The sequence below is a fragment of the Rothia sp. 18CD1-1 genome, assembly GCF_055285355.1.
Map to the genome: position 1 here is coordinate 1 of NZ_JBUZLI010000003.1, position 56632 is coordinate 56632.

Below are 56632 nucleotides of genomic sequence, written 5' to 3' on the forward strand. Positions count from 1 at the left end.
TTGTGTTAGCTTGTTTATTATTATCGGGATGTTCCACTATGAATTCACGAAAAAAGTCTCTTGAAGAGTCTGATGTCTATATCCAGGCCCCGGTCCAGGAGGTGGTGGATGAGTGGATGACCGCTCGTAACGGCACGATCGAAGCCAGCGGCAGAGACGCCTACTACTACGGAGGAGTAGAGACCGTTGATCCGGTTGATACTACCAGTAGAGACATGCGCTATGACCTGCCGGGAGAGACCTGCAGCATAGAGGAAGGTAAAGAATCAGCCCGAGCAGACCTTGCAGCTTCGACTATTCCTGATTATGAGGCTGTAGTTGATATCGATACTGAGATTGAGAAGGTAGCTGATTTCTGGCGGTCCCAGGGCTGGTCTGAGATCTACGAGGGCGGGGCCGCGAAAAACGAACGATCCATCATCATCTATACCCCCCTAGGAACCCGCATCATCTATACGGTGAACACAGCCTATGACAATGTCATGAAGTCTATTCGTATGACATCCGGCTGTGTTCAGGAGTTTTCCCGAATCAATTCTAAATATCTCGGTGACTTCAACGAACGGTTCGACAAACTAACCAAGTCCACCAATCCGGAAGAATCGACACCCGCAGACCCGGCAGACGATCCTGCCGGTCAAGAACCCTCAAGCAGTGAGAGTCCTACCGGACACGAGGGCCGGGAGTAGAGAATCAAACACGAATGAACACGCCGGCCCCTCACAGCGCGAGGGGCCGGCGCAGAAGAAAAGTGAAAACTCATAGAAAGCTCATAGATATAAGCGCTAAATATAGGTCAACGGATAAGAACAAAAATATGCCCTATGCCTGTTCACGGGCGGCCTCTAACATGTCGGGTGTGATCACATCCATCACCGCTGTGGTCGGCCTGCTAGACGAAGCCTCACCGTTGTCGTCACCGGAAAAAGAACCATCATCGGCAGAATAACCAGAAACACCCATCACCGCCTGCCGCTCCTCACTCACACTGCGCAGCACCTCGGCATTGCCCTCCTGCTCCGACAGCTCACTCACAATACGGATAAGCATCTCACGGAATTCGGGGCTAGCAAGCTCGCCGGTAGCAGCCAGCTTGCGGTCAATCTCTTCCGCCTTAGCAAGAACCTTCTTACCCTCAGCCGTAATACCCAGCAAATAGCTACGGCGGTCAATAGTGTTACGAGTCCTAAACACGTGCCCGTGGGCTTCAAGCCGAGCAAGAGTCTTTCCCATGGTCTGAGCCTGCACACCCACAACAGAGGCAACACGAACCTGAGACACCGTACCCTCACGCGCAATAACACCGAGGGCGGTAACACCGGCATGGGTGAGACCCAGTTCTTTAAGCTGATTATTCCAGCTGTGCTCAAGCATTCGCGCTGCCGTTGACAACAAACGATTAATAGACCAATTACCGACTTCAGACATGAGACCAGTATAAGTGCTAACCCTTCAAAATAGTAAGCACCCAAAACCCCAATTTTTGGGGCAGGATGAGGAAAACACCACATCCTCACCCTGAGACGCCATCACCGCACCTCCCAGCCACCCCGGCCCAGCCGCTAGAATATATCGGTAACCAACCGCGACTCAAGGAAACCGCCCATGAACCAGCGACTCACCCCGGGCAGCAAAGCCCCCGATTTCACTCTCACCGACGCCAACGGGCAACAGGTATCACTCTCAGATTTCAGCGGCTCACGCACCATCCTCTACTTCTACCCCAAGGCATCAACCCCCGGATGCACCACCCAAGCCTGCGACTTCAGAGACAACCTAGCCTCACTACAGGGCCACGGCTACACCGTCCTCGGAGTCTCCCCCGACACCCCCGCGGCCCTCAAAAAATTTGCCACCCAGCAGAACCTCCCCTTTCCTCTGCTCTCCGACACAGATCACACCGTCGCCGAAACCTACGGCGCCTGGGGCGAAAAGAAAAACTACGGAAAAACATATGTGGGGCTCATCCGCTCCACCTTCGTCATCGGCCCCGCAGGACTCATCGAACTCGCCCAATACAACGTGCGCGCCAAAGGACACGTCTCCAAACTACGACGAGACCTAGGAATCGACTCCTAAAACCATCAACGTGTTGTGCCACCGCAGACCTATCGGGTATCATCGGTTAGGCTATATAGCGAACCTCGCTTATAGACCTACCGCGCGCGAGTGGTGAAATTGGCAGACACGCAGGATTTAGGTTCCTGTGCCTTTACGGCGTGAGGGTTCAAGTCCCTCCTTGCGCACAACGGCAAGAAAGCCCGGCTCAGGCTGGGCTTTCTTCATATCCGATAGCGAAAATCTTCGCTCTAAGGAGTTGTTTCACCCCGTGGCTAGCCCGAAAGTATCACGCCGCCAGGCACTCACCCTTGCCTCGCTACTTTCAGCAGGCATCGCCCTGTCCTCCTGCTCAACGGACACCGACACCGAACCCACCGACACAGAAAACACCGCCCTCCGCTTCGCCAACGCCGCCGCTGCCCCCTCGCTCGACGTCGCCCAAAGCGGAACCATTGAAACATCGCGGATCTCCGCCCAGCTACTAGAACCCCTCGTCCGCGCCAATATCGATACCGGCGAACCCGAGCCGGGCCTGGCAGTCGACTGGCAGATCAGCGAAGATCGCACAACATACACCTTCACCCTCCGTGAGCGAGTAACCTTCCACGACGGCAGCAGCTTCAACCCGGCAGCAGTAATCACCAACATCAATCGCTGGACGAAAGCCGCCGAAGACGACACCTCCAACGCGCACATCTCCTATCTTCAGCTCTTCAGCCCGCTCAACTCCCCCGACGGCACCACCCCCCTGGTCACCGGTTACACCGCAGAAGAAAACACAGTCACCTTCACGCTCTCACGCCCCTCAACCTCATTTCTCAAAGCACTCACCCAGCCCGCCTTCGGCATAGCAGCACCCGGAGCGCTCAATCAGCGGGGACACTTTACCCACCTACCGGTGGGCACCGGAGCCTTCACCGCAGACTCGTGGGACGGTTCAACAGCCACACTCACCCGCTACGACAACTACTGGGGTACACGACCGCAGCTGAAAACCATCATCTTCAACACCATCTCTAACGCCACACAGCGCTACCGGGCGATCCTTGAAAACACCGCGGACATCTACGACCTGGTGGGTACCGACCACTATGTCAACCTCGCCAAGTCCGGGATACTGATCCAGCCCCGCGACCCCTACTCGATCAGCTACGTCAGCATCAACATGCAAAACCCGCTTTTTAAAGATATCCGCATGAGACAGGCTGTAGCCTACGCCTTCAACCGGGCCGACATCGTGGGCAACTACTACCCGCGCGGAACCAACGTCGCCGACGACTTTCTCCCCTCCCTCTTCATGGTCAAAGATGAACAGGTCTCAAAGTTCTACGGCCACAACACCGCAAAATCAAAAGGGCTACTCGACGCCGCAGGGTATAAGAACCAAGAAATAGAGTTCTACTACCCCACCGATGTTTCGCTGGCCACCATGATGAAACCCGAAGCCATCTATGCTTCCCTGGCCTCAGACCTGGTCAAAGCCGGTTTCAACATTGTCCCCAAACCCGTCAAATGGAGTGAGGGCTACCTCGATCACATCACCGCCACCAGCGACACCAGAGGGCTGGCCCTCACCGGGTTCGTGGGATCCTACCGAGACCCCAACGCTTTCTACACACAGATTCTCGCGGCAACCTCTGAGATGGTCACCTCCTCATCGGACTCCACCGCCCCCGCCTCCGAAGAACCCGCCCGGGCAGAAGATACCCCCGCACCGTCCGCCTCAGCCACCGCCGAGGCAGAAGAACCCACGGTCACCTACGAACAAATTCTCACAGCAATCCGCGCGGCCGACCAACTGCTAGACACCGACGAAAGAAAATCCGCATACACCGACATCAACAAACTCATCGCCCAGCTCATGCCGGCAGTCCCCCTGGCCTACCCGGTCTCATCGGTTGCCCTGGGCCCGCGAATAAGCTACTACCCCCTCAGTGCCACAGGGGTCAGCAGCTTCTCCAACATCACCATCCGCTAACTCTCCCGAAATAAACCCGCCCCGCCCTCCACGTATTAGGCAAGAGGACTTCTCACGGGCTAAGGTAAAAATGAGTGCGCTTCACCACGCACCCGTTCACAGAAATAACTGTGTTCTTTGCTATCTAATTATTTTTTGGAGAAGTACCGTGGCTTATACGGAAACCACCGATGTAGTGCTCGTTGGTGGCGGCATCATGAGCGCTACTTTGGGCGTTTTGCTCAAAGAACTCGAACCCTCCTGGAAGATCACCCTGCTTGAACGCCTCGATAGGGTGGCACAGGAATCATCTAACCCCTGGAACAATGCGGGAACCGGTCACTCTGCCCTGTGCGAGCTCAACTACGCACCGGCAGCAGCCGACGGTACCGTTGCCACGGCAAAGGCGCTGGGCATTAACGAGCAGTTCCAACTCTCCCGCCAATTCTGGGCACGTCTGATTGAGGAAGGGAAACTGGCAAACGCTGACTTTATCAATCCAGTACCGCACATGTCTTTGGTGTTCGGTCGGGCCCACAGCGCCTACCTCGCCCAGCGCTACGAGGCGTTCAAGCGGGAGAAACTCTTCGAGCGTATGGAGTTCAGTACCGACCCGGACAAAATCGCCGAGTGGGCACCGCTCACCGTGGAGGGGCGTGACCCCGGGCAGCCCCTGGCCGCCAATTTCTCGCCCGAGGGTACAGACGTCGACTTCGGTGCCCTCACCGGGCAGCTGGTTGACTACCTCACCTCCCAGGGGGGCGAGGTACGCTATGGACAGCAGGTGACCGCGGTGGCCCAGGAAGCCGACGGATCCTGGACCGTCACCGTTAAAAACCGTCTCAACTCCGCCGAAAATAGCACCATTAGAACCGGGTTCCTCTTTCTCGGCGCCGGTGGCGGAACCCTGCCCCTCCTCCAAAAATCGGGTATCCCCGAAGGAAAGGGGTACGGCGGCTTCCCGGTCTCGGGTCTCTTTCTACGCAACACCAGTGGTGAGACCGCCTCACAGCACAACGCCAAGGTGTACGGGCAGGCATCGGTGGGCGCCCCACCCATGTCTGTCCCCCACCTGGATACCCGCTACGTCAACGGAAAACGCTCCCTCCTCTTTGGCCCCTACGCCGGTTTCAAAACCAACTTCCTCAAGCAGGGGTCCCTGCTTGATCTGCCGCTATCCTTACGGCTCAACAACATCTATCCCATGCTGCGGGCGGGTCTTGCCAACATGGACCTCACCAAATACCTCATCGGTGAACTGCTTAAAGACCGTGCAGCCCGCCTAGAATCCCTCCACCAGTACTACCCGGAGGCCCGCGACGATGAGTGGGAACTTATCACCGCTGGCCAGCGGGTGCAGGTGATGAAACGCGACGCGGACAAAGGCGGAGTCTTACAGTTCGGTACCGAGCTCATTGCGGCCGCAGACGGCTCTATCGCTGCCCTGCTCGGAGCCTCCCCGGGGGCCTCCACCGCTGTACCCATTATGCTCAACCTGGTGCAGCGCTGCTTCCCGGACCGGTTGAACAGGTGGGAGCCCCGTATCCGCGAGCTCATACCCGCCTTCGGGGTTAAACTCAACGACAACCCCGCGCTGGCCGACGAAATTATGGCCCACACCGCCAAGATGCTGGGGATCTACAATTAGGGACCCTTCCCCGCGTTATTACACCCGGAGACGGGGTGGCACCCACCGCATCGGCTCGGCAACGAGATGCCTCACACCACCCCGTCTCCTTCACCACCGTCGGCAAACCCATGGGGTAAGCTAACTTAGTATCGTTTCTGTTCCCCTGAGGTGTCCGATGTCTTTCGAAAAACAAACGGTCGAGCGCGCACAGCAGAGCCCTGCCCGCACGGCACAGCGTCCCCAAAAAATCTCCGACGTCCCCCCACCCAACTGGAGATACGCCCTCAAACGGGCCCTCAACGAGTTCACCGCGGACGGCTGCACCGATCTGGCCGCTGGCCTCACCTACTTCGCAATCCTCTCGGTTTTTCCCGCCCTGCTGGCCGTCGTTTCCCTGCTGGGTGTCTTTGGGCAGGATGAAGAAAGCACTCAGGCGATTATTTCCTTCATTGCCGATTTTGCCCCCGCCGACGTGCTCAATCTTCTGGAACAGCCTATCCGGCAGCTCACCTCATCGTCGGCAGCAGGGTTCGCCCTTGTCACCGGTATTATCGGCTCGCTCTGGACCGCGTCGGGATATGTGGGGGCGTTCGGCCGGGCTCTCAACCGGATCTACGGTGTGGTTGAGGGACGCCCCGTGTGGGTACTGCGCCCCATTAATCTGCTGGTTACCGCGCTCATGGTGCTGGTGGTGGTTCTCATGCTCCTGGTACTCCTCATGAGCAGCACGGTTCTCGATTTTATTAGCGGTGCGGTCCCCGACCTTGACCTGAGCGGCTTTGTCACCGTGTGGGCCTGGCTACGCTGGCCCATTATTCTGCTACTGGCCGTGGGCCTGATCGCCCTGCTCTATTACGGTACCCCCAATGTCAAACAGCCCAGGCTGCGCTGGCTCTCCCCCGGCGCTGCTTTCTCCCTGATCACCATGGGTGTCTCCGGTTACGCCTTCAGTTTCTACGTCTCAAATTTTGGTAGCTACAACGCCACCTACGGGGCTATCGGCGGCGTGATTGTGCTACTGCTCTTTCTGTGGATCATGAACAACGTGCTGCTTTTGGGCGCCCAGATCGATGCGGAGCTTGAGCGCTCCCGCGAACTTCAGGCCGGTATCCGTGCGGAGTCAGAGATTCAGCTACCACCGCGCTCCGACACTCAGGCGGTCAAGCTTCTGGAGAAAAAAGAGAAGCTGGTGCAGCAGGGGCGGGATATTCGTTTAGCGCACAACGGTCTCAACTACGAGCGCGCGGCCCAGGAGCTTGACCGGGGAAAATGATACTCAACTACTACCGTTTTGAGCCGGAGGTCCCCGCCAGCGAGCCCGCCGTGCTGGTTCACGGGTTTGCCGCCACCGGTATGCAGCTGTGGGGAGCCACCGGGTGGGTTAAACAGTTGACAGCGCGGGGGATCCCCACCCTGGTGGTGGATCTGCCCTACCACGGGCCGCGCTGGCTCAAAACCGGTGCGCCGCAGCAGCTGGTCGAGGGTCAACCGGACGGCCAGATACCCCTGGCTTCCCCTAACCTGATAGCCTCAACCGCCGCCGGGATCGCCCGGTTAGCCGATATACTGGCCCAGCAGGTTCACCTGGTCGGTTTCTCTGCCGGTGCCCGTATCGCCTACGAAACCGCCAGCAGCCACCCCGCAAAAGTTGTTTCACTCACGGTGGGAGGGCTCCCCGGCAACGACCATTTTGAGAGCCTCTCCACCTACCTGACCGCGCTCAACGCGGGTGCCCCTGTCCCCGACAGCACCCTCAGTAACCCCGATTTTGCCGGCATCATCGCCGACTCTCTTGTCACCCCGCAGGCGCTTGAAAAATTTGTGGACGCGGCAGGCCCTTTCACCTTTGACCCCGCTAGCTGTCAGCCGCTCTGTCCCGTGCAGATAGTCAGCGGAAGCAAAGACACCATCGCCGGTGACTCAGGCTGGCTCGCCCGGGAACTCGGTACGGCCGGAATCCCGCTGCACCGCCTCACTATCGAGGGCAGAAACCACATCAATATGATGACCAGCGGAATTTTTAAACGCGCAGCAATAGCCTGGATCCTCAAGCATTCCCGAACCGCTCCTCCTTCGATAGGCTAGAAATGGTCGACGACTATCCGCCCGGGACCCGGCACACACCAACACAACACCAGAAGACAAGAGGTTATCGAATGCAACAGGTCAAAGCCCTCATCGCCCCGGCAAAAGATCAGCCGGCGGTGGTCACCACCATCAATGTTCCCGATCCCGGCCCCGGCGAAGCCCTCGTGAGAGTACTCACCTGCGGTGTGTGCCAAACCGACCTGCACTATATTGAGGGCGAGGTGGGAGACAACTACCCCTACCTTCTCGGCCACGAGTCAGCCGCCGTTGTCGAGGCGGTAGGTAGCGATGTCACCGGGCTAGCCCCGGGTGACCTGGTTATCCTCAACTGGCGCGCCGTATGCGGCACCTGCCGGTCCTGTGCACGGGGCAAACCCCAGTACTGTTTTGCCACCCACAACGCCACCCAAAAAATGACCCTCGACGACGGCACCGAACTCGAACCCGCCCTGGGCATCGGGTCTTTTGCCGAGAAAACCCTGGTTGCCGCCGGCCAGTGCACGGTTATTCAGGCTGATCTAGCCCCGGAAGAATACGCGGCAGTGGGGTTACTCGGCTGCGGTGTCACCTCCGGGCTGGGAGCGGTCCTCAACACCGGTAAGCTGCAACGCGGCGAGTCCGTGGCCGTCATCGGTTGCGGCGGTGTAGGTGCGGCGGCTATCGCCGGAGCGGTGCTGGCCGGGGCCACCACTATTATTGCCGTGGACATTGACGACGCCAAACTTGACCGAGCCCGCACACTGGGGGCAACCCACACCCTCAACTCGACCGGGCAGGACCCCGTGGAAGCAATCCGTCAGCTCACCGGTGGCTTTGGTGCAGATCTGGTGGTTGACGCGGTGGGCACTCAGCAGACCTTCAAACAGGCATTCTACGCACGGGATTTGGCCGGGCGGCTAGTGCTGGTGGGGGTACCGGCGCCCACCAGCAGCTGGGATCTCCCTCTGGGCGAAGTTTTTAGCCGCGGCGGCTCTATCACATCATCCTGGTACGGGGACACCCTACCCTCCCGCGACTTTCCCATGCTTGTGGACCAGTTCAAACTGGGCAGGCTTCCTCTGGACCGGTGGGTGAGCGAGCGAATCTCGCTCGATCAGGTCAACGATGCCTTCGAAACCATGAAAACCGGGAACGTGTTACGCTCCGTTGTCGAGTTCTCACACTAGGAGGAAACCATGACCGAAACCGTGCACAAGGTGGTGACCTCGGGTACCTTTTCACTGGATGGGGGTAGCTGGGATGTCGAGAATAACGTGTGGCTGGTGGGCAACGACACCTCGGTGATCATTATTGATCCGGCCCACGACGTAGACAAAATTTCGCGGGCTGTCGCCGGACGCACAGTGGAGAAGATTCTACTCACCCACGCCCACAACGACCACATTGGTTCAGCACGGGACGCTGCGGCCCTCTTTGGTGCCCCCGTCTTTTTGAGCTCACTCGACCGACCCCTGTGGGAGATGGTCTACCCCACCTGGGATTTTGATCGGGATCTTCACGACACATCCGAGGTGACTATCGGCTCAACCGTGCTTCACGTGATCGAGACACCGGGGCACACGCCCGGCTCTGTCTGTTTCTATGCCCCGCAGCTGAGCTGGGAGAACTCGCAGGGTATTGTTTTCAGCGGTGACACCCTCTTTGCCGGCGGCCCCGGCGCAACCGGCCGTTCCTTCAGTGATTTTCCCACCATTATCAACTCGATCAGCCGCAGGCTGCTGACCCTACCCGAGTCAACGGCAGTCCTCCCTGGCCACGGTGAAACCACCGGGATCGGGGTAGAATCCCCCGACCTTGACAGCTGGATTCGCAGGGGCCACTAGATGCACCAGATGATAGAAACCAGCCCCACACCTGCGGGTCTACAGCGTGAGGTCTTCGGGTAACGGCCTGAGTTTCTCCTCGTAGTGCAGCCGCCAGCGGTACCCGTAAATATGGGAAAAAACCAGGAAGGCAGCCGCCGCGATCAGCGGGATCAGCAGGGCGCTCTGGCTACCGAACCGGTTACCAACCACTCCACCCCACACGTAGCCTAGAGCCAAACCGGCTATATAGGTTGCCTGAGCACTCGACTGGGCCAGGTCAATGTTACCGTGCGCCGCCGTCGACGTCACGATAGTACCCATAGAGAGCAAGCTTCCACCCAAAACCGCACCAAAAATGGTGAAAACCACCAGCAGCATGGTTGAGGTTGAGGGGATCGACAGGGACAGCGCGCTCACAGTCAGCAGCGAGGCCAGGGTCATCCACCCCTGCCAGGTGGATACCCGCGCCCGAAAAACCGTCATCATCAGGCAGGTGAGCGCACCGGCCCCGCCCATAGCCGCCAAATAAAACCCCACGGTGAACACCGACTCCTGGCTGACAGAACGCAGAACCAGCATGGTCTGCGAAGACCCCAGACAAACACCCAAACACGAAATACCCAGCATAGGTATCCACCCCAGGTGCACACTGCTGTGGGAAGATGAACTGTAGCCGGTCAGTTCATGAAGGGCAGAACTCCTCATACGGATCGACCCCGGCCGACACAAAATAAACATGATCCCCACAACATCAATGATGATCACCGCGTACAGGGGCGAATTAATGTCCCCCATGATGGCTATAGCCCCCACCAGTGTTGCCGCCAGGGGCAGCGCAATGAGGTCGAGCACAGACTCAAAAGTTGTAGCCGAATTCAGCATCCGGCGATCCTTGCTCTCGGTGTAGCGAATACTCCAATAGGAGCGCATCATAGAGCCCAGCGGAACCGTGGTAATACCGGCTACCACCGATGCACACAAAACCAGCCAGATAGACCCACCAGACCGATTTTTCTCAAAGCTGAGGGTCTGCACCAGCAGAAAAGAAACCGCCGGAATATTCAGCGCCGCGGCACCGACCAACAGGGGCCTCTGCCCAAAGATCAGTGCCAACCGACGATAGGTTCGGTGGCTCATGGCCGAAGCAAGCGCGATAAGCCCCGCAGCATAGGTTCCCAGGGTCACCTCACCGGTACGGGTCGTCATAATCATGAGAACCGCCAGAGCCAGCATCCACGACGGCAGGCGCATCACCAGGGAAAAAACAAAAAAATCCTTCCCCGTCAGCGAGATCAAGTGCCGTAGACGGTTGCCCGCATACCGGGTAGCGTAGTGGCGACGACGCAGCCACGGCACCGATGGCTGGCTGCCGGTGCCCGTATAGTCAGCGGTTCTCTGCAATCTGTGATCCTTGTGGTGATGTGGTGATGTACACGTGGTGGGGAATCCTGTTTTTCATCTCGCTCACATGGGAGATGAGGCCTATCACCCTACCGCGTTGACGCAGTCCGTCCAGGGTTCCCATGACTTCTTCCAGGGTGGAGTCATCGAGTGAGCCAAACCCCTCGTCAACAAACAGGGTATCAATTTCTATACCGCCGTTGCGCTGCTGCACCACATCGGCCAGCCCCAGGGCCAGAGCCAGCGACGCCATAAAGGTCTCGCCGCCGGAGAGAGTTGTCGGAAGCCGCCTGCGCGCATGCCAGGTGTCAAAGACCTCGATTCCCAGCCCCGACTTTCCCCTGCCCAGTTTTTCATCGGTGTATTCGAGCCGGTAGCGGCCGTGGGTCATCTGCTCAAGATGCAGGGTGGCTGAGCGGGTAACTTCTTCGAGCTGGGCGGCAAGCACGTAGGTGGTGAGTGTCATGGCCAGGCGGTTGTCTGCACCGATGCCGTTCGCTGTTTCGGCCAGGCTATTGCGCATACGGTACTCGTCGATCAGCCTGTCTACCCTCCCGCTTTCGTTCCGGTAGCTCTCCGCAATATCGGCTAGTTCACGGGCGGCTGACCGGTGTCGAGTTTCGGCGGCGAGCAGCACATCCCGCTGCTTTTCGTGTTCCGTGAGACTGTGTTCAAGCTGCCGGATCTCACCGGCAGAGGGTGCGGTGTGTCCCTCTGCTTGCAGTACGGCGACCCGACGCATGGGCTCACTCGCAAGACGAGCCCTCAGGCCGCTAAGACTGTCCCGATAGGTAGAAATATCCTCCTCAAGCTGCTCTATAGCTTCCGGTGCAAGTGCCGCCTGCACCACCGCTTCCACCTGGTCAAAGGGTGATTGTGCGAGCGCACGGTCGAGTTCTTTGCGCGCCCGCGCTTCTGACTCCCCGGCACTATCCAGCCGCTGAAGACCGGCTATCACCTCTTCGAGGTTCTTAAGATGAATTTTTATCTGCTGCTCGCGCTCGGCAAAAGACGGCGTGTCTTCTGCGGTTTCGCTGCTCTCCTCGCCCATGCGCTGGACCAGCTGCCGGTGGTGTTCCTCGTGCTGCTCGTAGGCTGCCGCAAGGCTAGCGCGGTCGATCTCAAGAACCCGCATACGCCGGGTGAGCTCTTCCTGCTGCCGGTCAAGGTTACCCAGTTTCTGCTCACATTCCTTGAGGGTGCCCGCTGCCTCCTCTGCCCGGTTAAGCTGTATGCGTACCCGGGCCAGTTCCTCCTGCGCCCGCTGCCGGTCAGGTACCTCCGATTCTTCGGCCGCGTTCACCTGCGCGCTCAATCCGGCAACCTCTGCCCTGCTTTCCCGCGCTCGTTCCTCTGCCTCACCGCGACTCTCCAGAGCCCGGGTGACCTGCTGTTCTTCTACCAGTTGCAGGCCGTCAGGCTGAGCCGGCTGGGGGTGCTCGATCGAGCCGCACACCGGACACGGTGAGTCGGGGGTAAGCCGATCCGCCAGTATCTGTGCCGCCTGACTGTAGCGTAGCGCCTGCAGCTTCTCCGCCGTGTGGGTGATCTCTTGCCGGGCTTGTTCATCTTCCCTGGCCTTCCGCCCGGCGGCTACCAGCTGCTCCCGTATATTTTCAAGCCGGATAGCTTCTCGCAGTGTTTTTTCAGCGGCGCTGACCTGCCGGCCCAAATCCTGCACTAAGGCCGCCCGACCGCCCAGTTCTTCGCGCTCCCGGTGTAGGCGGGTTCTGTCCCCCTCACGCTGGGCGTGAAGCGTGGAGAGCGCATCGGCTTCCTCGTCCAGTGTAGAAAGTTTCTGCTCCAGCTGGCGGCATTTTTCTTCCTCCGCTACCCGCTCCGCGTCAAGGGCGGCCAGGGTGTGAAAGCGCTGCTGTGCCTCGGTCCCCGCAGCGATCGAGTCGCGTAGCGCCTTCAAGCTGTCCAGATCAAGCACCGTCTCTATAGCCCAGCTACCGGGCTTTCCCACAACGGCAGGCTGCACTGCCCGAGAGGACGCAAATTCCGCTGCCGCCCGCTGCCGTGTCTCCAGCTGCTGGAAGGCGGCCTGTTTCTCCTCGGCCGCTCCCCGCACACCGCGGTAACCGGGTAGCACAAGTTCGGCTGCCCGTGCCGCCCTCAGCCGCTCTATATCTGCCCGGTGGGTAGGCTTCAGCCCTAGAAGTTTTTCTTCCTGTTCCCTCAGCCTGCCATACTCGCCCCAGAGTTCTACAAGCTGCTGTTGTGCGGCTATCTTCTGCCGCAGCCACTGCACCCGCGCCTCCAAACCATCGCGGCAGACAACGATGGCCTCTACCGCACCAGCAAGACGGTCCACGGAATCGGTGAGAAAACGCTCAAACGACAGCGTCTCGGAGGATTCGGCTGTACCCTCGCTGTCCTCCCCCGGTCGGGCTTTTTCCGTGCCCGCGGCGGCATCATCCAGCTGGGCAAGTCGCCGCTTGAGCACACAGAGGTCCTCCCCACCCAGGAGCGGGGTGAGATCCTCAACCAGCTCATACAGCGACGAGGTCTCACTGCGTTGTAGGGCCGCGGCGGCATCTTCTCTGTGGCGTTCCAGCCGCTCCTGCGCTTCCTGCGCCCGATCCCGGGCTTCCCGAGCCCGCTCAGCGAGTACCAGCTGTACACGCTCAAAATCGGCGGTGGGAAAAAGTTTCTTGAGAAGCTCTTCGCGGTCCTTAGATCTTGCCGTCAAAAACCGGGCGAACTCGCCCTGGGGCAGCAGCATCACCTGGGTAAACTGCTTGCGGTTAAGCCCGATCAGGTCGGTTAGATAGGCCGCAGCTTCATCGTTACGGGTCGCCTTGGTCTCGCACTCTGAAGTATCTGCCGACCGCAGACTCTGCACCAGGACCGTCGCCGGCTCCACGACAGTTCCCCCACCGCGTTTTTTGGGGCGCTCCCAGGCGGGGGTACGTTCAATATGCAGCCGGGTTGTACCCACCGTACAGTCGAGCTCCACACGCGGCTGCCTATGATCCGGTGCAAAATGGCTTTTCAAATCCGGCCGCTCCAGGGAGGTGGTTCCGTAGAGAGCAAAACAGATAGCATCGAGAAGAGATGATTTTCCCGCCCCCGTGGGGCCATTGAGTAAGAAAATCCCCGCCCTGTTCAACCCGTCAAAATCGAGATCTATATTTCCGGGAAAAGGCCCGTATGCTTGCAGTCTGAGACGGTGAATTCTCATGCTTTTCCCCCGCTTACCCTCAGACTGTCCACCGTATTCGCCAGGTAATCTTTTTCTCTCTGTCCCAGCTGGGCACCGCGCACATGCTCAAAAAAGTCACCGCACACCTCGACAAGGCTCTTGGCTTCGGCAGCCCGGCTCACGGAGCGGGTATCGGAGACAGGTGCCGCGTTCTCCGGCTCAAAATAGAGCTCGGCAACGGTCGAAAACCGCTCCCTGAGCTTCTCCAAAGCACCCAGGGGACGCTCCCTATCGGTGATGTAGATTCTGCACAGCGAATCCCGGTAGGCGCGGTAGTCAGGGTCCGCCAGCAGGTCGGCAAGTTTTCCCCGCAGGGTCACCAGGGGCAAACGGGTCCGCCACCGGTGTTCGCTCACCGTCACCTCACCGGAATCAGCGATATCAAGAATCCAGCCGCCCTTCACATGGTTCTCCTCGGAAAAAGAATAGGCCAGTAGAGAGCCGGAATAGCGCACGGTCTCGCTCACTTTCTGCCGCCCGTGCAGGTGCCCCAGCGCCGCATAGCTAAATCCCTCAAAGATATCTACCGGCACGGCTCCCACCCCGCCCACGCTGATATCGCGCTCCGATGCGCTGGAGCTACCGCCGCTTGCAAAACAGTGCGCCATCACAATAGAGGCTGTTACCTGCCTGCGGGAAAGATCCTCACGGGCCAGCTCAGTGGCGTGCTTGAGCACCGCCGTGTGCGAGGGGTCCGTGCCCAGCTGCTGCGCCACCGCGCGCGGCTCAAGATAGGGTATCGGGTACACCGCAACCCGCTGCGTTCCCCGTGCCAGAACAACGGGTTCGTGTAAACGCTGAGAAGAGCCCACCGCGTAAACCCCGGTATGGGCCAACAGCGTGGAGGCAAAGCTCAGCCGAGTCGCTGAATCGTGGTTACCGCTGGTAAAAATAACCGTGCACCCCAGCTCACCCAGCTGCTCCAACACGCCGGAAAATAAACCCACGGTTTCGGTGCGCGGCTGCGCCTGGTCATACACGTCCCCGCTGATCAGCAGCGCATCAATGTTCTGCTCCTGAACCGTCTTCACCACTTCGCGCAAAATTGTGTCGGTTATCCGGTGCAGGGAGAGACCGTGAAAAGACCGGCCCAGATGCCAGTCTGAGGTGTGCAAAATACGCATACCTTTAATGTATCGTCTTGCCGCCTAGAATAATACACATGACATCTAGCACCGGCCCCTGCCCCTCGCCCCACGACCCCCGCTATGCTGACTCGGTTCGTGCCGCCCTCTTGGGCACCGCCCTGGGGGACACCGTCGGGTACCCTCTAGAGATGCTCACCCTTGAGCAGATCGAGACCACCTACCGCCGCAGCGGAGAGGGGCTTGCGGCAGCGGTTCTGGAAGAAAACCGCGGGGTCTCCGACGATACCCAGCTCACCCTCTACACCTTTGACGGCCTGTGTGAGGCCCTTGAATGGAGTAATCGTGGGACCCCCGCCGATGAAACAGCCTGTATTTGGCTGGCCCTTCTACGCTGGTACCGGGCGATCGGTGAAACTCCGAGCATGTCAGCTCCCCCAACGCTCCCGCGCACTATCGACACCTACAAACAGCTTCAGCAGAGACGGGGACCGGGGAAAGCGACCCTGGCCGCTCTGGGGAGCGGCCAGATGCAGACGCTGAACCACACCATCACCCCTCAGGCCCTGGGCACCGGGGCGCTCGTGCGCTCGGGGGTACTGGGGTTTTTGCCCCTGGGTGACCGCGAGAGCCTTATCTTACTGGCCACCCGAGTGGCGGCTCTCACCCACGGTCACCCGCAAGCAATCATCTCCGCCTGCGCCTACACCCTACTCGTGCGATACACCCTGGCCTACCGCGGCAGTACCGGGCCCTGCCAGCAGGCGGTCGCCGACACTATCCGCTGGCTGAGCAGCCTCCCGCGGGGCCCCGTGCAGGACGGTGGACAGACTCTGGCGGCACTGGAGATCGCCGCCGACAACGGGGATAACCGGTTGGACCCGCAGCGGGCAGACAGTCTTTTTGGCAACTGCTGGCTCGCACCGGCAGTCCTGGGCCGGGGCGTCCACGCCGCCCTCTGCGCCGAATCCGGTCACACCGGTCTCCTGTCCGCCCTCGGCCATGCTGCCGTAAGCGCCGGAGACTCAGACAGCATAGCCGCGGTTACCGGCACCCTGCTGGGGGCCGGCGGGGGGACCGATATTTTTCCCGCCTCCGCCCTCCAAAAAATTGAGGTTCTCCCCGTCGTCGATATGCTTCTTGCCCAGTGGCAGAGTCAGCTGGACCCCGGCCAGACCCGGCGTATCTAGCGGGATGAAAAATCGTCACGATGATCCAGTATCCAGCTATCGGCACGCTCAACTGCCAGACGCACGATAGCGCCGCTTTTGCCCTGCCTGATCGAGTAGGCCACAGCTTCCAGCGGCAACAGGCGGGAAAGAATCTTTGCCCGTTTCTCCTCGTCCGCAGAGATTGCCTTCCGTAGAGACTGCCAGCCATACCAGTTACCCAAAGAGGCGTAGTCATAGGCGGGGTCGGCAAGGGTAGCGTGGTCCCAGTCGATCACACCGACCAGGCGTTCCCCGCTCCAGAGAATATTGTGTCCGGCAAGGTCATTGTGAATAAAAACAGGCTGAACCGGCTCCAGGTCGAGCACCGCATCAATTGCTTCTCGGGCAAATTTTTGGTTACTCCGCAGCAGGCGGGGCACCACCTGTTCCCGCAGCATCTGAGCCCAGTCCAGCCCACCCCAGTGCTGGTGGGGGGTATCGAGGTAGGGCTCCATACCCGAATAGTCCACCGTGTGCAGGGCCCGCAGCATCTGAGCCAGTTGCCGGGGTGGAACCGCACCGGGCTTCCGCGGCTCTCCCCGAATCCAGGTGACTCCCACAGCTGTATAGCCGTTGCGGGTAATAGTTCGGGTTATCGGCCTCGGTACCGCGAAGGGAAGATCGTGGGGCAGCCGGCGCAGAGTCTCGGTTCGCCGTGCCACCAGGGCCCCCACCTCGGGGGTTTTAGCAACCCGGATACTGAGTTCATTCCCCATATTGATAACAATGTGGGCGGAGCCGCCGGTTCTAATATCCCAGCGGTCCTGGGCGACATTGAGGCCCGCCTGGGTCATCACAGTCTGCACCACCGGCAAATATTTCGCCTGTTCAAGATGTGCTGTATTCAGTGGCATGTTGATCCTTACTACCCAAGCAGCTGTCCGGCAGAGCTCGCCGCACTATCGGTTATACGTCCTCCGCCAGCGCGGCTACCAGGTGCGGAATCAGCGCCCTGAGCGCCCGGGACCGATGGCTTATAGAGTTCTTCACCTCGGCCGGGATTTCAGCGCACGACTGGCCGGCGTACGTCCCGGTCAGCTCCGCCGGTACCAGCACGGGGTCGTAGCCAAACCCTCCCCTCCCACGCGGTTCGCGCAGCAGCCTGCCGGTGAGTTCCCCGTGTTCTACAGCCTCTTGACCGTCGGGGGTCACCAGGGCTGCGGCACAGCGGAATGCGGCCCCGCGGTGGGGGTCATCGATATCTGCCAGCTGCGAAAGAAGCAGGGTGAGATTGGCGGTATCGTCGCCGTGTTGGCCCGCCCATCGGGCAGAGAAGATACCCGGGCAGCCACCCAGGATATCAACGGCTAGCCCCGAATCATCAGCGATAGCAATAAGACCCGTTTCCTCCGATGCATACCGCGCCTTTTTGAGGGAGTTGTCGGCAAAGCTCACGCCGTCTTCGGCCACATCGGATAACCCCAGGCTCGCCGCGTCCACCACCTCGGTATCAACGTCAAGGCCGGCAATACGGCCGCGTAAAATGTCCCGTAGTTCGGCAAGTTTCCCGCGGTTATGCGAGGCCAGCACCACCCTAGCTGTCATCGGTTTCCCCCAGGGCCTCTCGCTGAATTTCTGCCAGTTGGCCGGTTCCGATCAGGGCAAGGTCGAGTAGGGTGTTGAGTTCCTCCCGGTTGAAAGGTGCGCCCTCGGCGGTCCCCTGCACCTCAACAAAGCTGCCCTGACCGGTGACCACAACGTTCATGTCGGTTTCAGCACGCACGTCTTCGCTGTAGGGGAGATCGAGCATGGGGACCCCGTCGATTATGCCTACCGAAACCGCAGAGACCGATCCTGTCAGAGGTCTAGCTTTCCTGGGTAAAACACCCTGCGCTTTAGCCCATGCGATAGCCTGGGAGAGGGCGATATAGGCTCCGGTGATCGCGGCGGTCCGTGTACCCCCGTCGGCCTGGAGCACGTCGCAGTCAAGCACAATCGTGTTTTCTCCCAGCTCCTTGGTGTCGACGACAGCGCGCAGCGACCGTCCAATCAGCCGGGAAATCTCGTGGGTTCGGCCACCGATTTTACCCTTCACCGATTCGCGGGATGACCGTGTACCCGTGGCCCGCGGTAGCATGGCATACTCTGCGGTGACCCAGCCGGTCCCCTGGCCCTTGAGCCAGCGCGGCACACCCTCGGTAAAGGAAGCCGTGCAGAGTACCCGGGTGTTGCCGAACTCGATCAGGGCTGACCCTTCGGCATTCTGTGACCAGCCACCGGTGACGGTGATGGGGCGCAGTTCATCGACCGCCCGGCCGTCTGCTCTACCGGTATTATGGGTCTGGTTCATGGTTTTTCTCTTTTCTTTATGCCCTCTTGCCGTGTTCGGCTGGATAAGCTCAGCGCGTCCACGGCCGCGGTATTACAGGTGTTTTCCTATCACTTTCAGTGTGGTGGTTTTGGGTGCTGCCGGGCTATCTCTCTTTTCCGGCCGCGGATGGACCAGGTAGGTGGCCCCGGTTTCTGCCAGGCCGATTCCTCCCGAGAAAACCGATGCCGCCTCCGCTTTAATCTGTTCGGGGTCGTTCCACACCGGCAGGTGGGTGAGCATGAGGTTGCGGGCGGAGGCATCCCGTGCCGCTTCGCCCGCACGTTTTCCCGTGAGGTGTATTCCGCGCAGGTGGTCGTCGCGTTTCTCCTGGTAGGCTGCCTCGCACAGAAAAAGATCCGCGTTTCGTGCCGCTTCCACTAGTCCGGGGCAGGAGTCGGTGTCACCCGAGTAGGTGAGTACCGTGTACCCGTCGGTGGCCGTGCATTCTATCCGTAAGGCGTAGGGATCTTTGACAGGGTGCACCACTTCAAAGGGTTCCACGGTGAAGGGTCCTATACGCAGTTTTTTGCCCGTCTGCCAGACATGAAAATCAAACTCGGTGTGCATCCCGGTTTCTTCGGTAAGCCCGTGGGTATTGAGCAGATAGCGGTGAATATCGGACGGCCCGTAGAGCGGTATCGGCCCCGATTCCCAGCCTCGCGGATCCCACTTGACCGCAACGTGCACCCCCGAAAGGTCTATGCAGTGGTCGGGGTGCAGGTGGCTGACCAGGATAGCGTCAATGTCTTTGAGGCTAACGTGCTGCTGCAGGTTTCCCAGGGCACCGTTACCCATATCCACCAGTATTCGCCAGTCCCGGCCGGCGGTATCTGTAGCTGACACCATGTAGCAGGATGCCGGTGAGGTGGGGCTGGGGAAAGAACCCGAGCATCCGATAACGGTCAGGCGCATAGTAATATTTCCTCCGGCTATCTCGCTGGTATATTCTGCTGCTGGGGACCGAGGCCGTTCTCGACCACCGCCCGGATCGGTTCCTGTCCGCCCAGCGCCGACAGCGGCCCGGTGGGAAACCCCTCAACCACCGATGAGGTCCGCCTCACCCCAGTCACCACCGGTCCCAGAAAACGGCGGGCAAGTTCTTCAAATCCTTCGGTGTCTCCGGTGGCTAGAAATTCGTGGCGGGTGGGTGATCCCCCGGTGCGTTCCATGCTGTACTCGACCAGGGCCCGGTAAACGTCCTGGGCTGACTCTTCCGACGAAGACACCAGGGTTACCGACTCCCCCATGATGTAGGAGATCACCCCGGTGAGCAGCGGGTAGTGGGTACATCCCAGCACCAGGGTATCGACACCGGCGCTTTTGAGCGGTTGCAGATAGGTGCGGGCGGTGGCAAGTAGCTCGGGCCCCGTTGTCACTCCCCGCTCCACGAACTCTACAAACCTCGGGCAGGCCACCGAGTAGATCTCTTGGCCGGAGACCGCAAAAGTGTCTTCGTAGGAGCGTGAGTTAACGGTGGCCTCGGTGGCAATCACCCCGATCTTTCCGTTGCGGGTGGCCGCAACAGCACGCCGGGCAGCCGGTTGAATCACCTCAACCACGGGGATTCCGTATGTGTTGGTATACCTTTCACGGGCGTCGCGGAGCACCGCCGCGCTGGCGGTATTGCAGGCGATCACCAGCATTTTTACCCCCGAGTCCACCAGCTCGTCCATAATGCTGAGGGCGTAGGCGCGCACCTGCGCAATAGTTTTGGGCCCGTAGGGGCCGTGGGCGGTATCCCCCACATAGATAATATTTTCGTGCGGGAGCTGGTCCATGATCGCCCGGGCTACGGTGAGCCCACCCACACCGGAGTCAAAGACGCCGATGGGGGCATCTGCTGTAGGGGTGGAACTGATTTCACTCCCCCAGGGGGTTTGCAGGGTTGCTGTCTGCTTGACCATGTTTCTGTCTTCCCGCCTAGTTTCGGTCTTCAAGGTCTGAGAGCATAGCCTCCATCAGCGTATCCTGTATCCAGGTCACAAAGTTATAGGCCAGCGACATATAGTCTTCCACCGTCTCCACCTTCGCCGCATCCCGTATCCGCGCAATGTCCTCCGCCATCTTGTCGTCGCGTATACCCAGCCGGGTCCCCAGGGTGAGCCGCACGTCGTTGAGGGCAGAGGCCCAGACGGTAGCGTGCTCGTCGGATAGCTCAACCCGGTGGGAGCGCAGGTCCAGTGCCGCCAGGTTGAGATAACCAATTTTTTGCCGGCGCAGGCTCAGCTCGGTGTAGCGGCGGAATTCCTCAGCTGCCTCGGGGTCGCCGCTTGCCACCGGCAGGATACGTGCCAGCGCCGGGTCCTGGGGTACCTGCGAGTTTTCTGCTATCCCCACCAGGTCAGCCAGTGGATCCGTCGGTGTCTGCCCGCCTTCCGGTTCGAGGGCGGTGGCCACGTCTTCAAAGAGCCTGGTGAGCAGGCTGACTTCCTCTGCGGTAAAGACGGCGGTGTAACCGTTTGGTGTCGATGTGAATCCCCGTGCCACTAGTTCCCCACCCTCTCAAAGGTTGCCCAGAGACCCCAGCCGTGCATGGCACCGGTGTGGGCCTCGGCTTTTTCGCGCGAACCGGTAAAGACCACCGTCTTACCCTCGCGGTGTACAGCGAGCATGAGCTGCTGTGCCTTCTGTTGACTAAACCCAAAATGTCTTCTGAACACGTAGGTAACATAGCTCATGAGGTTCACCGGGTCATTCCACACGATCACCTGCCAGGGGGTATCGCCGGCGGCAAGATCGCCGGTTTCCTCGCGCAGATCCAGCGCCTCGTCAGGCATGACGGACATGTAGACTCCTTAGCCAAATGAAACCTTATTTAGGCCAATGACACTAACTTTACATTGATTCGCCGAGAAACACTCTGCAACTTCTCTCTCAGCTGGGTAGAGTTAGTGTTGTGTCTACATCAACAGCACTTTTAACCGACCACTACGAGCTGACTATACTTCAGGCCGCCCTCACCTCTGGTACCGCCCACCGGCGCAGTATTTTTGAGGTTTTCACCCGCAGGCTACCGGCCGGGCGCCGCTACGGGGTTCTTGCCGGGACCGGTCGTTTTCTTGAGGGCCTCACTGATTTTCGCTTTGAACAGCGGGAACTTGATTTTCTGGCAGACACCCGGGTGGTGAACGATGAAACCCTTAACTATCTGAGTGGTTTTCGGTTCAGCGGCAATATTTCTGGCTACGCTGAGGGGGAGATTTTCTTCCCTCACTCCCCGGTTCTCCAGGTTGAATCGACCTTTGCCGAGGCATGTATTTTAGAGACCTACCTGCTGTCGATACTGAACTATGATTCGGCGGTGGCCTCGGCTGCCTCGCGCATGACCCTTGCCGCGGGTAAGAGGCCCTGTCTCGAGATGGGTAGCCGTCGCGCGCACGAGCAGGCGGCTGTTGCTGCCGCCCGCGCAGCCATCATAGCCGGTTTTACCGGAACCTCTAACCTTGAGGCGGGCCGCCGCTACGGCCTACACACCATTGGCACCTCGGCTCACGCTTTTACGCTTCTGCACGACAGTGAAGAAGACGCTTTTCGGGCCCAGCTCGCTTCGCTCGGCACCGGCACGACCTTACTCGTTGACACCTACGATATCGAACAGGCGGTCCGACTGGCGGCGCGGCTGGCCGGGCCCAAGTTGGGTGGTGTGCGGCTTGACTCGGGAGATTTGGTCACCCAGGCAAGCTGGGTGCGGGAGCTTTTGGATTCATTGGGAAACACCGCAACCAAAATTACCGTGACCTCCGATCTCGACGAATACGCCATTGCCTCGCTGGCAGCAGCACCGGTTGACTCCTACGGGGTGGGCACCCGGCTGGTCACCGGCTCCGGCGCACCCACCTCATCTATGGTCTATAAGGTGGTTGCTCGCGAAAATAGTAGCGGTCAAATGCAGCCGGTTGCCAAGGCATCCTCGGGCAAGGTTTCACACGGCGGCCGTAAGTATGCGCTGCGCCGTTTTAACGCCTCGTCAGTGGCAACAGCCGAGCTGATCGGTGTCAATAAAGAGCCCGCCGCCACCGCCGGAGACCGCCACCTCACCGTTGATTTTGTCAAGGACGGCCAGATACTTGACGGCTTCACCGGCTCTGAGGGGGTGCGGCGTGCCGCCTCCCGGCACGCGCGGTCGCTGCGCGAACTTCCTCGCGCAGCCTCCCGACTTTCCGCAGGGGATCCGGTGATCCCCACCGAATTCGTCTAGTCCCTATCGTTTCAGAAAGCACAAACATGTCTAAAGCACTGCTGATTGTTGATGTTCAAAATGATTTTTGCCCCGGCGGCAGCTTGGCAACACGGGCCGGTGCCGATGTGGCCGCACTCATTAGTGAATATGTTGAAGACCATCACACCGACTACGGGGCTGTCATTGCCACCCTGGACTGGCATATTGATCCGGGCTCTCATTTCTCAGATACCCCCGACTATCAAGACTCCTGGCCCGTTCACTGCCGAGCTGAGACTGAGGGCGCTGAGACCCACCCCGACCTCGACACCGACTATATTGAGGCTTACTTTCGCAAGGGCGAATTTGAGGCGGCCTACTCGGGCTTTGAGGGCCTGCTGGCCCCGGCGGATACGGTGATGACCGGTGAACGTGAGGCCGGTTCCAGCACTCAGGAGAGTGAGCCCAAGGTGCCCCTGGATGACTGGCTACAGCAGCGGGGTATCACCGATCTGGATGTGGTGGGGATCGCCACAGATTTCTGTGTGCGGGCAACAGCCCTCGATGCCGTTGACGCCGGCTACGAAACACGGGTGCTGCTGGATCTGACCGCCCCGGTTGACGAGGGGGCCGTTGACCGGGTTGTCCGGGAACTTGAGGGGGCCGGAGTCACGGTAGAATCCGGGCCCCATCGATAACTTTTCGTATTTCTGTTTCTTGTCGGTGCACCCCAGACCTCCGGGTGAGGGAGACAGCATGACAAGGAGCTGATATACGTTGAGCATGTCTCCTTGCAGAATATAGATTATGAAAAAATATATTGTGTTCTCACAGCAAGAGAAAATTTTTCTCGGTGCAATTTTTGTTTCGGTGTGCGGAGACGCGCTTGTTCCCACAGCTTTTGCGCTGGAAAGTTTAAGGATAGACTCTACAGGGTCTGGCTTTACGCTTGTACTTTTAGCCCTATGGGGTGGAAGATTTATCGGGGCACTGCTGTTTAGAAAATTTCCGTCACTGAACCTTAAATACTCTATGATTGGCGCAGACATCGTTCGGCTGCTTGCTCAGATCGGTCTGAGTATATGGATATTTTTGGTAGCTGAATCTACAGCCGCCATGAGCATTTCTTCTCTTGTTTACGGGGTAGCAACAGCATTTTTTATGCCATCACGTTTTGCCGTCACCCCGGAGGTGGTGTCGGAGGAAAATCTAAAAAGATTTAACTCCATTACAAATCTGACAACAGACTCACTCATGATAGTTTCACCGGCAATTTCTACTGCGGCTTTTTTACAGTTTGGATTTATTCCAATATTAATTTTTGATGCCGCAACTTTTGCCCTTGGAATATTCTTTCTCTGCCTCATAAAAACTCACAGCGGAAACCCGTCTTTATCCGAAGACCCCGATGCCTCCGGGAGTAACTCTGCGAACGACGTGAAAGCCCTTCCCCGGTGGGCCGCCCTGGGAATTGTGGTATGGTCGCTCATCACACTGATCGTTGGGTACTCTGGGGTAGCTGGACCTTTCTTCATTATTAACCGTTTCAGCCCAACAGAGTGGGCGATTGTATCCACGGCTCTAGCAGCAGGTTCAATTATTGGGTCAGCAGGCCAGCTTGCCGGTATATTTCAGAAAATTTCATGGAAAACACTTCAAATAATTGCCGGGGCCCTTATCAGCTTACAAATTATACTGTTCGCTACAAGCTCTTCATTATCCCCGATAGTATTATCTGCTTTTTCCGCAGCTACCGTCATGACCTCGGCTGGAATTTCCTGGGATACGGTTGTTCAACGACGCCTCAATAAACATGATCTAAGGATTTATTCCAACCTAGACTCATTCCTCACCACGGGAACGGTGCCCCTAGGAATGATCATTTTTGGGCTTGGCACGCTTCTCAACAGCCAGGTCTTTGTAACCGTTATCATCGCATCGCTATGCATCATCTCTCTTGTTCCATTTTTTGCTGTATCAAAAAATATTTCTACGGATATCGGAGAATCTTCTGCTACATAAGTTATGTAGAGGGAACCGTTTTTCGAACACCCGATAGCCGAATACCCCGGTGGAGCTAGCGGCCTACCTCTTGCCGATAGGTAAGAGGGGTTCTACCGGTCCAGAGAGTAAAAGCCCGCACAAAACTATTGGTCTCCCTGTAGCCCAGCATGAGGGCGATGGTATCAACGCTCATCTCCCCCATCTCCAGGTACTGCCTGGCTAAGAGCAAGCGAATATGCACCAGCTGTCGGCGAAAGCTGGTGCCCTCAGCGGCTAACTGCCGTTGCAGGGTGCGGGTGCTCACGGCCAGCTTGCGGGCAGTATCCTCAAGACCGCTTTCCCCGGCCGGTAATAGCTCCATCAGGGCCGCACGAACCCTCACGGATACCGGCTCATCTATTGTCAGCTGGGAGAGGCGGCGAGAGAGTTCCGGCTTAAAGTAGGCCCACATGCCCTCGTGGTGGGAGATAAAGGGCAGTAGCAGATCTTCCTCAGCAAAAGTGATAGCGTTGAGTCCGCTAACGGCCACCGGCACCCCGGCTAACCGCCTCAAGGCTTCTGACGCCCCGGTCGCACTCTCCACCTGCAGGGGCTGAATCTCTACCCCGGTCGCACTGCGCAGCACCCGCACAATAAAGGCCAGCTCCGCCTCAGCCAGGAAAGCCGGTAGTAGGCGGCCCGGTTCTTCCGCCTCAATATAGAGGGTCACCTCCGGCCCCAGGCTTTCTAGCCGGTAGCGGACGGGCCCAGCAGCGGCTTAAATCTCTCAGCCGATACAGGCAGGACAGTCCGTTACGGGCACAGTAGGCGGCAAAGATCGGAGGGCTAAAAGTCTCAATACCCTCGCTGGTTGCCAACCGCACCGCCAGATCATCGGAAGATGACAGCTCCCCCAGGGCCCTCATCAGGGCCAGATAGTCATCACCGGGTAGGGCCGGGCGAGCTCGGGAAAAGAGATCTTCGGCCAGCCCGGCCTTGCGCAGCAGCCGACCGCCGTCTATACCAAAACCGGCCAAGAGACGGGGAAAAGTACTATCTAACGGATAGGTTCTCACAACAGTTATCCGCCCTCCCGTACCCGACTAATTTTTAGTTGCCAGATACCTGCTGGTCGTAGATGAAGTTAAGCATCTGTTTACGGGGCATAAGCGGTGAAAGAGACACCAGGGGCCGCTGCCACGACACCAGCCCGGAGACAATATTGATCTTACCGGCCAGCATCCCCTCGTAGCCCTCCCGAGCCACCTGCACCGGTGAACCCGCGTTGGCAAAGAGTTTGGTGTCGTCCAGTCCCCCGGCGGCGGCAAAGCCGGTAGCCATAGCCCCGGGCATAAGGCAGGATACGGTTACTCCGGTGCCCCGAACCTCCCGCCAGAGGGCATTAGACCAGCTGGTGATGTAGGCCTTGGTAGCGTAGTAGACGGCCTGAAGGGGACCGGGAATGGTAGCAGCGGTTGAGGAAACATTGAGCACTTTACCGGATCCGCGCTCGATCATGGCGGGCAGAAAGAGCTTAAGCAGGCGGGTGGGAGACTCAATATTAACCGCAATCATGGACATATCATCTTCCATAGAGCGCTGACGGGCAAAATCACCCTGGCCACCGAAACCGGCATTATTAATAAAGTAATCTGGCATAATGCCCAGCTGCTGACAGGCATCAAAGATCTGCTGGGACGACTCGGGGCTGGAAAGATCGGCGGCTACAGTATAGGCTTTGACCCCGTATTCTTTCTCAACCTGCCCAGCCTGAGACTCCAGCTTACTCTGATTGCGACCTACCAGGATAACATCGCCACCGCCAGAAGCATGAAGCTTAACGAATTCGGCGCCCAACCCACCGTAGGAACCGGTAATCAACGCGATTGCCATAAAAATATCTCCTCATACTCTCAACATATTAACCGGGGAGGTGTTCCTCCCCGTACGTGCTTTGTACCTATACTGTACGCACAAAAACCTAGCACTGACTCATCAGATTCCGCCAAAGAACCATCAAAAGGCGCCACATAGCAAGAACGTCCCGCCAGCAGTCTCCCGCAGCGCAGGCACCGGGCTATTTTCTGCCGATAAACCAGTCCGCCAGTTTGTCAAGACGCGCCTGAATCTGCTCGGCACTCGCCTGGGCCACCGGCGGCCCCCCGCACACCTTACGCAGCTCATTGTGGATAGCCCCGTGGGGTCTACCCGAGCGCAGGGCATAGGCCGAAACATTTTTTGCCAGCTTATTCCGTAGATCTTTGAGCTGGCGGTGGTCAACCACCGCGGGCACAGCGGCACCCCGCGAGGCATGTTCCTGCTGCCTGGCCCGGAGAAGGGTTCCCACCTGTTCGGCGTCAAGCAGACCGGGAATCCCCAAAAAATCTTCGTCCTCGGTACCGAGGTCTATGCTACCCGCACCGTATTCGGATCCCTCAAAAAGCACCCCGTGAAACGATGCCTGGGAGCCCAAAGCCTCAAACTTTCCACCGGCCAGAGTAGCCGAGGCTTTCTCCTCGCGGTTCGCCCGGTCAATGAGGTGATCATCGAGCCCCTCCTCAAGGGGGTCGATGGGGACTTCTTGGGCGGTTTCACGGCGGTCAAGAGCGTGGTCCCTCTCCGTTTCCATCTCGTTGGCCAGCATCATCAGCTGCGGTACGGAGGGTAGAAAGACCGAGGCGGTTTCCCCCCGCCGACGGGCACGCACAAAACGCCCAATAGCCTGGGCAAAAAAGAGAGGGGTTGAGGTTGAGGTGGCGTAAACCCCCACGGCCAGCCGCGGCACGTCCACCCCCTCAGAAACCATGCGCACCGCCACCATCCAGCGCTTATCCCCCTCGGAAAAAGAGTCGATCTTTCCCGAAGCACTCTTATCGTCAGAGAGCACCACCGTGGGTCTTTCACCGGTAATCCGCTGTAGCTGGGAAGCATAGGCGCGGGCGTCGGTATGATCGCTGGCTATCACCAAACCACCGGCGTCCGGCACGGTGCGGCGAACCTCCGTGAGACGTTTATCGGCGGCACGTAAGACCGTGGGTATCCACTCACCGTGAGGGTCAAGAGCGGTCCGCCATGCCTGAGCAGTAACATCTTTGGTAAAGCCCTCCCCCAGGTTCGCCGCCATCTCCTCACCGGCGCTGGTACGCCAGCGCATCTGACCCGAATAGGCCATAAAAATTACCGGGCGCACCACGTGATCTTTAAGAGCGGGCCCGTAACCATAGGAATAGTCAGATTTTGATCTGAGGATACCGTCGTTTCCCTCCTCGTAGGTCACGAAAGGAATCTGCGAATCATCAGAACGGAAGGGTGTGCCGGTCAGTGCCAGCCTGCGGGTGGCCGGCTCAAAGGCCTCACGCAGCCCGTCCCCCCACGAAAGGGCGTCACCGGCGTGGTGAATCTCGTCCATAATCACCAGGGTGCGGCCGTTTTCGGTGCGGGCACGGTGCAGCAAAGGCTTGTTTGCCACCTGCGAGTAGGTCAGCGCCACCCCCCGGTATTCGCGCCCGTGCGAGCCCTCCGAATTTTTAAAGTTGGGGTCTATCGCTAGGCCCACTCGCGCCGCCGCGTCTGCCCACTGCTTTTTAAGGTGGTCGGTGGGAGTGACCACGGTCAGCCGGTTAACCGTACCGCGATCGAACAGCTCCTTGGCCACGGTAAGGGCAAAGGTCGTTTTACCCGCACCGGGGGTAGCCACCGCCATAAAATCGCGGGGGTTTTCGGTGAAATAGCGGTGCATAGCCTCCGCCTGCCAGGCCCGCAGTTTAGTTTTTGTTCCCCAAGCAGCACGGTTGGGGTAAGCGGGAGAAAGATTGGGAGCCGGTGCCGGAGCCGCATCAAAAAGTGACGGCTGATCGTTATCGCTCATGGTCGGTAGAACCCCCTTGGTGAGACGCGGTAGAACAGGTGCAAGACTAAAATGTGGCACAGCACCATCCGATTGTAGTGCCTTCACCGCGCACCTGCCCGGTTAGCTATTTCACTGTATGTTGACGGTCACCTCACCGTGCAGCTGACAGCTAGTCCTGTCCGTCGTCGTCTTTACCGGGCCTAAGGCCCTCGTAGATCTCCTTACACTGCGGGCAGACCGGGAATTTTTCGGGATCACGGCCAGGCGTCCACACTTTTCCGCAGAGGGCCCGCACCGGCTGACCGGTGAGAGCCGACTCCATAATTTTCTCTTTACGCACATAGTGGCTAAACCGCTCGTGGTCACCGGGTTCAACCGGGGCGCTCTCCTCGCGCTCCAGCAAGGTAGTACCGCCCTGGGTCTCGGTGGCAAAAGGATCCTCAATTCCCGGGATAGATGACATTTCTTTCTTCCTCACTCGTCTCGTCGGTGCTGCCCCTGACGGGGCCTGTACCAGTTTACAACCGGCATCCCACCTATCTGAAGGCGCTCACCCGTTGCAGAGTATCGGCGGCAGCAGAATCATATTTTTTAGCCCCTAACCCGACACCGAGCAGGAGCACACCCGCACCTATCAGCAGGGTGAGACCGCCGCCTCCCCACAGGAAGGCATCGTTTTCGCCGATTACGGCGATAATTATCAGTATCCCGCCGGGGAGAGCAAAAATAAAGCAGACCAGCATCACCAGCATATTAGCCAGGCTTTTAGCAAAACCGTCGGGCTGCCGCTGAATCTTAAAGGGGCTGGCGCCCGGGGGCGGTGCAGGAATCGATAACAGCATGTCGGCATAGGCAGATACACCCGTAGAGATAAGCAGCAGACCCACCGAGAATCCCACCAGGCCCGGGAGCAGGTGCACGGCCCCATCAACATAGCTGATGAAAACGGTACCGGCAACCACTATGGGCAGCATAAGCAGCAGCAACCCGGCCACCCTCCCCCAGCGGTCGTCTCTACCGCTGATCGGAGACAGCACGTGCATGCTAAAAGCCGAATTATCGTAGGAAACCAGATAGAAAAACACGTAGCCGGCAAGCACCGGTGCAAAGACCACAACAAACCAGTCCATCTCCGAGTACCTATCGCCGCCAGCCGTCACCTGGCCAAAGAACCCGAACAGAAGGTATAAAGCCGGGATCATAATCACGTTAAGGTTCACCCGCGGGTCCCTGAGCAGGGTGTGCACGGTACGGGCGGCGATCGCGCCACGCGGCCCCGCCGGAAAACGCGCAAAAATCCCGATATTACCGGGAGTTACTTCCCTGACCGACGAGACACCGGAAACCCCGATACGGCTCATGGCACGTGTCAGAAGAATCCGCCACAGGTACCAGAAAAATCCCGTATAGAGCAGGGTGAGCACCAGCTGGGCAAGCGCCACACCCCAGCTTCCCGCGTAGGCCGCGGCCACAAAACCCCAGGCTGCAGCGAGCGGGGTCCAGCTCAAAAATTCTGCAATACCGGGCAGTGATTCGTAAGCGGCCTCCACGGTACTTGCGGCTGCCATAATGATGGGCCCCAGGCCGATCAGCAACAAAAAAGCCACGATAACGAGTGTCTGGCGCATACCCGGGATCGAGTTAATCTCAACGGCCAGTAGGGAAATAATACGGGAGACCGTAATGGTGAGCACCAGCCCCACCGTAGCCCCCAGCAGGTAAACGGGTATCAGCAACGGCCGGGATAACAGCAACAGCCCCGTCGACAGTGCCGCCAGCAGGGTAGCCGCACCGGCAAGCCCGATCAACCCGCCAAGAAGCTGACCCAGCTGAATATCGCGGGGGCTTAGCGGGTAGGGGGCGAGCCTGTCCGTGTCCAGGGTTGCATCAGAACCCTGGGTAAAAAGCGGGACCAGCCACCACAGCAGGGTGATCAGGAGGCCGACACCCACCAGCAGCAGGGTAACTAGCCCGTTTTCGGGATTACTCACACCTATGGTGGCGGCCGCAAGGGCCCACATGGATATAACACCCAGGGCGTATAGGATACCGAAGGCTGTGCCCACAACAGCCCAGACGCTACCCCGCAGGGAAGCCAGAAAATAACGCCATTTGAGGCTTAGGAGGACTTTAACCATGTCAGCCCCTCCGTTTCCCGGCTACCGCCGACCAGCTGCACAAACCGCTCTTCAAGGGTTGCACCGTCCCGCACCCGGTCAACTGTCCCCGAGACCAGGATCCGCCCCTCGTTCATGATGGCCACGTGGTCACAGAGCCGCTGCACCAGATCCATCACGTGCGAGGAAAGAATCACGGTACCGCCACCGTTCACATATGCCTTCAAAATGCCCTGAATGTTTGAGGCAGACACCGGGTCTACCGCCTCAAAAGGTTCATCGAGCACCAGCAGAGAAGGGGCATGGATCATGGCCGCAGCGAGCGCAATCTTCTTGGTCATACCCGCCGAATAATCGCTCACCCGCCGCCCCGCTGCCGACTCCAGGTCCATGGCTGTCAACAGGTCGGTGGTTCGTTCGGCTACCGTAGCCTTGTCCAGGCCGTGTAGCCGCCCCGCATAGGTGATCAGCTGTTCACCGGTGAGCTTGTCAAAGAGGTGTACACCATCGGGTAAAACCCCGACCCGCCTTTTCGCCTGCCGGGGGTTGGCCCACACATCGATACCGTCGATAAAAGCCTGCCCGTGTGTTGGCTTGAGCAGACCGGTCGCCATCGACAGCGTAGTGGTTTTTCCCGCGCCGTTTCTTCCCACCAGCCCGTAGAAGGAACCGCGAGGAATCGAAAGGTTAATACCGTCGACCGCCACCCTATCCCGAAAAACCTTCACCAGGTTCTGCACCTCGAGGGAGTTTAAACCGGTATCCGCTGAAAATTTGGGCTGAACCGGGGCCTCGGTCGGCTGCTCCCGCGCGGATTGCTCGTCGAGGGGGTGGGCTGAGCCGTCATTCCCGGATAAAGAGTAATTTTGTGTGTGTTCGGTCATGGGACCATACTATATGGTCCCATGACCGAACACACACATTGCGGTGGGGCCGCAAGAGATCTCGACTAAAAGATCGCTGTCATGAGGGCAGAACGCGCCCTCAGCACCCTGGGATCCTGCGCACCCACTACCTCAAAGAGCTCTAAAAGCCGTTCGCGGATCTGATTTTTACTCTCGGCCGGAACCCGGGAGAAAAGCCCGATCAGCCGGTTGAACGAGTCGTCAACGTGCCCTCCGACCAGGTCAAGGTCTGCGACCTGAAGGGCAGCCTCAATATCTTCGGGCTTATCTGCCGCCGCTTTACGCACCGCATCCGCATCGAGGTTCTGCACCCTGGAGAGAAGGCCCACCTGGGCAAGACCAATTTTGGCGTCACGGTCACCGGGATTCTCGCTGAGAGCCCTACCATAGGCGGCACGAGCCGCATCATAGTCGCCGCGATCAATGGCGTCCACCGCCTCCTGGTGCAGGGGGTCAAGCGGTTTGTCCTCTTCGGCAACCGCAGGCTCAAAACCTCCGGTGAGTTGCTGGGAGGCAGCAACCTCCAACACCTGCTGCACCACATCGGTCATCTGCTGCGGGCTCACCTGCGAGTTAAAGAGGGGGGCCGGCTGCCCGGCAATCACCGCAACCGCCGCCGGCACACCCTGAACCTGGAAAGCCTGGGCGATCTCCGGGTACCTGGTGATATCAACCGTCGCCAGCAGTAGGCTCCCCCGGGCAGAGTTCACCAGCTGTTCCAGGGTCTCCACGGTTTCTAGTGACGCCGGAGACGACTCCGTGTACAGGGCAAAAATCACCGCACCCCGACCGGACATCTGAACGTACTTTTGAAAATCGTCTGTCCCTGACACCTCAAAACGCCACGAGGGGCCCTGGGGAGAGGCTGCGCCGGCCTCACCGTCGGTATACCCCGCACTCTGGGACAGGTCAGGCGCGTTGCGCACCGATGCCGGGAGGGAAGAATTATCGGGAACATTGGTCACTGTGCATCATCCTTACACATTCAGTACACACGGTCAGTCACCTACCATCGTGCCAAAAACACAAAGATTTTGGCGAGTCAGCCGCTAAATCTAGCCTTGGGCTGAATAAGACGATATAGAGTAAATGCGGTCAACCTATAACCCTGTACCCGGGGAGCCCCAGAAAGACAGAGTATGAAATCCCAAGACACCGCGCCGGATAAGAACCCCGAACCTGAGCAGTCAGCAGAGAAACAGCCGGGCACAGATGCCTCGGAGAAAACCCCGGATCCCGCCCCCGCTCACGAGGATGCGGGGAAACGATGGACCAGAATTAAACGCCTTGCCAGCACGTCCGGTCAGGGCCTGAATAACGGGTTCTCCACCATTCCCGGTGCCCAGCCCCGGCCCCGTTTTTCGCCTCCCGTACAACCCCGCGCCGGCGACGGGTCCGCCAACCCCAGCACAGCAGAAACTGAGGGGAACTCAGTCACCCTGGCCCGGCCCATCTACCTGGGATTTATGCTCACCACCGGTATCGGGCTGGCTCTTCTCTGCTGGTATGTACTCACCAACGTCGGTGCACTCGCCGGCTGGGTGGTGGGCGCCCTCTTCATAGCCCTGGGCCTCGACCCCGCCGTGCGAGCCCTCGAAAAACGGGGGCTACCCCGGGTTGCCGGTGTGTTTACGGTGGTGGGTATTTTTGCACTGGTTCTCATCGGCATACTCTCCTGGCTGGTTCCCAGGATCGCTAACCAAACCAGCCAGCTGATCACAGACTTTCCCACCATGTTCAACCAGTTCCTCGCCTCAGACTTCTTCCGCTCCATCGACGACCGGTTCCAAGTGCGCTCCTGGGTAGACCAGGAGGTGCAGGACGGCTTCTCCAAAATAACCGGTGACACCAACATTGTGAGCGGCTTTCTCAACAACCTGGTTAATGCCGGGTCGACGGTGGCCAACATCGTTACCGGAACGATTATCGTTTTGTGCCTCTCCCTCTATTTCCTCTCCTCTCTGCCCACCATGAAAGCCTGGTTCGTGCGGCTATCTCCGGCCTCCCAGCGAAACCGGGTGGAAGAACTCACCGAAAAAATTACCGGCTCGGTGGGAAACTATGTGCTGGGGCAGGCGGTGGTCGCCCTGCTCAACGGAACCTACGCCTTCATCGTGATGTCGATCGTGGGGGTCCCCTTTCCCCAGCTGCTCACCCTCTTCGTGGTCATTCTGGCGTTCATCCCCCTGATTGGCGGGGTCAGCGCCGGGGTCTTGGTCTCCCTACTGGCCCTGCTGACAAGCTGGCAGACCGCCGTGATCTACGCCATCTGCTATTTCGCCTACCTCCAGTTTGAGGCCTATTTCCTCTCCCCCAGGATTATGGCGCGCGCGGTGGCGGTTCCCGGCGGTATCGCCATTATTGCGGTGGCCGCCGGCGGCGCCCTCTGGGGGGTTCTCGGGGCACTGATCGCCATCCCGGTGGCCGCCTCCCTGCTCATTCTGGTGCAGGAAGTACTCATTCCGCGGCAAGACCACAACTAGGCTGGGTGGGGTAGCTTGCCCAGCGGCTAGCCAGCTACCCCACCCGGCCTCGGGTCTCTCCCAACCGTGGTCTACCGCAGCGGGAATGGATCGGAGCTACCCCACCCGGCCTCGGGTCTCTCACCTCTGAGGAGTATCAAGCACAATTTCCTGGGCCACCGGCCCGGACCACTCGTGCGGTAGCTCGGTGGGTTCACCGGTAATAATCGATACCATTTCGTTCAATACAGCGGTCACATATTTTTCGCCCACCCACAGGTGCTTGGCACCCTCAAAAGGGATCACCTTCGCCGCAGGAACCGCCGCAAACTCCTCCCGTGCCCTGGGCGGTGGCAGAAAATCGTCGTGCTCGGGGACCAGACAGTACACGGGCTTTTCCACGCTGTTCCAGGCTTCAAGCTCCGCCCGGTGCACCCGCCTCAGCGGCGGACTCAGCAGAATCACGCCCTCAAAAAAATCCCGGTGGCGCCGATGGGAAGCGTACTTGAGAATAAGCTCGGTACCAAAAGACCAACCCACCAGCCAGCGATGGGGAAGCTCACGCTCTGCCACCCAGTCCAGAACCGCCTCAAAATCAGCCTGCTCAGCAAACCCGCCGTCAAACACGCCCTCGGAGGTTCCCCGCTGCGAAGAAGTGCCGCGGGTGTTAAAGCGCACCACCGCCATATCGGCCAGAGCAGGCAGTCTAAACGACGCCTTCTTATACACGTGTGAATCCATATAGCCGCCCTGGGTGGGAAGCGGGTGAAAGGTCACCAAAGTAGCCCGCGGCGGGTTTTTGACGGGGAGGGCTAGCTCCCCCACCAGCGTCTTGCCGTCGGCGGTCACCACCTCAAAATTCTCCCGGCGTGCCGGAAGCACTGTGCGTGACCGGATCGTTGTGGGCTGCTTGAGGTCTTCAAACCGGTAGGAACCGGGGTCAAAAGACATTCTTCTCATCCTCCATGTTCTAGGTCTGCCGGGTTCTCCAGCAGTGACTGTGCCAGTGCCGGCGCTCCTGGATCGCGCGCCGGTCACCAAACAGGTGGTCCTTTCGCCACACCACCACGTGCGCCGTTGCCGGTGCGATGGTGCGGCCGCACCCGGGGCAGATATAGGTTTTTTGGGCGGCTACCGCAGACATATACCGCACATGCCAGTCGCCGTCGAGAGCCCGCTCCACCCGAGGCTCGGGGTCAAGAATCCGCGAAATATCCCTGCCGCCGGGGGTCTCACGCTGCCACTTACTCGCAGCGGTAGCGGCACGATTCCTGGGGCGAGGTCGAGAACGTCTGGGCATGTTTTCTATTGTGACACACCGGCCTGTTACAGTGGGTTGCGTGCGACTTGTAATAGCTGAATGCTCTGTAGATTATGAGGGAAGGCTCCACGCCCATCTTCCGCGGGCGCAGCGGCTCCTCATGGTCAAAAACGACGGCTCTGTACTCATCCACTCCGACGGCGGCTCCTACAAACCGCTCAACTGGATGAGCCCTCCGGCTACCATGCACATTGCCCACCGCCAAGAACTTGAAGCCTCAGCAAGCTTTGACACCGCCGACGACCCCGACATCGAGCAGCTCTGGCGGGTACAGGCTGCAAAGTCAGATGACCACCTGCTGATCAGGATCTACTCGGTGATCGGCGAGCTCAACCACGATCTAGGTGTTGACCCCGGCCTGGTGAAAGACGGGGTTGAGGCGGACCTGCAGCGTCTCTTGGCCGAACACATCGACACCCTGGGGTCAGGGTATACGCTGGTGCGCCGAGAGTACCCCACCGCGATCGGCCCTGTCGATATCATGGCCCGAGATTCCACCGGGGCAGCCATTGCCGTCGAGCTCAAACGGGTGGGCGATATCGACGGTGTCGAGCAGCTCAGCCGCTACCTCGAACTGCTCAACCGCGACCCCCTGCTGGCCCCGGTCAAAGGTATTTTTGCCGCCCAGCGCATTAAACCTCAGGCACGGGTCCTGGCCGAAGACCGCGGAATACGCTGCGTCAGCCTCGATTACGATGCTCTGCGTGGGACCGATAGCAGCGAATCCCGGCTCTTCTAACCACCCACCAGCGATACCGGCGGGTGGGAGGCTAACCGCAAGAAAACTGCCGCACCACCGGCTCACGGGTGGTGCGGCAGCGTATACTGACAGTCAGCTTGCTCGCTAGACAGAAGCGTGCTTGGCGATAATGGTCACCCGGTCATTGGAGACGGTCAGAAAGCCCTCCTGGAGGCGGGTCACAATCTTTTCGCCCTCCACCGGTTCAATCAGCAGCTCACCGTCTTCGGCCAAAAGGGTCATGGTGGGAATATGGCCCGGCATGATACCTATATCCCCCTCAAGTGATCGGGCGCGAACGTAGCTCGCCTCGCCCTCCCATACACGGTGCTCGCGGGATACAACTTCAACTTTCAGTGCCATGACTATTTGGCCCCGGTCTCAGCCTTGATTTCCTCGTAGCGGCGCATCACATCGTCCATACCCCCGATGTTGTAGAAAGCCTGCTCGGGGATATGGTCTACATCGCCGTTACAGATCATCTGGAAGGACTCAATGGTGTCTTTCAGCGGCACGGTTGAACCCTCCACACCGGTAAACTGCTTAGCGGTGTAGGTGTTCTGCGAGAGGAACTGCTCAATCCGGCGAGCCCGGGAAACCACAACCTTCTGCTCCTCTGAGAGCTCATCGACACCCAGGATAGCGATAATATCTTGCAGTTCCTTGTTCTCCTGCAGGATCGCCTTGACCCGGATAGCGGTATCGTAGTGCTCCTGTCCCAGGTACTGCGGGTCAAGAATACGGGAGGTTGAGGTCAGCGGGTCAATCGCCGGGTACAGGCCGCGCGAGGCAATTTCACGGTTGAGCTCGGTGGTCGCATCCAGGTGCGCAAAGGTGGTTGCCGGTGCCGGGTCGGTGTAGTCGTCGGCCGGCACATAGATGGCCTGCATAGACGTAATTGAGTGGCCGCGAGTTGAGGTGATACGCTCCTGTAGCAGACCCATCTCGTCCGCCAGGTTGGGCTGATAGCCCACGGCCGACGGCATCCGGCCCAGCAGGGTCGACACCTCAGAACCGGCCTGGGTAAAGCGGAAAATATTGTCGATAAACAGCAGCACATCCTGGTTCTTCACATCGCGGAAATACTCCGCCATGGTGAGACCGGTAAGGGCAACGCGCAGACGGGTTCCCGGCGGCTCGTCCATCTGACCGAAAACCAGGGCGGTGTCTTTGAGCACACCGGCCTCTTCCATCTCCACCCAGAGGTCGTTACCCTCACGGGTACGCTCGCCCACGCCGGTAAACACCGAGGTGCCACCAAAATTACGGGCAACACGGGTAATCATCTCCTGGATCAGCACGGTCTTGCCCACACCCGCACCACCAAAGAGGCCGATCTTACCGCCCTTAATATAGGGGGTCAGCAGATCGATGGACTTGATACCGGTCTCCAGCATCTCGGTCGAGCCCTCAAGATCGGCAAAGCTGGGAGCTTTACGGTGAATCGACCAATAGTCATCGGCACTAATATCGGCCTGTTCAACATCGAGGGCCTCACCGAGCACGTTGAAAAGGTGGCCCTTCACACCGTCGCCGACCGGAACCGAGATGGGGGCTCCGGTATCGACGACAGCCTGCCCCCGCACCAGCCCATCGGTGCCCTTCAGCGAAATCGCGCGGACAATCGAATCACCCAGATGCTGGGCAGTTTCAAAGGTGATTGTCGAGGTCTCACCGTTGAGGGTCAGCTCTGCGGTGAGCGCATTGTAAATATCCGGTACCTGCCCGGCCGGAAACTCAACGTCAACGACGGGCCCAATAACGCGCACGAGACGCCCGGTCGCGCCCTGCGTCGGCGAATTTGCCGGTTCATTCAGAGTGGTGGTCATTATTCTCACTTACCTGTTAGAGAAGTTAGTAGTTGTCTTCGATTCTTAGGAGGCTGCCAGGGCGTCTGCACCGCCCACAATCTCGGAAATTTCGTTCGTGATCTCAGCCTGACGAGCGTTGTTCATCAACCGGGTGTACTTTTTCACCAGTTCATCGGCGTTATCGCCGGCAGACTTCATGGCGCTCTGGCGCGATGCAAGCTCGGAGGCGGCTGCTTCCAGCAGGCAGGCGTAAAGGCGAGAGGCGATGTAGCGGGGCATGAGCTCGTCCAGAACCTCCTGCGGGCTCGGCTCAAACTCAAAAGCCGCATTCTGCGTAAACTGCTCATCCACCAGCCGCTCACCGGGCACAATCTCCTCACCCATACTGCGGGCATCGGAGACAGCAATCGGCAGAAGACGAAGAATCTTAGTTTCCTGGGTCACCATGGAGATGAACTCGGTGTAGATGACGTGCAGATCGTCCACCCCGCCCTCCTCGTAGGGGCGGGCGAATGCCTCCAGCATAGCCTCCCGCATCTCCACCGCCATCTCAACGTTAGGGTTATCGGTGTTACCCACCCAGGAGCGTTCGTAGGGACGTTCACGGAAGTCAAAATACGACTTTGCTTTACGCCCTACAAGGTAGAGATTCACCTCGCGCCCTTCACCGCGCAGCTTCTCGATCAGTCCCTCGGTTTTCTTCAAAACCGAGGACGAGTATGAACCCGCCAGCCCCCGGTCACTGGTCAGCACAAGAACCGCAGAACGGCGGTGCTGGGCGTCCCTTTCAGAGATCAGCGGATGCTGAATACTGTGCTGGGTGGCAACCGCGGTGACCGCCTTGGTCAGGGCGGCAGCGTAGGGGCTTGCCGCGTCCGCCTTCTGGCGTGCCCGATTGATACGGGAGGTCGCGATCATCTCCATCGCCTTGAAGATTTTCTTCATCGATGCTGTTGAAGCGATTTTCTGGCGGTACACCCTAATCTGGGCTCCCATAAGCTTCCTTTCAGTCCCGGGCCAGCCTCCCTGTTCCCGGCGGGTTCAGGTAGAGACTAGCAACAAAGGGTCGGTCGCTAACCGATAGTTTCTTGGGATACTTCCGAGTCGGAGACCGGCTTGTGCTCTTCACGGCCGGCGTCAACGAGGTGGCTGGTGCCTTCGCTCCGGAAATCACGCTTGACCGCTTCAACAGCGGTTTTCAGCGCCGCTACCGAGTCGTCTTCCAGCTTACCCGTTGCGGCGATCGTGGCGAGCACGTCGCCGGAGCGGCGCAGGTAGTCGATATATTCTTTCTCAAAGCGGAGAATATCGGAGACCTCCAGGTCGTCAAGGTAGCCATTGGTACCGGCCCAGATAGAGGCCACCTGCTCTTCCACCGCGTAGGGGGTGTACTGGGGCTGACGGAGCAGCTCGGTCAGGCGGGCGCCGCGGGTCAGCTGCTGCTTGGAGGCATCATCGAGGTCGGAGGCAAACATGGCAAAGGCTTCCATAGCCCGGTACTGGGCAAGATCGAGCTTGAGGGTACCGGATACCTTCTTCATGGCCTTGGTCTGCGCCGCACCGCCCACACGGGAAACCGAAATACCCACATCGACTGCCGGGCGCTGGTTAGCGTTAAAGAGATCCGACTGCAAGAAAATCTGACCGTCGGTAATCGAAATAACGTTGGTCGGAATGAAGGCGGAGACATCGTTTGCCTTGGTCTCAATGATGGGGAACCCGGTCATTGACCCCGCACCCAGCTCACCGGAGAGCTTGGCACAGCGCTCCAGCAGACGCGAATGCAGGTAGAAAACATCGCCAGGGTAGGCTTCACGACCCGGGGGGCGACGCAGCAGAAGCGACACCGAGCGGTAGGCTTCCGCCTGCTTGGAAAGATCGTCGAAAACAATCAGCACGTGTTTGCCGCCGTACATCCAGTGCTGGCCGATAGCCGAACCCGTGTAGGGGGCCAGGTACTTGAAGCCGGCAGCATCCGATGCCGGGGCGGCCACAATAGTGGTGTACTCCAGAGCACCGTTCTGTTCAAGAGTTGAGCGCACCGAGGCAATGGTGGATGCCTTCTGACCCACAGCAACATAGATGCAGCGAACCTGCTTGTTGACATCGCCAGATTCCCAGTTAGCCTTCTGGTTCAAGATGGTGTCCACCGCGATAGCGGTCTTACCGGTCTGCCGGTCACCGATAATCAGCTGACGCTGGCCGCGGCCAATCGGAATCATCGAGTCAATCGCTTTAAGCCCCGTCTGCAGCGGCTCGTGCACCGACTTGCGCATGGTCACACCGGGTGCCTGCAACTCCAGGGCACGGCGGCCCTCGGTAGCGATCTCACCCAGGTCGTCAATAGGGTTGCCCAGGGGGTCAACCACCCGCCCCAGGTAGCCGTCCCCCACCGGCACCGAGAGAACCTCACCGGTGCGGTGAACTTCCTGCCCCTCTTCAATACCGGTGAAATCACCGAGCACAATCGCACCTATTTCGCGGGTGTCCAGGTTCTGTGCCAGGCCCAAGGTGCCGTCTTCAAAACGGAGCAACTCGTTTGCCATCACCGAGGGGAGACCCTCAATACGGGCGATACCGTCTGAAGCCGACGATACGCGGCCCACCTCTACTCGTTCTACTGTGCCGGGTTCGTATGATTCCTCAAACTCTGTGAGGGCCTTACGAACGTCATCGGCGTTGATGGTCAAATCGGCCATCTTATGTCCCTGCTCTCCTTTTGGGTGGCTCCCCCTCCGTCTAGGTTAGAGACGAGAGCCAAAACTTGCTTTATCCGGTTGATACGTTCCCGTCCGCGTTCTGCTGTGTACGGGAACGGGGCCGTACACCTGTATCCGCTCAGTCACCGCCGGTGCCGCCGGCCGGTTTCCTCCGCCTAGGCGAAGGCCCTGCCGAGGTCGGCGATTCTTGTCCGAACGGTGCCGTCCATGATTTCGTCGTCCACCTGCACCTTCAGCCCGCCGATCAGGGCGGGGTCGAGACTGATGTCCAGCTTCAGGTTTCGACCGTAGACTCGTGAGAGCCCCGACCGTAGTTTCTCGACCTGCGCATCGGTCAGCGGAGAGGCGGTGGTCACCCGTGCGATGGAACGGTTTTGCCGCCTAACGATGATCTCGACGAACCTGCGGGCAAGGCGGACCGAGGTGGACCCCCTACCGGCAACGGCGCGGCCAAGAAGAAGTTCTCCCTCACTGCTTGCGGGGTTACCCGCAAGGGCGAGAGCCAGTTTTTTCTTAGCTTCAGCCGGTGCGCTATCCTGTGCCAGGGCGTTTTGGGCCCGCGCAGAAGACTCAACAGTGTTAATGAAGGTCAACAGCTCGTTGATCACGGCTTCTACAGCCCGATCCCCGCCCCGCGACTCGGCCGAGATTGCCGCAGCCTGCACGGCGGCGGTCTCCAGCGCATCCTCAAGGTCTTCCTCACGGGACCAGCGGTGAGCCGCTGCTTCGCTCACCACCGTGAGCGCAGCCGGAGAAATCTTGCGAGAGAACACTGCCCCGACAATTCCACGACGGGCCTTTTCCGTGCGCGCGGGGTCGGTGAGACCGCGGCGTAACCCGCCATCGGTGTGGAGTACCTCGGCAACGGCAAACAGTTCTTCAGCAAGATGGCCGGGGTTCGCCGTAGCCTCTGCGGCAAGCACCTGCTCCACCTTCTTCAGTGACTCAGTAGATACTCCTGCCATTACCGAGACACACCCGCACTCTGCTGCTTAGATTCCAGGTCAGCCAGAAAACGATCCACCACATGTGCCGATCGCTCGTCATCTTTGAGGGATTCACCCACAATCTTGCCGGCCAACGACGTTGCCAGGGTTCCAACCTCCACGCGGAGTGAAGCCACAGCAGCCGCGCGTTCTGCCTCGATTGTTTTTTGGGCGTTATCGGTGATGCGCTGAGCCTCAGCGGTGGCGCGTTCCTTGAATTCGGCAAGGATTGCCTCACCCTCACTGCGCGCGTCTTCACGAATTTTTTGTGCTTCCAGACGGGCACTTTCAAGCTGCTGGTTGTACTCTTCGCGCGCCGCGGCTGCTTCGGCCTGAGCTTTTTCAGCCTTTGCAAGACCGCCCTCAATCGCTTCTTTACGGTCCTGATAGATTTTTTCAAACATCGGGACAACGTATTGAATGACGATGAAGAGGAGGATCAGGAACCCAATGGCGGTAATGACTATCTCCCAGACGTTAGGAATGAGGGGATTGCTCGCCTCGGCAGCCACTGTCAATGACATAGGGAAAATCCTGTTCTATAGTTTGGTCAAAAAATGCGGTTTCGTCTTAGAGGAAGGCGAGAACCAGACCCAGAATTGCCAGGGCCTCAACCACCGCGAAACCCATGAAGAGCATGGGCTGAAGGGTGCGCTGCGATTCGGGCTGACGGGCAACGGAAGTCATATAAGCGGCGAAGATAAGACCCACACCGATACCGCCACCGATCGCTGCAAGACCGTATCCGATTGCGCTGAGTGAACCGGTGATTTCCATAGTGTTTCCTTTCAACAGTGCCCCATTGTGTGTTATCGGGCAGAGTTACTGTGGTGTTATGTCACTACCCGCACGGAGCGGGTCGATATATTCAACGGCAGCAGGCTGCGCCGCGAAAACTTGTGTGGCTAATGGCCCTCAGAGACCGAGCCCTGGAGGTATACAGCGAGTAGCAGGGCAAAAATGTAGGCCTGAATGCACTGGATCATAAGCTCCAGGAAGAAGAGGAAGAGCCCCAGGGCCAGGGGGGCGATCGAGCCGGCAATAGCGATACCGCCCACTTCAACAACCATATAACGCATGAGCGAGGCGGCAACCATCATTGCCATGTGTCCACCAAACATGGTGGCAAACAGACGCAGTGCGTGGGTGACCGGGCGAATAATGAGGTTGGAGAGAAACTCGATGGGGACCAGAATGAAATACAGGATAAAGGGCACACCGGGGGGCATGGTGAGGTCTTTAAAGAAGGGGCCCAGTCCCTTGCGTGCGATCCCCACGCCAACCCAGGTGAACCAGCCGATAGCGGCAAGAATATAGGCGGACCCCGGGTGGGACATGGTGGGCAACTGTACGAAGGGTATAGAACCGTAGAGGTTGTTCACCAGCACAAAAAAGAAGGCGGTAAACAGCAGGGGCACAAAGGGCTTAAAGTGCTGGGCCCCGATCAGCTGTTTACCCAGCGAGTTGCGGGTAAAACTGTAGCCCATCTCGGCGACAAACTGCCCCCTACCCGGAACCATAGCGCGTTTGCGGCCGGCAACCAGGAAGAAGGCGGCAATAATAACAACCGATAGGATCACCAGCAGCATCTGCTTGCCGAACCCGAACGACCCGATGGTAAAGAAATCGGGCAGGTGCATGTCATCAACCGAAGGAGCGGTGTATCCCCCAGCGGCATTCACGAGACCTACAGTCAAGGCAAGTCCTTTCTTGCTCCGTGCGCTCAAGCCACATCCGTAGCCCTTACTGCTTCACGTATGTATGTGTATTTCAGAATCTGGGGGTTATTTACCGTTTCGCATGTGATAATACACCAGGTAAAAGCCTCCGAAAGCCCCCAGCGCAACACCGACCCAGATAATCCAGTGCGTACCTAAAAGGCGATCCAGCCCATAGCCTACCAAACTCCAGAAAGCTATGCCGACTATGACATAGATTAGGGTCATTACCGCGCCGGAAGTTCCTCCCCCGGCTACCAGATCTCCCGTGGACCGAAGCGGCTTGTCACCGTCCCACCATTTTTTCTCCGGTTGAGTCACACCCGTTCGCTTTCTTCTGAAGAGTCCGTTTGATCACGGTCATCAAAGTAAAGAATCCTCATGCCCATGATAGTCCGCATAGAAACCCCCAGCCAAACGCAAACCGCCGATACAGCCCCGGCCAGCAGCCAACCGTTGAGGATCTCGGCCGGAGGGCGACTGTATGCGAGGAGAAAAAAACCGGCAACCACCTTGAGGCAGTAGGACACCGCGAGCTGGCGGGCGAGGTGTAGCCGGTGATTCTTCTCGGTTCGCCCGGCTAAAACGATATCGAGCCCACACCAGAAGAAAACCGCACCAACCCCGGTACAGAAGGCGGTAAACCCCGCACCGCGGGCATACACGGCGGCCAGTGCCCCACCCAGCACAAGAAGAGGCAGGTGTGCCGCGGCCACCGCCAGCGCGATCTGTGCCCAGGGCGAGTCTCGCGGACCGATAAGGCTAGCCACCTTTGACCACCGTTGCCACCAGTCGGGGTGCATTCAGGTAGACGATCACCAGCACAATCACGAGCAGGCCCGCCCACAGAGCGTTCTGGGTCTGGTAGGGCAGGGCAACAATGGTAATCACCGAGATCAGCAGGCTCATACCGGCGACCGTGAGAGAACTACCCAGATGAGAAAAACCGACATCGGTCAACCGCTGATAGACGTGGCTGCGGTGGGGCCGGTACCACTCCTCCCCCCGCACAATCCTGCGCAACAGGGTATAGCCGGTATCGGCAAGATAGATCATCAACGGTGAGAGAATATACTCCACGTACACGCCCGAAAGGAAAGCCCCCACAGCCATCGAGGCGATAGCTCCTCCCAGGAAATAGGAGCCGGCATCACCCAAAAACACGTTTCTACCACTGCGCACATTCCAGGGGAGGAAAGCCGTATAGGCACACGCCACCGACACCCCACCAACTATCAGCCAGGGTATAGAGTTGACCCAGCCGGCGTAGGCGTAAACACCGCCCACAACCAGCCCGTGCAACCCCGAAATGCCGTTAATGCCGTCCATAAAATTAACCACGTTAATATAGGCGGTAATGGCAAAAATACCCAGCGGAATCCACCACAACGAGGTGTCAAGATTCACGGTGATACCGACAGTAACGGCGGCACCGATCAACAGCTGGGCACCGAACCGACGCCGGATCGACACGCCGCGGAAATCTTCCACCCAGCCCAAAATACCCGAAGCCACCATACCGCAGAGCACCGTGAGCGCAATGGAGCGGTCAGTGTAGATCAGCCCACCCACCAGGGCGGTCGTATAGGCAAGTACCGTCGCAGAAGCTGTAGCAAGCCCCATGCCCCGGTAGGTGGGACTCACGTGTGAGGACCTCGCGGTGGGGATATCAACCAGATTCCACCGGTGCAACAGCGGGCGCACAACCACCGGAAGGAAAACACCCAGCACCAAAGCCAACAGTGCGGGTACAGCCACCATCCACAGTGAATTCTCGCGCATTACTGCTGCCCCCTGTGCTCGGCGCGGTCGTAACCGCGGTTTTCAAGATAGTTCCGGTACCAGCTGTGATAGTCGAGCCTAGCCGGGTCAAGCGCGGGCGCCTGGGCGTGAGAAATATACCTGTTTTTCTCGCTCTGGCGCATCGTCTCGTCTTTACCAAAGAGCACCTCTTCAAGTTTTTCACCGGGGCGCATCCGGGTAATTGCAATATCGACGTCATAGCGCTCGTACAGGCGTCGTAGGTTCTCGGCAACGTCGTAGATACGCACGGGCTTACCCATGTCTAACACCATCACATCGCCAGAATGACCGATGGCCCCGGCCAGCATCACCAGCATGCAGGCATCGGGAATCAGCATGAAGAATCGGGTAGCGTCCCGATGGGTTACCGTGATGGGCCCACCGTCCATAATCTGCTGGGTGAAGATGGGTTTAACCGAGCCGCGCGACCCAAACACGTTGCCAAACCGCACCGAAACATAGCATTTTCCCGTCTTCTGCCCGTACCAGCTACACAGCATCTCGGCGGTACGCTTTGACTGCCCCAGGGCGGTGGTCGGGTCTGCCGCTTTATCGGTTGACACATTCACAAAAACATCAACATCAACATGAGCCGCAGCCTCAAGGACATTGTTACTTCCCAGCGTATTGGTCTTCCACGCCTCCTTGGGGTAAGCCTCAAGCGCAGATACATGCTTGAGAGCTGCGGCGTGAAAGACCACCTGCGGACGACGCTCCTCAAACACCGCCCTCAGAGCTTCGGCATCGCGAATATCGGCAAGAATAACACAGTTATCGTCAAGCGCGGTGCTGCCCAGCAGAGAATACTTACTTTCCATCAGCAGGGTCTCATCGTGGTCAAGCAGCATCAGCTCCGCCGGATGGTAGCGCACAATCTGCCGGCAGAGCTCGGAGCCGATAGAGCCCCCGGCACCGGTGACCAGCACTCTCTTACCGGTAATGTAGGAGCTGATATCCTCGTCGTTAATGTCGTAGTCGATCCTGCCGCGTACCCCCTCAATAATCGCCCGGTTCTCTTCCTCGGGGGTTACCGCCCTCTCACCGGTGAGGTCGTTAATCATTCCGGTAATCTTGTGAACCTCAACGTTAAGTTCACGCATTTTGAGACTTATTCCCTCATAGAGCCTCTCATTGGGGTCGCTCATGGCAAAAAATACCTTGGATACGTTGAGCCGGCTCACCAGCTGCGGCAGATCGGAGCCGGTACCCACCACGTTCACCGTGTGAATACGGGCGTTGCGCAGAGCCGGGTCGTCATCGACGATAGCAACCGGACGGTATTTACTCTCGGGATCAGACATCAGAGAAGACACCAGTGAGCGCCCCACAAACCCACCGCCGTATACGATCACCGGCTCACTCAAAAGGGTGTCCGGCCGATTGTTAATATCCTCAACCATACGCTTGGCGTAGCGCATAATCATCATGGCCATAATGGCAAACGGGAAAGCGATAATCACCACAGAACGGGGCACCTCAATATGCCAGGCAAAAAGTAGCAGGGCCAGCTGGATAACAATCACATCGATCAGCACAACCGGGTAGAGAACCTTACTCTCGGCAAAAGACCCGTAGGAGTAGCGGTTACGGTAGAGCCCCAGAGAATACCCCAGACCAATCTGAATAGCCACCGCCATAAGCACCACAACGGTAAAACCCACCGGGTTGATCAGCGCGGTATCACCGTAGCGGAGAAAAAACCCAATGGGCAGGGCAATCAGCCAGGCCAAAGAATCAAGCGCAATCTGAATATAGCGCCACCAGGGTTTACGCTCACTGTTGTGAGGCACAACCACCGGCATACTGTGGGTCACGGGAGCATCTGGCATTACCTACCTCTTCTCTGCTTCGGCATCGAACCCGGCCCGCACCGAGTTGAACGGGCTGCCGATCACACCGCGAAATATCTTTTGCCGAAGCCGCTGCGGCAGAAGACGGTACACCAGCCGGACAGACAGGTTGCGCGCGAAACCAAACCCGCCGATCACGCCGCCGCTGTAGAGACTCCGCTGCACCGCGTAGTCCTTCCCGACCGCCCGCAGCCCGCCGCGCCGCGTGTACGCCCCGGCACCGGTTCGGTACATGACCAGCGGCTGCGGGCAGGTGGTAAACCGGAAACCGGCCCGGTGCATACGCGACCACAACCAGTAGTCCTCGGCTGTAGGCACCTCCTCGTAGCCGCCCACAGCCAGCACCGCAGACCTGTAAAAAACCACGGTGGGGTGAAAAATAGGGTTGCGGTAGGGCAGGGCACGAGCGATAGCGGAACCGCCGGAAACCGCGTGGCGGGTTGACTCAATCTCGCTGCCGTCCTCAGAAACCTCATACATGGCAGAACACACCAGGTGGGAGCCGCTGTCGATGAGCAGCGGAATCTCAACCTCAAACCGCGACGGCAGCGAAATATCATCGGCGTCTGCCCGCGCCACCAGCTCGAAAGAACAGCGCGCTAAACCGGCGTTGAGAGCGTTGGCTAGGCCCCCGTTCACCTCCAGGGGGACGACGGTGAGGGCAGGCGCCTGCCCCGACCTCGATTTTTCTTCCCACCGCCGGATCACCGACAGCAGGTCCTGCGGCAGCGGCCCGTCTTGGACCAGCACCAGTTCGTCGGGAACCAGCGTCTGCTCCACGGTATTTGAGGCAATCGCCCGGTCCAAAAACTCGGGGTTATCCCCGGCGTAGGTGCTCATGAGGACCGAGAACTGCCGCCCGCCCGGCGGTCTTGTACTTGTAGCGGAGGCAATTGCCGGTAACTGAAGGTCGTAGACCCCGGCTAAAACCTCAGTATTATCCCTGAAAGAGCGCAGGGAATCCCTGATTCCCCGCAGCAGGTAGCCGGCGTAAACTCTCTTCTCGTCGGTACGCGCAAGGGTGCTCACCCACAGGCGCAGGGTTGACCCGCCGTAGAGCAGTTTCTCCAGCGGTGTGAGGGTGCGGCGACGGCAAAAAACCCACAGCTTGTTCCGCACGTCATAGTAGAAACGCGGACCGGGTTTGGCGTCGGTGGTACCAAACGTTGCGGTGTGGTGTAACGCCACAGAGGCACCGGTAGCAATGGCATTGCGGTCACGGGACAGCCGGGTGGTGTACTCAAAATCATCGTTCCAAATAAAGAAATCAGCGATCGGCAGGCCGACCCGCCGCATAACAGCGGCGTCCATCAGCACCGACACAAACGATGCCGACCGCACCGGGCGCGCCCCCACCCGTGCCGCACGTGCACGGCGGACAGGCCCGGCCCCAAACATGGTGCGCATGGTGTTCATGGGGTGGTCGCTGCCGTTCTCCCATACCACCCGCGAGGCAACAAAGGCCGGCCGGTCCGCGACCGTGGGGGAATAGTTTTTCCAGGCCCGGTAACTTTCAACCAGGGTGTTTGCGGTGGGCTCGGTATCGTCGTCCATCACCCACACCAGGTCCGCCCGATGTTCGACCAGGGCACGGTCAATTCCCACGGTGAAACCACCGGCCCCGCCCATATTGCTTCCCAGATGCACGATATCTAAGGGCAACGGGTAGCTGAGACTGTCCAGATACTCGGCGGTGTCATCGGTGGAGGCGTTGTTGACCACAATCACCCGGTGCGGAGTCAACTCACCCGCCGCAATACCCGCCAGGGTCAGCTCGAGAAGTTTCCTGCGGTTATAGGTCACAACAACTGCTGCAATCAGTGTCTCTGCCCCGGAGCCCGCGCTCGGAGAGGGATAGGTGGTCATAGTAATAGGGCCAAATCCTTTCAGGCTTTCGGCAAACCCGCCGGCTTTAGACGCAAAGCCCCTGCGGTACCGCCCGCGAGCCACGACCTGCTCGCAGTGTCTCATGCGACTCTTGCTAGTTTACTGAATTGCGACTCGCTCTTCACCCCGGGCGGCCCGTCGGTAGAAAAGATTTGCTGTGCCTGTTCGATAAATAACGGTGTTTATGCGAAAGTATTGTGTAATCCGTAAATTCTTACAAGGTTGCCCACGGGCCCTCAGGAAAGGTGTGCGCTGTGTCTGCTTCGAACTGGAAACTTATTGGTGCAAGCGGCTTTGTTGGCTCATCTATCCTTGCCCGCCTTCGCAGCGAGGGGATCGATGCCGACCCCGTAGAGGCACCCCGGCTCGTCACCAAACGCACCGATCCAACCGCCATCATCGAGGAAGCACGGCGACTCGAGGGGATCATCGACTCACTCGCCGACTCTATGGCAGGGGCCCAGGTGGTGGTCAACGCCGCCGGTCTGGCCGCCCCCAACCAGCACGACCTCTCCCCCCTTCTGGGGGCAAACGCCCTACTTCCGGCAGTCATCGCCATTGCGGCCCAGCGCACCGGAGTCAAAAGAGTAATTCATCTCTCGTCTGCTGCGGTTCAGGGGTCAGCCCACGTTCTCACACCCGAGCGGGCGACCGACCCTTTTTCCGCCTACTCGTTTTCCAAGGCACTGGGTGAAGAGGTGCTTCTCCAGCTGGGGGATTTTGTGAAAGAAACCGCTGCCGCCGGTGTCGCTCCGGGATCTCAGGAATCCGCCTATCCCGCCGCGCCTTCTTTCTCTCCGGTGCAGGTCTCCCCCACTCACGCGGTTGAACTGTGCGTTGTTCGCGCCACCAGCGTGCAGGGTAGAGGGCGGCGCACCACCGAGGCCTTTGCAAAGATTGCCTCTTCGACCCTGGCCTCGGTGGCCGGAGATGGCAGCGGCAAGTCTCCCGTGTCCTCGTCCTACGCCCTGGCCGAATTCGTTTCGATGCTGGGCAGGTTTGAGGGCAAGCTCCCCGACATTGTGGTGCAGCCCTGGGAGGGGGCAAGCTGCCGGTCGGTGCTCGTCGACGCCGGGCGCCGCTACCCGATCCAGCTACCGCGCCTACTCTGCTCGGCGGCTATCGCCCTGGGCTACACCGTGTCTCGGACGCTCAATGACCGTTTTCAGGGGCAGATCCGCCGTATCGAGGTCATGTGGTTTGGCCAGGATATTGACGATTCGTGGGCCCGCTCCAACGGCCTGGTACCCGAGCACCGGATCCGGGAGGTACTGCGTACCGCCCACACGGCCCTCGGCAAAAAGAAAGACCAAAAATTTAGCTAGGTGAAGAAGCCTGACCGTCCTCGGTGTCCCCGCCAAAAACCAGGGAGCGGGCCCGAGCGATACTGACGGGCTTGGTGGTTTGTTCTGTCCGTCGATACTGTTCCCGACGATGAGCGGCCCTGGTGCGCACCTGATCAACCTGCGCCCCCGAACCGGTGGCTGTGACCAGACTGGCGCTCAGTGATTCCTCCTGCGGGGCCGATGCCCGCGGCCCCGCATCCCTTACCCGATCCTCTTCGGTCGGTGCGGCCATGTGGCGGGCCGCGGGCCTGCCGCCACCGGCTTCAAGCTCCTGCCTGGTCACGATACCGGGGACGACGACGCGCAGCTCCTCCACCGAGATAGCTCCCTCCCGCACGACCACGGGACGATCCGAGGTGCAGTCAACGATGGTTGAGGGCAGCACCGGCCGCCCAGCTTCCCCCTGCTCCCGGTGAGGCCGGTGCCCGCCGTCGATAATAAGCTCCACGTCATCGCCCAGCTGTTCTAGCGCCGCCCGGGCAGAAGTTGCCGCTTCTCTGCCCGTTTTATTGGCCGAAGACACCGCCAACGGCCCGGTTTGTCTCAACAGGTCGATGGCCAGACTGTCGCGGGGGACCCTCAGGGCAACGGTGCCCCGCGAATCTCCCAAATCCCAGGTGAGGGAGGGCTGGCTGTAGAGGATAAGGGTCAGGGCCCCGGGCCAGAACTCGCGGGCAAGGGCGGTGGCCTCGGCTGAGACCTCATCGGCGAGACCCGGCAGTACCGCCTCGTCAAAAATGAGCACGGGCGGGGGCATGGTTCGCGACCGCCCCTTGGCTGCCAGCAGCTCTGCAACAGCCCGGGGGGAAAAGGCATCGGCGGCAATGCCGTAGACGGTGTCGGTGGGGATCACCAGGGTTTTTTTCTCCCGCACTGCCTGCCGGGCTGCCTCGATTGCCCGGTCGCGGTTTTCGTCGGTGTCGGTTGCGTAGACTGTTGCTTTCACAGGCTTTATTCTCTCATGCTGACGGGTGTCTCTACAGATTACGGGCGGAATGGGTGTGTGAGGTTGGCTGATCCGATACGGGTTTTACACCGGCCGTGTAGCGGGGTCTGCCGGTGAGGTCATCGAGGGATTGGATAGCCTGAAAACCGCATGCGGTGAAGGCAGACCGCATGGAATCCCGCTGAGCTTCGGCGTGCTCACAGATAAAGTAGCCCCCGGGTTTGAGCAGGTCAAAGGCCCTTCCCGTCATGGCTCGCGGTATTTCCATACCGTCGCGGCCACCGCCGTAGAGAGCTAGGCCGGGGTCATGCTCCCTCACCTCTGGGTCCTGCGGAATAGCTTCCGCCGGAATATAGGGCGGGTTAGCGGCAATCAGGTCAAAGCTGGACTCCTCACCGGCAAGCGCGCAGGTGGCATCGGCCAGTACCAGCCGTACACCGAGTCCCGCGCAGTTTTTACGTGCCCAGTCAAGGGCAGCCGCAGAAAGTTCTACAGCAACAATCTCGGTACCGGGACGCTCTGCACCCACCGATGCGGCGATAGCACCCGAACCGGTACACAGGTCAGCCACCTTCACCGGTGTGCCTCTGCCCGCCCGGGCGTCAACCTGCTCCAGCAGGTAGGTTACCAAAAGCTCCGTTTCTGGTCGAGGGATAAAAACCCCCGGCCCCACCCCGAGTTCAAGGGACCGAAACGAGGCTGTACCTGTGATGTGCTGGAGGGGTATTCTGCGGGCACGTTGGGATAGAGCCTCTCGCAGTGTGCGGGCAAGCCCGGCGGAGACGGTATAGCCTGTCAGAGCAAGCGATAGAAGACGGCCCCGGCTCACCCTCTCGCCGGTGTATGCCTGCACACAGTGTGCCGCTAGCAGGTCGGCATCGACACGGGCAGAGCCCACCGCGGCCTGCTCCAGGTAGGTGTATGCCCGGTGAAGAACCCCCTCAAGCTCTTCACCGGGCTCAACCACAAAATCTTTGGTCAAGATTTAGTTCTCTTCCCTGCCCAGCTGCTCAAGACGGTGTGCCTCGTCGAGTTCAATCGCCGAGGCAATCACCGGCTGCAGGTCACCGTTGAGCACGGCCTCAAGGTTGTAGGCCTTATAGCCGGTGCGGTGATCCGCTATCCGGTTCTCGGGAAAATTGTAGGTGCGGATACGCTCAGACCTATCCATGGTGCGCACCTGAGAATGCCGCTTTTCGGCGTTTTCGGCATCGATCTGCTCCTGTTGCCAGGCCAGCAGGCGGGCGCGCAGCACGCGCATGGCGGCCTCACGGTTTTGGATCTGTGATTTCTCGTTTTGCATGGCCACCACGATGCCGGTGGGCAGGTGGGTGATACGCACCGCCGAGTCGGTGGTGTTCACCGACTGCCCGCCGGGACCCGATGACCGGTACACGTCGATTTTCAGATCGTTTTGATTGATCTCAATCTCTTCGGGCTCATCAACCTCGGGAAAAACCAGCACGCCTGCGGCCGAGGTGTGGATACGTCCCTGCGATTCGGTGGCGGGAACCCGCTGCACACGGTGTACCCCGCCCTCGTATTTGAGGTTAGCCCACACCCCCTCGGCGGGGTCGGTGGAGTTTCCCTTCACAGAAATCTGTACATCTTTATAGCCACCGACATCGGTCATGGTTGAGGAAATAATCTCGGTCTTCCACCCCTTGGTCTCGGCGTAGCGGGTATACATGCGAAGCAGATCCCCGGCAAAGAGCGATGCTTCGTCACCGCCTTCACCACCCTTGACCTCCAAGATCACGTTGCGACCGTCGTCGGGGTCACGGGGAATGAGCAGGCGGCGCAGCCTCTCCTGAGCTTGGGGAAGCTGCTGCTGCAGTTGCTCTGCCTCGGCGGCGAACTCGGGGTCTTCTGCGGCCATTTCCCGGGCGGCCTCAAGGTCTTCGGTGAGCGTGTTGACCCGACGGTACGCCTCAACGATGCCGTTGAGCTCGGCGTAGCGGCGGCCCAGCTTCCGGGCTCTGCCCTGGTCTGCGTGAACAGCGGGGTCCGCAAGCTGTTTTTGAAGATCAGCGTGCTCGTCGAGCAGAGACTGAATTTCGTACACGGTATGCCTTCTTCTTTCGGTTTAGTCGTTGGGGTTGGTACCCAGACCGGATTTCTGCACGGTGAGCAAGAATTCAACATTGGACTGGGTCTCGCGCAGTTTGGAGGTCAGCACACCCAGCGCCTGCTCCTGGTCAAGGCCCGCAAGTACCCGGCGCAGTCGCCACATGATCTTGACCTCTTCGGGCGAGAGCAGGTTCTCTTCGCGGCGGGTACCCGACGAGTTGACATCGACTGCGGGGAAAATACGCTTGTCTGCCAGCTGGCGGGACAGCCTCAACTCCATATTACCGGTGCCCTTGAACTCCTCGAATATCACCTCGTCCATCTTGGACCCTGTTTCCACCAGGGCGGTGGCCAGAATAGTCAGCGATCCGCCCTCTTCGATATTGCGGGCAGCACCAAAGAATTTCTTGGGCGGGTAGAGGGCGGCAGAGTCTACACCGCCGGATAGGATACGGCCTGACGCCGGTGCGGCAAGGTTGTAGGCGCGGCCCAGGCGGGTCATGGAGTCCAGAAGCACCACAACGTCCAGCCCCTGCTCCACCAGGCGTTTAGCCCGCTCAATGGCGAGTTCAGCCACCGTGGTGTGGTCGTCTGCCGGGCGGTCAAAGGTTGAGGCGATCACTTCGCCCTTGACCGTGCGCTGCATATCGGTGACCTCTTCTGGGCGCTCGTCCACCAGCACCATCATGAGGTGCACCTCGGGGTTGTTGGTGGTGATCGCGTTGGCAATGGATTGCAGCATGAGAGTCTTTCCCGCCTTGGGGGGCGAGACAATCAAACCCCGCTGGCCCTTACCGATGGGGGCCACCAGATCAACCACGCGGGTACCCATTTTCTTGGGCTCGGTCTCCAGGCGCAGACGCTCCTGGGGGTAGAGCGGGGTCAGTTTGCCAAAGTCGCGGCGGTTCTTTGACTCTTCGGGGTCAAGACCGTTGATGGAGGTCAGTTTGACCAACGCGTTAAATTTTTGCCGCGAGTTGTTTTTATCCCCCTCGCGCGGGGCACGAATAGCGCCCACCACCGCGTCTCCCTTACGCAGGGCATAGCGCTTCACCTGGCTGAGCGAAACATACACGTCGGAGGGCCCGGGTAGGTATCCCGATGTCCGCACAAAAGCATAGTTGTCTAGCACATCGAGGATACCGGCAACGGGCACTAAAACGTCGTCCTCGGAGAGCTCGGGTTCGTCGTAGTCGTTGCGGCGGTTACGCTGGCGGCGCTCGTTTTGCCGGTCGCGGCGATTACGGTTGCGCCGGTTATCCTCATCGGGACCGTTATTTTTGGGGTTGCGGTCGTTTTTCTCGGGTTTTTCGTTTTTCTCGGTGGACCCGCGCTCATTCTGGCGGTCGTTGCGGGTGGTGCGATTGCGGCGGCGGGTGCTATCTTCGCCGCGGTCGTTTTGATCCGAGTCGGTTTTCTTTCGGTCCTCACCGTTTTCGGTCTGCTCCGCCCTGTCTTCCTCTGCCGCTCCCTGTTTACGGCGATTGTTGCGGTTTCGGGTGCGGGTGGAGCTTTTCTCGGCCTCGGCGGTTGAGTCTTTGTCCTGTGCTGTATTTTTGTCGCTCTTGTCAGAGGTGGAGCTGTCCCCTGCCGGTTCTGCGGGCTCTTGGGGGCTAACGGTTTTCTCTTCCTGCCCGGCACCTTCTGCGGTGTCTTTTTTCTTACCGGTGCGTTTGCGGGTCGAGCCGGTGTCCGTCTCAGCCCCGGTATCGGTGAGACGCTCAGCAACGGTGCCGCCCCGCTGGTGGTTAACGATCGCCTCAACCAGGTCCGATTTACGCATACGCCGGGCGCCGGTAATACCCAGTTGGGCTGCAAGTGATTGGAGTTGAGCCAGCTTGAGGCTGCTCAAAGACGGTGACTTGTTTTCTTCCGTACCCGCGGTGCGGTCGGTGGATTCTGCCACGAAGGTTCCTTCCCCTCGATAAAAATCGAAAAATATTTCGTTGGTGACACATAAGGATTCAGTGTCAGGCCAAGAACCGAGCATCAGATTAGCTTGGTTCGGTTGTGTTCGCCTCCCACGCTCGCGCACTCGTGCGGTGCGGTAAGAAGCGGGTGTTCTCGGGATTGCCGGTTGAGCACGGCTATGCTGTCAAAACGGCGGTGTTCTCCCCTGGGCGTTCGCTAGCGCGGCGGCTGGGAGAATCAAGAATCACAAGAAGCAAAAAATCACGAGATATGCAGTTGCATTCAAAGATTTGAGAAGAAAATTAGCCGCTACGTTTTCACTCTGCGGTGTTTTCTTCTCGCCTAATCATAACACCTTCGGTATCAATGTCCACGGGCAGCACGCGCCAGTTGAGACATCGCCCCCGGTAAACGCCCGTATCGGGCTGGTTCGCGCACCGTTCAATAGCGGCGCCTGCCTGCGCCCGTTCCTCGTGCCCTCGGGTAAAAACAAGCACGGTGGGCCCGGCACCGGAAATCACCGCGGGGTAACCAAGACCACGCAGTTGAGCCACCATCGCGGCAGAGGGTTGCATGGCCGCGGCCCGGTAGGGTTGGGTCAGCATATCGGCGGTGCCGGCTAAAAGGTGGTCGGGGTACGTTGAGAGTGCCTGGGTCAGCAGGGCGGCTCTTCCAGAGTTGACCGCCGCGTCACGGTGGGGCACGGTTTCGGGGAGCAGTTTACGCGCTACCCCGGTGGACACCTCGTAATCGGGTACCGCAACCAGCGGTAGAATATCGGGGTGAACCGGTATTGGCAGACAGCGCCAATCCCCGTGCTCACCGTAGGAAATTACCAGGTTGCCGTAGAGGGAGGGCGCAACATTATCGGGGTGGCCCTCTATACCCGCACAGACGCGCAGTATCGCCGCGTCATCGATCCGAGCCCAAGCCGGTAGCAGGGCGTTAGCCGCGCAGGCTCCCGCCACAATGGTTGCGGCCGAAGAACCCATTCCCCGGGAGTGGGGGATACGGTTACGGGCTTTCAGGTGCAGACCCGGAAGCCCGGAAGCCCCCACCACCTGCCAGACAGCCCGCATGGCCTTCACCAGCAGGTGCTCGGCGCTGCGAGGCACACTATCGGCTCCCTCCCCGGCAATGTCAAAGGTGAGGTCTGTCCCGGTGCGGGTCACCTCTATCTCATCGTAGTGGGCCAGGGCCAGACCCAACGAGTCAAAGCCGGGACCGAGGTTGGCGCTAGAGGCCGGAACCCGCACGGTCACCCGGGTGCCCGGCGGGATTATATCCGGCA

General features: G+C 59.2%; 54 protein-coding genes and 1 tRNA gene (1 of these 55 cut by a window edge). 16 read left to right on the forward strand and 39 right to left on the reverse strand.

Features of this window, described 5'->3' with window-relative positions; translation table 11 throughout:
• Positions 1-38 precede the first annotated feature (38 nt).
• Positions 39-689, forward strand: coding sequence for a hypothetical protein (locus ACS1BR_RS02125; RefSeq protein ID WP_463559834.1), 651 nt, complete (start codon positions 39-41; stop codon positions 687-689).
• Between the two features lie 133 nt (positions 690-822).
• On the opposite strand, the gene ACS1BR_RS02130 is transcribed toward ACS1BR_RS02125, so the two are convergent.
• Positions 823-1428 carry a MarR family winged helix-turn-helix transcriptional regulator gene (locus ACS1BR_RS02130; RefSeq protein WP_463559835.1) on the reverse strand — a complete coding sequence of 202 codons (606 nt, stop codon included), beginning with the start codon at positions 1426-1428 and terminating at the stop codon, positions 823-825.
• A gap of 177 nt (positions 1429-1605) precedes the next feature.
• Between ACS1BR_RS02130 and bcp the strand changes: the two genes are divergently transcribed.
• From bcp to ACS1BR_RS02170, 8 genes are all read left to right on the forward strand, one after another.
• Positions 1606-2079: a thioredoxin-dependent thiol peroxidase gene (gene bcp, locus ACS1BR_RS02135; protein ID WP_463559836.1), complete on the forward strand. Its 474-nt coding sequence runs from the start codon at positions 1606-1608 to the stop codon at positions 2077-2079.
• Positions 2080-2163: 84 nt separating this feature from the next.
• Positions 2164-2246, forward strand: a tRNA-Leu gene (locus tag ACS1BR_RS02140).
• An 83-nt stretch (positions 2247-2329) separates the two neighbouring features.
• The gene (locus ACS1BR_RS02145; RefSeq protein ID WP_463559837.1) at positions 2330-4039 is read left to right on the forward strand and encodes an ABC transporter substrate-binding protein; all 1710 of its coding nucleotides are present in this window, start codon (positions 2330-2332) and stop codon (positions 4037-4039) included.
• Between the two features lie 148 nt (positions 4040-4187).
• Positions 4188-5666, forward strand: a complete 1479-nt coding sequence (locus ACS1BR_RS02150) for a malate:quinone oxidoreductase (protein ID WP_463559838.1) — start codon at positions 4188-4190, stop codon at positions 5664-5666.
• A 157-nt stretch (positions 5667-5823) separates the two neighbouring features.
• Positions 5824-6921, forward strand: a complete 1098-nt coding sequence (locus tag ACS1BR_RS02155) for a YihY/virulence factor BrkB family protein (protein ID WP_463559839.1) — start codon at positions 5824-5826, stop codon at positions 6919-6921.
• Positions 6918-7733, forward strand: a complete 816-nt coding sequence (locus ACS1BR_RS02160; RefSeq protein ID WP_463559840.1) for an alpha/beta hydrolase — start codon at positions 6918-6920, stop codon at positions 7731-7733. The genes ACS1BR_RS02155 and ACS1BR_RS02160 overlap by 4 nt, the downstream gene beginning before the upstream one ends.
• 71 nt (positions 7734-7804) lie before the next feature.
• Positions 7805-8902 carry an S-(hydroxymethyl)mycothiol dehydrogenase gene (locus ACS1BR_RS02165; RefSeq protein WP_463559841.1) on the forward strand — a complete coding sequence of 366 codons (1098 nt, stop codon included), beginning with the start codon at positions 7805-7807 and terminating at the stop codon, positions 8900-8902.
• 9 nt (positions 8903-8911) lie between these two features.
• Positions 8912-9559 carry an MBL fold metallo-hydrolase gene (locus tag ACS1BR_RS02170; RefSeq protein WP_463559842.1) on the forward strand — a complete coding sequence of 216 codons (648 nt, stop codon included), beginning with the start codon at positions 8912-8914 and terminating at the stop codon, positions 9557-9559.
• A gap of 39 nt (positions 9560-9598) precedes the next feature.
• Here ACS1BR_RS02170 and ACS1BR_RS02175 read toward each other — a convergent pair whose 3' ends face one another.
• From ACS1BR_RS02175 to ACS1BR_RS02185, 3 genes are read right to left on the reverse strand one after another with little or no spacing between them, the layout of a single operon-like run.
• The gene (locus ACS1BR_RS02175; RefSeq protein ID WP_463559843.1) at positions 9599-10942 is read right to left on the reverse strand and encodes a hypothetical protein; all 1344 of its coding nucleotides are present in this window, start codon (positions 10940-10942) and stop codon (positions 9599-9601) included.
• Positions 10926-14129 carry an AAA family ATPase gene (locus tag ACS1BR_RS02180; RefSeq protein ID WP_463559844.1) on the reverse strand — a complete coding sequence of 1068 codons (3204 nt, stop codon included), beginning with the start codon at positions 14127-14129 and terminating at the stop codon, positions 10926-10928. The genes ACS1BR_RS02175 and ACS1BR_RS02180 overlap by 17 nt, the downstream gene beginning before the upstream one ends.
• Positions 14126-15274, reverse strand: a complete 1149-nt coding sequence (locus ACS1BR_RS02185; protein ID WP_463559845.1) for an exonuclease SbcCD subunit D — start codon at positions 15272-15274, stop codon at positions 14126-14128. The genes ACS1BR_RS02180 and ACS1BR_RS02185 overlap by 4 nt, the downstream gene beginning before the upstream one ends.
• 38 nt (positions 15275-15312) lie before the next feature.
• On the opposite strand from ACS1BR_RS02185, the gene ACS1BR_RS02190 reads away from it, so the two are divergent.
• Positions 15313-16425: an ADP-ribosylglycohydrolase family protein gene (locus tag ACS1BR_RS02190; protein WP_463559846.1), complete on the forward strand. Its 1113-nt coding sequence runs from the start codon at positions 15313-15315 to the stop codon at positions 16423-16425.
• Here ACS1BR_RS02190 and ACS1BR_RS02195 read toward each other — a convergent pair.
• The 7 genes from ACS1BR_RS02195 to clpS all read right to left on the reverse strand — a co-directional run bounded on the left by ACS1BR_RS02195 (position 16422) and on the right by clpS (position 21534).
• Entirely contained in the window at positions 16422-17300 is an 879-nt protein-coding gene (locus tag ACS1BR_RS02195; RefSeq protein WP_463559847.1) for a phosphotransferase, read from the reverse strand. The genes ACS1BR_RS02190 and ACS1BR_RS02195 overlap by 4 nt on opposite strands.
• 52 nt (positions 17301-17352) lie before the next feature.
• Complete coding sequence (locus ACS1BR_RS02200; RefSeq protein WP_463559848.1) at positions 17353-17991, reverse strand: non-canonical purine NTP pyrophosphatase; 639 nt, start codon at positions 17989-17991, stop codon at positions 17353-17355.
• On the reverse strand, positions 17981-18736 hold the full coding sequence (gene rph / locus ACS1BR_RS02205) for a ribonuclease PH (RefSeq protein WP_463559849.1): 756 nt from the start codon (positions 18734-18736) through the stop codon (positions 17981-17983). Before rph ends, ACS1BR_RS02200 begins: the two co-directional genes overlap by 11 nt.
• A 72-nt stretch (positions 18737-18808) precedes the next feature.
• Positions 18809-19669, reverse strand: a complete 861-nt coding sequence (locus ACS1BR_RS02210) for an MBL fold metallo-hydrolase (RefSeq protein WP_463559850.1) — start codon at positions 19667-19669, stop codon at positions 18809-18811.
• A gap of 17 nt (positions 19670-19686) precedes the next feature.
• On the reverse strand, positions 19687-20661 hold the full coding sequence (gene murI, locus ACS1BR_RS02215; RefSeq protein WP_463559851.1) for a glutamate racemase: 975 nt from the start codon (positions 20659-20661) through the stop codon (positions 19687-19689).
• A gap of 16 nt (positions 20662-20677) precedes the next feature.
• Positions 20678-21244 carry a DUF2017 domain-containing protein gene (locus ACS1BR_RS02220; protein WP_463559852.1) on the reverse strand — a complete coding sequence of 189 codons (567 nt, stop codon included), beginning with the start codon at positions 21242-21244 and terminating at the stop codon, positions 20678-20680.
• Complete coding sequence (clpS, locus tag ACS1BR_RS02225; RefSeq protein WP_463560303.1) at positions 21244-21534, reverse strand: ATP-dependent Clp protease adapter ClpS; 291 nt, start codon at positions 21532-21534, stop codon at positions 21244-21246. The genes ACS1BR_RS02220 and clpS overlap by 1 nt, the downstream gene beginning before the upstream one ends.
• Before the next feature lie 119 nt (positions 21535-21653).
• On the opposite strand from clpS, the gene ACS1BR_RS02230 reads away from it, so the two are divergent.
• From ACS1BR_RS02230 to ACS1BR_RS02240, 3 genes are all read left to right on the forward strand, one after another.
• Complete coding sequence (locus tag ACS1BR_RS02230) at positions 21654-22955, forward strand: nicotinate phosphoribosyltransferase (protein WP_463559853.1); 1302 nt, start codon at positions 21654-21656, stop codon at positions 22953-22955.
• A gap of 26 nt (positions 22956-22981) precedes the next feature.
• Complete coding sequence (locus ACS1BR_RS02235) at positions 22982-23614, forward strand: isochorismatase family protein (protein WP_463559854.1); 633 nt, start codon at positions 22982-22984, stop codon at positions 23612-23614.
• A gap of 109 nt (positions 23615-23723) precedes the next feature.
• Complete coding sequence (locus ACS1BR_RS02240) at positions 23724-24938, forward strand: MFS transporter (protein ID WP_463559855.1); 1215 nt, start codon at positions 23724-23726, stop codon at positions 24936-24938.
• 55 nt (positions 24939-24993) lie between these two features.
• On the opposite strand, the gene ACS1BR_RS02245 is transcribed toward ACS1BR_RS02240, so the two are convergent.
• The 8 genes from ACS1BR_RS02245 to ACS1BR_RS02280 form a co-directional block, all read right to left on the reverse strand.
• Positions 24994-25629, reverse strand: coding sequence for a helix-turn-helix transcriptional regulator (locus tag ACS1BR_RS02245; protein WP_463559856.1), 636 nt, complete (start codon positions 25627-25629; stop codon positions 24994-24996).
• On the reverse strand, positions 25613-25975 hold the full coding sequence (locus tag ACS1BR_RS02250) for an AraC family transcriptional regulator ligand-binding domain-containing protein (RefSeq protein ID WP_463559857.1): 363 nt from the start codon (positions 25973-25975) through the stop codon (positions 25613-25615). The genes ACS1BR_RS02245 and ACS1BR_RS02250 overlap by 17 nt, the downstream gene beginning before the upstream one ends.
• A gap of 34 nt (positions 25976-26009) precedes the next feature.
• Positions 26010-26792 (reverse strand): SDR family NAD(P)-dependent oxidoreductase, encoded by a 783-nt coding sequence (locus tag ACS1BR_RS02255; protein ID WP_463559858.1) that lies wholly within the window; start codon positions 26790-26792, stop codon positions 26010-26012.
• 184 nt (positions 26793-26976) lie between these two features.
• Positions 26977-28767, reverse strand: a complete 1791-nt coding sequence (locus ACS1BR_RS02260; RefSeq protein ID WP_463559859.1) for a DEAD/DEAH box helicase — start codon at positions 28765-28767, stop codon at positions 26977-26979.
• A gap of 151 nt (positions 28768-28918) precedes the next feature.
• Entirely contained in the window at positions 28919-29212 is a 294-nt protein-coding gene (locus ACS1BR_RS02265; protein ID WP_463559860.1) for a DUF3039 domain-containing protein, read from the reverse strand.
• A 73-nt stretch (positions 29213-29285) separates the two neighbouring features.
• The gene (locus tag ACS1BR_RS02270) at positions 29286-30887 is read right to left on the reverse strand and encodes a hypothetical protein (protein ID WP_463559861.1); all 1602 of its coding nucleotides are present in this window, start codon (positions 30885-30887) and stop codon (positions 29286-29288) included.
• Entirely contained in the window at positions 30869-31750 is an 882-nt protein-coding gene (locus ACS1BR_RS02275; RefSeq protein WP_463559862.1) for an ABC transporter ATP-binding protein, read from the reverse strand. Before ACS1BR_RS02275 ends, ACS1BR_RS02270 begins: the two co-directional genes overlap by 19 nt.
• A 65-nt stretch (positions 31751-31815) precedes the next feature.
• Positions 31816-32736, reverse strand: coding sequence for a tetratricopeptide repeat protein (locus ACS1BR_RS02280; RefSeq protein ID WP_463559863.1), 921 nt, complete (start codon positions 32734-32736; stop codon positions 31816-31818).
• Between the two features lie 174 nt (positions 32737-32910).
• Between ACS1BR_RS02280 and ACS1BR_RS02285 the strand changes: the two genes are divergently transcribed.
• Positions 32911-34254: an AI-2E family transporter gene (locus ACS1BR_RS02285; protein ID WP_463559864.1), complete on the forward strand. Its 1344-nt coding sequence runs from the start codon at positions 32911-32913 to the stop codon at positions 34252-34254.
• A gap of 120 nt (positions 34255-34374) precedes the next feature.
• Here ACS1BR_RS02285 and ACS1BR_RS02290 read toward each other — a convergent pair whose 3' ends face one another.
• Positions 34375-35184 carry an alpha/beta hydrolase gene (locus ACS1BR_RS02290; RefSeq protein ID WP_463559865.1) on the reverse strand — a complete coding sequence of 270 codons (810 nt, stop codon included), beginning with the start codon at positions 35182-35184 and terminating at the stop codon, positions 34375-34377.
• A gap of 19 nt (positions 35185-35203) precedes the next feature.
• Positions 35204-35533: an ATP/GTP-binding protein gene (locus ACS1BR_RS02295; protein ID WP_463559866.1), complete on the reverse strand. Its 330-nt coding sequence runs from the start codon at positions 35531-35533 to the stop codon at positions 35204-35206.
• On the opposite strand from ACS1BR_RS02295, the gene nucS reads away from it, so the two are divergent.
• Positions 35532-36293: an endonuclease NucS gene (gene nucS / locus ACS1BR_RS02300; RefSeq protein WP_463559867.1), complete on the forward strand. Its 762-nt coding sequence runs from the start codon at positions 35532-35534 to the stop codon at positions 36291-36293. The two genes, ACS1BR_RS02295 and nucS, sit on opposite strands and share 2 nt — an antisense overlap.
• Before the next feature lie 105 nt (positions 36294-36398).
• Here nucS and ACS1BR_RS02305 read toward each other — a convergent pair whose 3' ends face one another.
• From ACS1BR_RS02305 to ACS1BR_RS02365, 13 genes are all read right to left on the reverse strand, one after another.
• On the reverse strand, positions 36399-36656 hold the full coding sequence (locus ACS1BR_RS02305; RefSeq protein WP_463559868.1) for a F0F1 ATP synthase subunit epsilon: 258 nt from the start codon (positions 36654-36656) through the stop codon (positions 36399-36401).
• Positions 36657-36658: 2 nt separating this feature from the next.
• The gene (gene atpD, locus ACS1BR_RS02310; RefSeq protein ID WP_463559869.1) at positions 36659-38122 is read right to left on the reverse strand and encodes a F0F1 ATP synthase subunit beta; all 1464 of its coding nucleotides are present in this window, start codon (positions 38120-38122) and stop codon (positions 36659-36661) included.
• Positions 38123-38167: 45 nt separating this feature from the next.
• Complete coding sequence (locus tag ACS1BR_RS02315) at positions 38168-39100, reverse strand: F0F1 ATP synthase subunit gamma (protein WP_463559870.1); 933 nt, start codon at positions 39098-39100, stop codon at positions 38168-38170.
• 77 nt (positions 39101-39177) lie between these two features.
• Positions 39178-40803, reverse strand: coding sequence for a F0F1 ATP synthase subunit alpha (atpA, locus tag ACS1BR_RS02320; RefSeq protein ID WP_463559871.1), 1626 nt, complete (start codon positions 40801-40803; stop codon positions 39178-39180).
• Between the two features lie 176 nt (positions 40804-40979).
• The gene (locus ACS1BR_RS02325) at positions 40980-41789 is read right to left on the reverse strand and encodes a F0F1 ATP synthase subunit delta (protein ID WP_463559872.1); all 810 of its coding nucleotides are present in this window, start codon (positions 41787-41789) and stop codon (positions 40980-40982) included.
• Positions 41789-42334 (reverse strand): F0F1 ATP synthase subunit B, encoded by a 546-nt coding sequence (locus ACS1BR_RS02330; RefSeq protein ID WP_463559873.1) that lies wholly within the window; start codon positions 42332-42334, stop codon positions 41789-41791. Before ACS1BR_RS02330 ends, ACS1BR_RS02325 begins: the two co-directional genes overlap by 1 nt.
• Positions 42335-42380: 46 nt before the next feature.
• Positions 42381-42587, reverse strand: a complete 207-nt coding sequence (gene atpE, locus ACS1BR_RS02335) for an ATP synthase F0 subunit C (RefSeq protein ID WP_463559874.1) — start codon at positions 42585-42587, stop codon at positions 42381-42383.
• A gap of 128 nt (positions 42588-42715) precedes the next feature.
• Positions 42716-43450, reverse strand: coding sequence for a F0F1 ATP synthase subunit A (gene atpB, locus ACS1BR_RS02340; RefSeq protein ID WP_463560306.1), 735 nt, complete (start codon positions 43448-43450; stop codon positions 42716-42718).
• A gap of 144 nt (positions 43451-43594) precedes the next feature.
• Positions 43595-43849 carry a hypothetical protein gene (locus ACS1BR_RS02345; RefSeq protein ID WP_463559875.1) on the reverse strand — a complete coding sequence of 85 codons (255 nt, stop codon included), beginning with the start codon at positions 43847-43849 and terminating at the stop codon, positions 43595-43597.
• Positions 43846-44298 (reverse strand): hypothetical protein, encoded by a 453-nt coding sequence (locus ACS1BR_RS02350; RefSeq protein ID WP_463559876.1) that lies wholly within the window; start codon positions 44296-44298, stop codon positions 43846-43848. Before ACS1BR_RS02350 ends, ACS1BR_RS02345 begins: the two co-directional genes overlap by 4 nt.
• A complete protein-coding gene (locus tag ACS1BR_RS02355; RefSeq protein WP_463559877.1) occupies positions 44291-45310 on the reverse strand; it encodes an MraY family glycosyltransferase in 1020 nt (339 codons plus the stop codon). The genes ACS1BR_RS02350 and ACS1BR_RS02355 overlap by 8 nt, the downstream gene beginning before the upstream one ends.
• Complete coding sequence (locus tag ACS1BR_RS02360; protein WP_463559878.1) at positions 45310-47160, reverse strand: polysaccharide biosynthesis protein; 1851 nt, start codon at positions 47158-47160, stop codon at positions 45310-45312. Before ACS1BR_RS02360 ends, ACS1BR_RS02355 begins: the two co-directional genes overlap by 1 nt.
• A gap of 3 nt (positions 47161-47163) precedes the next feature.
• Complete coding sequence (locus ACS1BR_RS02365; RefSeq protein WP_463559879.1) at positions 47164-49047, reverse strand: glycosyltransferase; 1884 nt, start codon at positions 49045-49047, stop codon at positions 47164-47166.
• Between the two features lie 275 nt (positions 49048-49322).
• Between ACS1BR_RS02365 and ACS1BR_RS02370 the strand changes: the two genes are divergently transcribed.
• Positions 49323-50393, forward strand: coding sequence for an NAD-dependent epimerase/dehydratase family protein (locus ACS1BR_RS02370; protein ID WP_463559880.1), 1071 nt, complete (start codon positions 49323-49325; stop codon positions 50391-50393).
• Here ACS1BR_RS02370 and ACS1BR_RS02375 read toward each other — a convergent pair.
• From ACS1BR_RS02375 to thrB, 5 genes are all read right to left on the reverse strand, one after another.
• A complete protein-coding gene (locus ACS1BR_RS02375; RefSeq protein WP_463559881.1) occupies positions 50386-51360 on the reverse strand; it encodes an L-threonylcarbamoyladenylate synthase in 975 nt (324 codons plus the stop codon). The genes ACS1BR_RS02370 and ACS1BR_RS02375 overlap by 8 nt on opposite strands.
• A gap of 31 nt (positions 51361-51391) precedes the next feature.
• Complete coding sequence (prmC, locus tag ACS1BR_RS02380; RefSeq protein WP_463559882.1) at positions 51392-52342, reverse strand: peptide chain release factor N(5)-glutamine methyltransferase; 951 nt, start codon at positions 52340-52342, stop codon at positions 51392-51394.
• A 3-nt stretch (positions 52343-52345) separates the two neighbouring features.
• Positions 52346-53425: a peptide chain release factor 1 gene (gene prfA / locus ACS1BR_RS02385; protein ID WP_463559883.1), complete on the reverse strand. Its 1080-nt coding sequence runs from the start codon at positions 53423-53425 to the stop codon at positions 52346-52348.
• 21 nt (positions 53426-53446) lie between these two features.
• Complete coding sequence (gene rho, locus ACS1BR_RS02390; RefSeq protein ID WP_463559884.1) at positions 53447-55336, reverse strand: transcription termination factor Rho; 1890 nt, start codon at positions 55334-55336, stop codon at positions 53447-53449.
• A 322-nt stretch (positions 55337-55658) separates the two neighbouring features.
• A protein-coding gene (thrB, locus tag ACS1BR_RS02395) for a homoserine kinase (RefSeq protein WP_463560309.1) crosses the window boundary here: on the reverse strand, positions 55659-56632 show its 3' portion. The gene runs 37 nt beyond the window's last position; 974 of the gene's 1011 nt are visible here — the last part of the coding sequence; its start codon lies beyond the right edge, outside the window; the stop codon is at positions 55659-55661.

What these genes read in the sequence shown, in the direction of transcription:
- ACS1BR_RS02125 (WP_463559834.1), top strand. Translation starts at nt 39, where the DNA reads ATGAATTCACGAAAAAAGTCTCTTGAAGAGTCTGATGTCTATATCCAG.
- ACS1BR_RS02130 (WP_463559835.1), bottom strand. Translation starts at nt 1,428, where the DNA reads ATGTCTGAAGTCGGTAATTGGTCTATTAATCGTTTGTTGTCAACGGCA.
- bcp (WP_463559836.1), top strand. Translation starts at nt 1,606, where the DNA reads ATGAACCAGCGACTCACCCCGGGCAGCAAAGCCCCCGATTTCACTCTC.
- ACS1BR_RS02155 (WP_463559839.1), top strand. Translation starts at nt 5,824, where the DNA reads ATGTCTTTCGAAAAACAAACGGTCGAGCGCGCACAGCAGAGCCCTGCC.
- ACS1BR_RS02160 (WP_463559840.1), top strand. Translation starts at nt 6,918, where the DNA reads ATGATACTCAACTACTACCGTTTTGAGCCGGAGGTCCCCGCCAGCGAG.
- ACS1BR_RS02165 (WP_463559841.1), top strand. Translation starts at nt 7,805, where the DNA reads ATGCAACAGGTCAAAGCCCTCATCGCCCCGGCAAAAGATCAGCCGGCG.
- ACS1BR_RS02170 (WP_463559842.1), top strand. Translation starts at nt 8,912, where the DNA reads ATGACCGAAACCGTGCACAAGGTGGTGACCTCGGGTACCTTTTCACTG.
- ACS1BR_RS02180 (WP_463559844.1), bottom strand. Translation starts at nt 14,129, where the DNA reads ATGAGAATTCACCGTCTCAGACTGCAAGCATACGGGCCTTTTCCCGGA.
- ACS1BR_RS02185 (WP_463559845.1), bottom strand. Translation starts at nt 15,274, where the DNA reads ATGCGTATTTTGCACACCTCAGACTGGCATCTGGGCCGGTCTTTTCAC.
- ACS1BR_RS02190 (WP_463559846.1), top strand. Translation starts at nt 15,313, where the DNA reads ATGACATCTAGCACCGGCCCCTGCCCCTCGCCCCACGACCCCCGCTAT.
- ACS1BR_RS02195 (WP_463559847.1), bottom strand. Translation starts at nt 17,300, where the DNA reads ATGCCACTGAATACAGCACATCTTGAACAGGCGAAATATTTGCCGGTG.
- ACS1BR_RS02200 (WP_463559848.1), bottom strand. Translation starts at nt 17,991, where the DNA reads ATGACAGCTAGGGTGGTGCTGGCCTCGCATAACCGCGGGAAACTTGCC.
- rph (WP_463559849.1), bottom strand. Translation starts at nt 18,736, where the DNA reads ATGAACCAGACCCATAATACCGGTAGAGCAGACGGCCGGGCGGTCGAT.
- ACS1BR_RS02210 (WP_463559850.1), bottom strand. Translation starts at nt 19,669, where the DNA reads ATGCGCCTGACCGTTATCGGATGCTCGGGTTCTTTCCCCAGCCCCACC.
- murI (WP_463559851.1), bottom strand. Translation starts at nt 20,661, where the DNA reads ATGGTCAAGCAGACAGCAACCCTGCAAACCCCCTGGGGGAGTGAAATC.
- clpS (WP_463560303.1), bottom strand. Translation starts at nt 21,534, where the DNA reads ATGCCTGACGAGGCGCTGGATCTGCGCGAGGAAACCGGCGATCTTGCC.
- ACS1BR_RS02235 (WP_463559854.1), top strand. Translation starts at nt 22,982, where the DNA reads ATGTCTAAAGCACTGCTGATTGTTGATGTTCAAAATGATTTTTGCCCC.
- ACS1BR_RS02240 (WP_463559855.1), top strand. Translation starts at nt 23,724, where the DNA reads ATGAAAAAATATATTGTGTTCTCACAGCAAGAGAAAATTTTTCTCGGT.
- ACS1BR_RS02255 (WP_463559858.1), bottom strand. Translation starts at nt 26,792, where the DNA reads ATGGCAATCGCGTTGATTACCGGTTCCTACGGTGGGTTGGGCGCCGAA.
- ACS1BR_RS02260 (WP_463559859.1), bottom strand. Translation starts at nt 28,767, where the DNA reads ATGAGCGATAACGATCAGCCGTCACTTTTTGATGCGGCTCCGGCACCG.
- ACS1BR_RS02265 (WP_463559860.1), bottom strand. Translation starts at nt 29,212, where the DNA reads ATGTCATCTATCCCGGGAATTGAGGATCCTTTTGCCACCGAGACCCAG.
- ACS1BR_RS02270 (WP_463559861.1), bottom strand. Translation starts at nt 30,887, where the DNA reads ATGGTTAAAGTCCTCCTAAGCCTCAAATGGCGTTATTTTCTGGCTTCC.
- ACS1BR_RS02275 (WP_463559862.1), bottom strand. Translation starts at nt 31,750, where the DNA reads ATGACCGAACACACACAAAATTACTCTTTATCCGGGAATGACGGCTCA.
- ACS1BR_RS02285 (WP_463559864.1), top strand. Translation starts at nt 32,911, where the DNA reads ATGAAATCCCAAGACACCGCGCCGGATAAGAACCCCGAACCTGAGCAG.
- ACS1BR_RS02290 (WP_463559865.1), bottom strand. Translation starts at nt 35,184, where the DNA reads ATGTCTTTTGACCCCGGTTCCTACCGGTTTGAAGACCTCAAGCAGCCC.
- nucS (WP_463559867.1), top strand. Translation starts at nt 35,532, where the DNA reads ATGTTTTCTATTGTGACACACCGGCCTGTTACAGTGGGTTGCGTGCGA.
- ACS1BR_RS02295 (WP_463559866.1), bottom strand. Translation starts at nt 35,533, where the DNA reads ATGCCCAGACGTTCTCGACCTCGCCCCAGGAATCGTGCCGCTACCGCT.
- ACS1BR_RS02305 (WP_463559868.1), bottom strand. Translation starts at nt 36,656, where the DNA reads ATGGCACTGAAAGTTGAAGTTGTATCCCGCGAGCACCGTGTATGGGAG.
- atpD (WP_463559869.1), bottom strand. Translation starts at nt 38,122, where the DNA reads ATGACCACCACTCTGAATGAACCGGCAAATTCGCCGACGCAGGGCGCG.
- ACS1BR_RS02315 (WP_463559870.1), bottom strand. Translation starts at nt 39,100, where the DNA reads ATGGGAGCCCAGATTAGGGTGTACCGCCAGAAAATCGCTTCAACAGCA.
- atpA (WP_463559871.1), bottom strand. Translation starts at nt 40,803, where the DNA reads ATGGCCGATTTGACCATCAACGCCGATGACGTTCGTAAGGCCCTCACA.
- ACS1BR_RS02325 (WP_463559872.1), bottom strand. Translation starts at nt 41,789, where the DNA reads ATGGCAGGAGTATCTACTGAGTCACTGAAGAAGGTGGAGCAGGTGCTT.
- ACS1BR_RS02330 (WP_463559873.1), bottom strand. Translation starts at nt 42,334, where the DNA reads ATGTCATTGACAGTGGCTGCCGAGGCGAGCAATCCCCTCATTCCTAAC.
- atpE (WP_463559874.1), bottom strand. Translation starts at nt 42,587, where the DNA reads ATGGAAATCACCGGTTCACTCAGCGCAATCGGATACGGTCTTGCAGCG.
- atpB (WP_463560306.1), bottom strand. Translation starts at nt 43,450, where the DNA reads ATGCACCTGCCCGATTTCTTTACCATCGGGTCGTTCGGGTTCGGCAAG.
- ACS1BR_RS02355 (WP_463559877.1), bottom strand. Translation starts at nt 45,310, where the DNA reads ATGCGCGAGAATTCACTGTGGATGGTGGCTGTACCCGCACTGTTGGCT.
- ACS1BR_RS02360 (WP_463559878.1), bottom strand. Translation starts at nt 47,160, where the DNA reads ATGCCAGATGCTCCCGTGACCCACAGTATGCCGGTGGTTGTGCCTCAC.
- ACS1BR_RS02365 (WP_463559879.1), bottom strand. Translation starts at nt 49,047, where the DNA reads ATGACCACCTATCCCTCTCCGAGCGCGGGCTCCGGGGCAGAGACACTG.